At 68.2% G+C, this 55837-nt stretch carries 65 protein-coding genes and 1 pseudogene (2 of these 66 only partly in view); 43 read left to right on the forward strand and 23 right to left on the reverse strand.

Going from position 1 to position 55837, the window contains the following annotated elements:
- The 35 genes from BGM09_RS00705 to BGM09_RS00875 all read left to right on the forward strand — a co-directional run.
- Positions 1-345 carry the 3' portion of an ATP-binding protein gene (locus BGM09_RS00705; protein WP_188279342.1) on the forward strand. Its footprint begins 309 nt before the window's first position, so the window shows 345 of its 654 coding nt (coding positions 310-654); its start codon lies beyond the left edge, outside the window; it ends in the stop codon at positions 343-345.
- Complete coding sequence (locus BGM09_RS00710; protein WP_188279343.1) at positions 345-797, forward strand: hypothetical protein; 453 nt, start codon at positions 345-347, stop codon at positions 795-797. Before BGM09_RS00705 ends, BGM09_RS00710 begins: the two co-directional genes overlap by 1 nt.
- Positions 794-2032, forward strand: coding sequence for a DnaB-like helicase C-terminal domain-containing protein (locus BGM09_RS00715; protein WP_188279344.1), 1239 nt, complete (start codon positions 794-796; stop codon positions 2030-2032). The genes BGM09_RS00710 and BGM09_RS00715 overlap by 4 nt, the downstream gene beginning before the upstream one ends.
- A complete protein-coding gene (locus BGM09_RS00720; protein WP_188279345.1) occupies positions 2004-2978 on the forward strand; it encodes a toprim domain-containing protein in 975 nt (324 codons plus the stop codon). The genes BGM09_RS00715 and BGM09_RS00720 overlap by 29 nt, the downstream gene beginning before the upstream one ends.
- 3 nt (positions 2979-2981) lie before the next feature.
- Positions 2982-4589, forward strand: coding sequence for a DEAD/DEAH box helicase (locus BGM09_RS38710; RefSeq protein WP_188279346.1), 1608 nt, complete (start codon positions 2982-2984; stop codon positions 4587-4589).
- Positions 4590-4699: 110 nt separating this feature from the next.
- Positions 4700-5149 (forward strand): hypothetical protein, encoded by a 450-nt coding sequence (locus BGM09_RS00730; protein WP_188279347.1) that lies wholly within the window; start codon positions 4700-4702, stop codon positions 5147-5149.
- Entirely contained in the window at positions 5146-5517 is a 372-nt protein-coding gene (locus BGM09_RS00735) for a hypothetical protein (protein WP_188279348.1), read from the forward strand. Before BGM09_RS00730 ends, BGM09_RS00735 begins: the two co-directional genes overlap by 4 nt.
- The gene (locus BGM09_RS00740; RefSeq protein WP_188279349.1) at positions 5510-5971 is read left to right on the forward strand and encodes a hypothetical protein; all 462 of its coding nucleotides are present in this window, start codon (positions 5510-5512) and stop codon (positions 5969-5971) included. The genes BGM09_RS00735 and BGM09_RS00740 overlap by 8 nt, the downstream gene beginning before the upstream one ends.
- A complete protein-coding gene (locus tag BGM09_RS00745; RefSeq protein ID WP_188279350.1) occupies positions 5964-6734 on the forward strand; it encodes a hypothetical protein in 771 nt (256 codons plus the stop codon). Before BGM09_RS00740 ends, BGM09_RS00745 begins: the two co-directional genes overlap by 8 nt.
- Before the next feature lies 1 nt (position 6735).
- Complete coding sequence (locus BGM09_RS00750) at positions 6736-6924, forward strand: helix-turn-helix domain-containing protein (RefSeq protein WP_188279351.1); 189 nt, start codon at positions 6736-6738, stop codon at positions 6922-6924.
- A gap of 73 nt (positions 6925-6997) precedes the next feature.
- The gene (locus tag BGM09_RS00755) at positions 6998-8902 is read left to right on the forward strand and encodes a DNA polymerase (RefSeq protein WP_188279352.1); all 1905 of its coding nucleotides are present in this window, start codon (positions 6998-7000) and stop codon (positions 8900-8902) included.
- Positions 8903-8951: 49 nt separating this feature from the next.
- Positions 8952-9290: a hypothetical protein gene (locus BGM09_RS00760; RefSeq protein WP_188279353.1), complete on the forward strand. Its 339-nt coding sequence runs from the start codon at positions 8952-8954 to the stop codon at positions 9288-9290.
- Positions 9291-9799: 509 nt separating this feature from the next.
- The gene (locus BGM09_RS00765; RefSeq protein ID WP_188279354.1) at positions 9800-10843 is read left to right on the forward strand and encodes a hypothetical protein; all 1044 of its coding nucleotides are present in this window, start codon (positions 9800-9802) and stop codon (positions 10841-10843) included.
- 47 nt (positions 10844-10890) lie between these two features.
- Positions 10891-11160: a hypothetical protein gene (locus tag BGM09_RS00770; protein ID WP_188279355.1), complete on the forward strand. Its 270-nt coding sequence runs from the start codon at positions 10891-10893 to the stop codon at positions 11158-11160.
- An 83-nt stretch (positions 11161-11243) separates the two neighbouring features.
- On the forward strand, positions 11244-11516 hold the full coding sequence (locus BGM09_RS00775) for a WhiB family transcriptional regulator (RefSeq protein ID WP_188279356.1): 273 nt from the start codon (positions 11244-11246) through the stop codon (positions 11514-11516).
- A complete protein-coding gene (locus BGM09_RS00780) occupies positions 11498-12382 on the forward strand; it encodes a hypothetical protein (RefSeq protein WP_188279357.1) in 885 nt (294 codons plus the stop codon). Before BGM09_RS00775 ends, BGM09_RS00780 begins: the two co-directional genes overlap by 19 nt.
- Positions 12379-12858, forward strand: coding sequence for a hypothetical protein (locus BGM09_RS00785; RefSeq protein ID WP_188279358.1), 480 nt, complete (start codon positions 12379-12381; stop codon positions 12856-12858). The genes BGM09_RS00780 and BGM09_RS00785 overlap by 4 nt, the downstream gene beginning before the upstream one ends.
- Entirely contained in the window at positions 12858-13451 is a 594-nt protein-coding gene (locus BGM09_RS00790) for a hypothetical protein (RefSeq protein ID WP_188279359.1), read from the forward strand. Before BGM09_RS00785 ends, BGM09_RS00790 begins: the two co-directional genes overlap by 1 nt.
- A 290-nt stretch (positions 13452-13741) precedes the next feature.
- The gene (locus BGM09_RS00795) at positions 13742-14032 is read left to right on the forward strand and encodes a stage V sporulation protein S (protein ID WP_188279360.1); all 291 of its coding nucleotides are present in this window, start codon (positions 13742-13744) and stop codon (positions 14030-14032) included.
- A 118-nt stretch (positions 14033-14150) separates the two neighbouring features.
- On the forward strand, positions 14151-14495 hold the full coding sequence (locus BGM09_RS00800; protein WP_188279361.1) for a hypothetical protein: 345 nt from the start codon (positions 14151-14153) through the stop codon (positions 14493-14495).
- A gap of 15 nt (positions 14496-14510) precedes the next feature.
- Positions 14511-14741 (forward strand): hypothetical protein, encoded by a 231-nt coding sequence (locus tag BGM09_RS00805; RefSeq protein WP_188279362.1) that lies wholly within the window; start codon positions 14511-14513, stop codon positions 14739-14741.
- Between the two features lie 337 nt (positions 14742-15078).
- Positions 15079-15618, forward strand: a complete 540-nt coding sequence (locus BGM09_RS00810; RefSeq protein ID WP_188279363.1) for a hypothetical protein — start codon at positions 15079-15081, stop codon at positions 15616-15618.
- 3 nt (positions 15619-15621) lie between these two features.
- On the forward strand, positions 15622-15915 hold the full coding sequence (locus BGM09_RS00815; RefSeq protein ID WP_188279364.1) for a hypothetical protein: 294 nt from the start codon (positions 15622-15624) through the stop codon (positions 15913-15915).
- Positions 15916-16171: 256 nt separating this feature from the next.
- Complete coding sequence (locus tag BGM09_RS00820; protein ID WP_188279365.1) at positions 16172-16411, forward strand: hypothetical protein; 240 nt, start codon at positions 16172-16174, stop codon at positions 16409-16411.
- Between the two features lie 9 nt (positions 16412-16420).
- Positions 16421-17410, forward strand: a complete 990-nt coding sequence (locus BGM09_RS00825) for a fibronectin type III domain-containing protein (protein WP_188279366.1) — start codon at positions 16421-16423, stop codon at positions 17408-17410.
- A 133-nt stretch (positions 17411-17543) separates the two neighbouring features.
- Entirely contained in the window at positions 17544-18350 is an 807-nt protein-coding gene (locus tag BGM09_RS00830; protein ID WP_188279367.1) for a LysM peptidoglycan-binding domain-containing protein, read from the forward strand.
- Between the two features lie 115 nt (positions 18351-18465).
- Positions 18466-19104, forward strand: a complete 639-nt coding sequence (locus tag BGM09_RS00835; RefSeq protein ID WP_317452467.1) for a transglycosylase SLT domain-containing protein — start codon at positions 18466-18468, stop codon at positions 19102-19104.
- Between the two features lie 251 nt (positions 19105-19355).
- Positions 19356-19859, forward strand: coding sequence for a hypothetical protein (locus BGM09_RS00840; RefSeq protein WP_188279369.1), 504 nt, complete (start codon positions 19356-19358; stop codon positions 19857-19859).
- Positions 19856-20335 carry an HNH endonuclease signature motif containing protein gene (locus tag BGM09_RS00845; RefSeq protein WP_188279370.1) on the forward strand — a complete coding sequence of 160 codons (480 nt, stop codon included), beginning with the start codon at positions 19856-19858 and terminating at the stop codon, positions 20333-20335. Before BGM09_RS00840 ends, BGM09_RS00845 begins: the two co-directional genes overlap by 4 nt.
- Positions 20332-20577: a hypothetical protein gene (locus BGM09_RS00850; protein ID WP_188279371.1), complete on the forward strand. Its 246-nt coding sequence runs from the start codon at positions 20332-20334 to the stop codon at positions 20575-20577. The genes BGM09_RS00845 and BGM09_RS00850 overlap by 4 nt, the downstream gene beginning before the upstream one ends.
- A 4-nt stretch (positions 20578-20581) precedes the next feature.
- A complete protein-coding gene (locus BGM09_RS00855) occupies positions 20582-20827 on the forward strand; it encodes a hypothetical protein (RefSeq protein WP_188279372.1) in 246 nt (81 codons plus the stop codon).
- Complete coding sequence (locus BGM09_RS00860; RefSeq protein ID WP_188279373.1) at positions 20820-21089, forward strand: hypothetical protein; 270 nt, start codon at positions 20820-20822, stop codon at positions 21087-21089. Before BGM09_RS00855 ends, BGM09_RS00860 begins: the two co-directional genes overlap by 8 nt.
- Before the next feature lie 114 nt (positions 21090-21203).
- Positions 21204-21677, forward strand: a complete 474-nt coding sequence (locus BGM09_RS00865; protein ID WP_188279374.1) for a hypothetical protein — start codon at positions 21204-21206, stop codon at positions 21675-21677.
- Between the two features lie 9 nt (positions 21678-21686).
- Positions 21687-21986, forward strand: coding sequence for a hypothetical protein (locus BGM09_RS00870; protein WP_188279375.1), 300 nt, complete (start codon positions 21687-21689; stop codon positions 21984-21986).
- A 15-nt stretch (positions 21987-22001) separates the two neighbouring features.
- Positions 22002-23510, forward strand: a complete 1509-nt coding sequence (locus BGM09_RS00875) for a hypothetical protein (RefSeq protein WP_188279376.1) — start codon at positions 22002-22004, stop codon at positions 23508-23510.
- Positions 23511-23852: 342 nt separating this feature from the next.
- Here the strand turns inward: BGM09_RS00875 and BGM09_RS00880 are convergent, their stop codons facing one another.
- From BGM09_RS00880 to BGM09_RS00915, 8 genes and pseudogenes are all read right to left on the reverse strand, one after another.
- Entirely contained in the window at positions 23853-24074 is a 222-nt protein-coding gene (locus BGM09_RS00880) for a hypothetical protein (protein ID WP_188279377.1), read from the reverse strand.
- A gap of 87 nt (positions 24075-24161) precedes the next feature.
- The gene (locus BGM09_RS00885; protein ID WP_188279378.1) at positions 24162-24455 is read right to left on the reverse strand and encodes a hypothetical protein; all 294 of its coding nucleotides are present in this window, start codon (positions 24453-24455) and stop codon (positions 24162-24164) included.
- On the reverse strand, positions 24449-24895 hold the full coding sequence (locus tag BGM09_RS00890) for a hypothetical protein (RefSeq protein ID WP_188279379.1): 447 nt from the start codon (positions 24893-24895) through the stop codon (positions 24449-24451). The genes BGM09_RS00885 and BGM09_RS00890 overlap by 7 nt, the downstream gene beginning before the upstream one ends.
- Positions 24896-25035: 140 nt before the next feature.
- Positions 25036-25635 carry a hypothetical protein gene (locus BGM09_RS00895; protein ID WP_188279380.1) on the reverse strand — a complete coding sequence of 200 codons (600 nt, stop codon included), beginning with the start codon at positions 25633-25635 and terminating at the stop codon, positions 25036-25038.
- Positions 25636-25912: 277 nt separating this feature from the next.
- Positions 25913-26290, reverse strand: coding sequence for a hypothetical protein (locus BGM09_RS00900; protein WP_188279381.1), 378 nt, complete (start codon positions 26288-26290; stop codon positions 25913-25915).
- Entirely contained in the window at positions 26278-26565 is a 288-nt protein-coding gene (locus BGM09_RS00905) for a hypothetical protein (protein WP_188279382.1), read from the reverse strand. The genes BGM09_RS00900 and BGM09_RS00905 overlap by 13 nt, the downstream gene beginning before the upstream one ends.
- 457 nt (positions 26566-27022) lie before the next feature.
- On the reverse strand, positions 27023-28681 hold the full coding sequence (locus BGM09_RS38715) for a recombinase family protein (RefSeq protein ID WP_317452468.1): 1659 nt from the start codon (positions 28679-28681) through the stop codon (positions 27023-27025).
- A gap of 105 nt (positions 28682-28786) precedes the next feature.
- A pseudogene (locus BGM09_RS00915) lies at positions 28787-29701 on the reverse strand (adenosine deaminase); the annotation flags it as partial.
- A gap of 100 nt (positions 29702-29801) precedes the next feature.
- Between BGM09_RS00915 and BGM09_RS00920 the strand changes: the two are divergent.
- On the forward strand, positions 29802-30587 hold the full coding sequence (locus tag BGM09_RS00920; protein WP_188279384.1) for a dienelactone hydrolase family protein: 786 nt from the start codon (positions 29802-29804) through the stop codon (positions 30585-30587).
- A gap of 94 nt (positions 30588-30681) precedes the next feature.
- Here BGM09_RS00920 and BGM09_RS00925 read toward each other — a convergent pair whose 3' ends face one another.
- The 8 genes from BGM09_RS00925 to BGM09_RS00960 form a co-directional block, all read right to left on the reverse strand.
- Positions 30682-31512, reverse strand: coding sequence for a hypothetical protein (locus tag BGM09_RS00925; protein WP_223186113.1), 831 nt, complete (start codon positions 31510-31512; stop codon positions 30682-30684).
- Positions 31513-31635: 123 nt separating this feature from the next.
- Positions 31636-32913 carry a thymidine phosphorylase gene (locus tag BGM09_RS00930; protein WP_188279386.1) on the reverse strand — a complete coding sequence of 426 codons (1278 nt, stop codon included), beginning with the start codon at positions 32911-32913 and terminating at the stop codon, positions 31636-31638.
- Positions 32914-32946: 33 nt separating this feature from the next.
- Positions 32947-33372: a cytidine deaminase gene (locus tag BGM09_RS00935; RefSeq protein WP_188279387.1), complete on the reverse strand. Its 426-nt coding sequence runs from the start codon at positions 33370-33372 to the stop codon at positions 32947-32949.
- On the reverse strand, positions 33369-34658 hold the full coding sequence (locus BGM09_RS00940) for an ABC transporter permease (RefSeq protein WP_188279388.1): 1290 nt from the start codon (positions 34656-34658) through the stop codon (positions 33369-33371). The genes BGM09_RS00935 and BGM09_RS00940 overlap by 4 nt, the downstream gene beginning before the upstream one ends.
- Positions 34655-35767, reverse strand: a complete 1113-nt coding sequence (locus tag BGM09_RS00945) for an ABC transporter permease (protein ID WP_188279389.1) — start codon at positions 35765-35767, stop codon at positions 34655-34657. The genes BGM09_RS00940 and BGM09_RS00945 overlap by 4 nt, the downstream gene beginning before the upstream one ends.
- Positions 35764-37578, reverse strand: coding sequence for an ABC transporter ATP-binding protein (locus BGM09_RS00950; protein ID WP_188279390.1), 1815 nt, complete (start codon positions 37576-37578; stop codon positions 35764-35766). The genes BGM09_RS00945 and BGM09_RS00950 overlap by 4 nt, the downstream gene beginning before the upstream one ends.
- Before the next feature lie 172 nt (positions 37579-37750).
- The gene (locus BGM09_RS00955) at positions 37751-38779 is read right to left on the reverse strand and encodes a BMP family protein (protein WP_188279391.1); all 1029 of its coding nucleotides are present in this window, start codon (positions 38777-38779) and stop codon (positions 37751-37753) included.
- Positions 38780-39068: 289 nt separating this feature from the next.
- A complete protein-coding gene (locus BGM09_RS00960) occupies positions 39069-40361 on the reverse strand; it encodes an amidohydrolase (protein WP_188279392.1) in 1293 nt (430 codons plus the stop codon).
- 433 nt (positions 40362-40794) lie between these two features.
- Between BGM09_RS00960 and BGM09_RS39095 the strand changes: the two genes are divergently transcribed.
- Positions 40795-40908 (forward strand): hypothetical protein, encoded by a 114-nt coding sequence (locus BGM09_RS39095; RefSeq protein WP_411158235.1) that lies wholly within the window; start codon positions 40795-40797, stop codon positions 40906-40908.
- A 105-nt stretch (positions 40909-41013) separates the two neighbouring features.
- Here BGM09_RS39095 and BGM09_RS00970 read toward each other — a convergent pair whose 3' ends face one another.
- The 5 genes from BGM09_RS00970 to BGM09_RS00990 form a co-directional block, all read right to left on the reverse strand.
- Complete coding sequence (locus BGM09_RS00970; RefSeq protein WP_223186114.1) at positions 41014-42465, reverse strand: glycosyltransferase; 1452 nt, start codon at positions 42463-42465, stop codon at positions 41014-41016.
- A 388-nt stretch (positions 42466-42853) separates the two neighbouring features.
- A complete protein-coding gene (locus BGM09_RS00975; protein WP_188279394.1) occupies positions 42854-43996 on the reverse strand; it encodes a hypothetical protein in 1143 nt (380 codons plus the stop codon).
- Between the two features lie 102 nt (positions 43997-44098).
- The gene (locus BGM09_RS00980; protein WP_317452470.1) at positions 44099-45040 is read right to left on the reverse strand and encodes an N-acetylneuraminate synthase family protein; all 942 of its coding nucleotides are present in this window, start codon (positions 45038-45040) and stop codon (positions 44099-44101) included.
- An 88-nt stretch (positions 45041-45128) separates the two neighbouring features.
- Positions 45129-46355 carry an acylneuraminate cytidylyltransferase gene (locus BGM09_RS00985; protein WP_188279395.1) on the reverse strand — a complete coding sequence of 409 codons (1227 nt, stop codon included), beginning with the start codon at positions 46353-46355 and terminating at the stop codon, positions 45129-45131.
- Between the two features lie 100 nt (positions 46356-46455).
- A complete protein-coding gene (locus BGM09_RS00990; protein ID WP_317452471.1) occupies positions 46456-47754 on the reverse strand; it encodes a DUF6716 putative glycosyltransferase in 1299 nt (432 codons plus the stop codon).
- A 223-nt stretch (positions 47755-47977) separates the two neighbouring features.
- Here BGM09_RS00990 and BGM09_RS00995 point away from each other — a divergent pair, with 223 nt between their 5' ends.
- The 3 genes from BGM09_RS00995 to BGM09_RS01005 all read left to right on the forward strand — a co-directional run bounded on the left by BGM09_RS00995 (position 47978) and on the right by BGM09_RS01005 (position 50714).
- A complete protein-coding gene (locus tag BGM09_RS00995) occupies positions 47978-49066 on the forward strand; it encodes a glycosyltransferase family 2 protein (RefSeq protein ID WP_188279396.1) in 1089 nt (362 codons plus the stop codon).
- Entirely contained in the window at positions 49066-50433 is a 1368-nt protein-coding gene (locus BGM09_RS01000) for a polysialyltransferase family glycosyltransferase (RefSeq protein WP_188279397.1), read from the forward strand. Before BGM09_RS00995 ends, BGM09_RS01000 begins: the two co-directional genes overlap by 1 nt.
- A gap of 116 nt (positions 50434-50549) precedes the next feature.
- Positions 50550-50714: an SCO1431 family membrane protein gene (locus BGM09_RS01005; protein WP_188279398.1), complete on the forward strand. Its 165-nt coding sequence runs from the start codon at positions 50550-50552 to the stop codon at positions 50712-50714.
- Positions 50715-50740: 26 nt separating this feature from the next.
- Here the strand turns inward: BGM09_RS01005 and BGM09_RS01010 are convergent, their stop codons facing one another.
- A complete protein-coding gene (locus BGM09_RS01010; RefSeq protein ID WP_188279399.1) occupies positions 50741-52321 on the reverse strand; it encodes a methylmalonyl-CoA mutase in 1581 nt (526 codons plus the stop codon).
- A 223-nt stretch (positions 52322-52544) separates the two neighbouring features.
- Between BGM09_RS01010 and BGM09_RS01015 the strand changes: the two genes are divergently transcribed.
- Positions 52545-53486, forward strand: a complete 942-nt coding sequence (locus BGM09_RS01015; RefSeq protein WP_188279427.1) for a L,D-transpeptidase family protein — start codon at positions 52545-52547, stop codon at positions 53484-53486.
- A gap of 286 nt (positions 53487-53772) precedes the next feature.
- Here BGM09_RS01015 and BGM09_RS01020 read toward each other — a convergent pair whose 3' ends face one another.
- Positions 53773-54393 (reverse strand): RNA polymerase sigma factor, encoded by a 621-nt coding sequence (locus BGM09_RS01020; RefSeq protein ID WP_317452472.1) that lies wholly within the window; start codon positions 54391-54393, stop codon positions 53773-53775.
- Positions 54394-54578: 185 nt separating this feature from the next.
- Here BGM09_RS01020 and BGM09_RS01025 point away from each other — a divergent pair, with 185 nt between their 5' ends.
- Both BGM09_RS01025 and BGM09_RS01030 read left to right on the forward strand, forming a co-directional pair.
- On the forward strand, positions 54579-55379 hold the full coding sequence (locus BGM09_RS01025) for a DUF4253 domain-containing protein (RefSeq protein ID WP_188279401.1): 801 nt from the start codon (positions 54579-54581) through the stop codon (positions 55377-55379).
- Between the two features lie 248 nt (positions 55380-55627).
- Positions 55628-55837, forward strand: the 5' end (the start) of a protein-coding gene (locus tag BGM09_RS01030) for a 2-oxo-4-hydroxy-4-carboxy-5-ureidoimidazoline decarboxylase (RefSeq protein ID WP_317452477.1). 357 nt of this gene lie beyond the right edge of the window; 210 of the gene's 567 nt are visible here — the first part of the coding sequence; it begins with the start codon at positions 55628-55630; its stop codon lies beyond the right edge, outside the window.

Consider the following 55837-nt stretch of genomic DNA (forward strand, 5'->3'; position numbering starts at 1 on the left):
TGGGCCGACCACGTAGACCGCGCCAGAGACCTGCACAGCCGACTCCTGCGGGACGCCAATCCTGAGGAGGTGTCCGCCGCGATGCGTGCCGTCCAACGCGTTCAGGAGGCGTTTCTCGCCGTCCTGGACGATGTAGGCCAGGAGCGTGTGACCGACACCGGTTTCGGCGTCGAGCTGCTGGAATCCACGCTGCGCGGACGGTACGACGCCGGAAAACCCACCATCGTCACCTCCAACCTCTCCTCCGCCCGATGGACGTCGCGTTACTCCAGCCCGTTGCGGTCCTTCATCACCCAGGCGTGCCGGATCGTGGTCTTCGACGGACCGGTTCTGAGGGCCGTGTGATGGAAAAAGGCGATCTCGCCGCGAGCGAGCCCGAGCCGCAGGCATTCGTGGTGTACGAGGGCCTCGTGGCAGTAGCGGGACCGAAATTCACGCAGAATCGTTTCGCCCGGCGAATCCGCATGCACCGCTACCGCGCGGCCCTGGATCTGCTGGCCTACAACGAGGCCGCGCTGATGGCGCTGTGGAATCTGTGGATGGCTTCGCGGCCCGTCTGCCTGATCACCTATCTGCCGCCCGAAATGATGCCCGCCATACAGCAGCATCTTGACGAACACGGCGTGCCGCATCTGCGGACCCTCCACGTCACCGAAACCGGAATGGCCCGCACCATTGCGATGCGCCGCGACGCGGCGATGGTTTTCGACGCCGACCCCGACCGGGCGCTGATGTACGGGCCCAAGGGCCGCATAATCCCGCCCGAGCACGCGGCAGCCATGGAGAAATTCCTGTGAGCACCATCGAGGAGGAGCTGATCTCCTACGTCACACTGACGGGCGACCTGGTGGAGGTTACGTCCGCAGGAATCACCACCGAACATTTCCAGGACCCCGACAACCGCTCCGTTTACGAAACGGTCCTGCGACACAGGGACGCCTACGGCGAGGTGCCCACTCCGGACGTCGTGCTCCGCAGCCATCCCGGCTACCCGCTCACTGACGAATTCTCCGGGTCGGCGGAATACCTCATCGCCGAGCTGCACCGCGCCGCCCGTCGAACCCTGCTCGACATGGGTGTGGACGCGGTCGCCACGGCACTGGAAAAAGACGACGTCGACGGCGCCATGTCGCTGCTGCAAATCACGCTCCAACGGGTCGCGGTCACCCAGACCAGCAGCCGCGATGTTGACCACGCCGCGACAGCCCCAGACCGGCTGGAGCGCTACCGCAATGCGCGGGACAACGAGAGCCAACTTTTGGGCATCCCCACCGGTTTCGAATGCCTGGACGAGGCAACTCTTGGAATCCAGCCGCAGCAGATGATCGTGCTGACGGGCCTCGCGAAATCGTGCAAAACGACAATTATGCTCCGCATGGTCCGCGCGGTGCACGACCACGGCCGCGCACCTCTGGTCGTGAGTTTCGAAATGCCCGAACCAGAAATCAGCAGGCGCCTGGACGGATTCGTCGCCGGAATCAATCCCAAATCCCTCCAGACCGGGCAGATTTCGGAGGCCGAGTGGCGGAAACTCGAACAGGCCCTCCTGCGGCCCGAACCCACGCACCCCCTGGTCATCACCGAGGACCGTGGCGCCGTCATGACGCTGTCGGGACTCCAGGCAAAAATCGACGTGCTCCAGCCCGGCGCACTTTTCGTGGACGGCGCCTATTTCCTCCAGGACGAACTTTCCCGAGAGACCGGCACCCCACTGGCATTGACCAACGTCAGCCGTGGCCTGAAACAACTCGCCCTCCGCAACGAACTACCGGTCATCGTCACCACCCAGTCCCTGCCCCACAAGGTCGGCGCACGGGGCCTGACCGCCAACTCGCTTGGCTACACCAGCGCCTGGGTGCAGGACGCGGACGTCGTGATCGGCACCGAGGCGACCGAGGAGGAATTCCACTACATTCTCAAAATCCTCGCCAGCCGCAATTGTCCGCCGCAGGAAACCGTGATCTCCATTCACTGGGAGCCGCCGGGATTCGAGGAGGAGCGGTATGGCCCGGACGCGGACCTCCCGTATTAGCGGATGGGACCTGGTGGAGGCCCACTCCAACCCGGTCCCCAGCAACCTCCCCGGCGCCCTGGCCGACCTTGGCGTCACCGTCATCCGCACGACCACCGGCGTGGAAGCTGACGAGCACCTGGTGCGCTGTCCCCAGCACGAGCAGCGCACCGGCAAACGGGACCGGCGGCCGAGCTGTTGGGTAAATGACGAGACCGGCGCTTTCATCTGTTTCTCCTGCGGCTACAGCGGCCCTTTCGTAGAGCTGGTGGCCGACGCCCTGGGCGTGGACCGTGTCCAGGCCGCCCGCTGGGTGTTGCGCACCGGGACGCGCCGTGTGCGCGAGGACCGGCCTACAAGGGCGGTCGAGCCCCAGCCAGCCCTTACCGAGGCGGTGTTGGCGCTGTACGTGCCTCCCCCGGCCGAGGCGCTGGCCGACCGGCGGCTGACCGCCGCCGCCTGCGCGGACTACGGCGTTCTGTGGGACGCGGCACATCGCCGGTGGATCATCCCCATCCGCTGTGTCTCAGGGCGGCTCATGGGGTGGCAGGAGAAGGGGAGGCATGTTTTCCGCAACCGCCCCACCGGCGTGAAGAAATCTCAGACGCTCTTTGGCGCCCACCTCCTGGACGGCGGTCCCGCCGCACTCGTGGAATCGCCCCTGGACGCCGTACTCATCCGCAGCCTCGGGATACCCGTAACCGCTGTTTCCTCCTACGGGGCTTTCGTCTCCGACGCGCAGATGCGCATTATCAAAAGGAACTCAAGCGGGCTCATTGTTGCGCTGGACAACGACATTGCTGGCATCAAGGGCCGTGACGACGTCTACACCCGCTGGCGGCCACGCGGTATTCCCATGCTGTTTTTCAACTACGGCTCCGCCGCCGGAAAAGACCCCGGCGATATGCGCGATACGGACGTCAGGCGCGCGATGGAGACGGCCCATCTGCCGTCAAGGAAAAGGTGACCCGTGTTCACTGGCCAACTCCACCCGTATCAGGTCGAGGCCGTCGAGACGGTCATCGCCGACCGCGCTCTGCTGGTCGCCTACTCCATGGGCACCGGAAAAACCGTTCTCACGATTGCCGCGCTGGAAGAACTTTTCGGCAAGGGCGACATCTCCTGCGGCGTCATCCTCGTCCCGGCGACCGTCAAATGGCAATGGGCCAAGGCCATCGCGGCATTCACCGACACCCCGACGCGCACCCTGAAAATCCGGGGTACCGAGATCACCGTCCCGGATGAATCCGTGTGCGTCGTGATCAATGGGAAAAAGGAAAAGCGTCGGGAGCAGTGGCGTCTGGCCCAGACCGGGCAGGCGGACTACGTCATCGCCTCGTACTCCGCGATCCTCCACGACTGGCGTGACCTGTGCCAGGTACCGGCGGACGCCCTGGTTCTTGACGAGGCCGCAGCGATCAAGAATTTCTCCTCGCAGACCTCCCAGCGGGTCAAGAAACTCACTCCCCCGGTACGCGTCGCACTTACCGGAACCCCCGTAGAGAACAGGCCGGAGGACGTTTTCTCCATCATGGAGTGGGTCGACCATACCGTCCTCGGCCGGTGGGACACCTTCGAGAAGTCCTTCATCGTTCGAAATGACTGGGGCGTCGTGGTGCGCTACAAGAATTTGCACCTTCTGCACGACCGACTCCGCGCACGCATGATCCGCAAATCGCGTACCGACCCCGACGTCGCCCCCTATCTCCCCACCGTCGCCGAGACCACCCGCACGGTCCGGCTCGACGCCGCCACCCGCACGGTCTACCGGAGAATCCAGAAGGATCTGCTCGACGCGTTGGCGGACCTGTCCGAGGCCGGGAGCAATTTCGACCTGGCCGCGTACTACCACGGTGACGACACCGGCGGCGAGTACACGGCGCAGGGCCGCGTCATGGCCAGGCTCCTCGCGGCCAGAATGCTCCTGGACCACCCCGGCCTGCTCATGGACAGCGCGGTCGAATTTCACCAGGGCAACGGCCGGGGATCTCAGTACATCGCGGATTTCCTCGGCACGTACCAGGACGCGGCTGATCTCCAGGCCACACCGAAACTGCACGAACTGGGCCGCAACGTCGATGCCATTCTCGAAGACGATCCGAGTGCGAAAATCGCCGTTTTCACCGATTTCCGCCGCATGCTGCCCTACCTCACCGAGCGCCTCGACCGGCACGGCGCCATCGCCCAGTACCACGGCGGCCTCAACGCGGACCAGAAGGCGGCCGTAAAGGAGAGATTCTCCAGCGACCCGGAATGCCACGTGTTCCTGTCGACCAACGCGGGCGGCGTCGGCCTGGATCTGCCCGAGGCCCAGTACCTCATCAATTACGACCTGCCGTATTCCGGTGGCATCTTGGCACAGCGGAACTCCCGGCATGTGCGCGCGTCGTCAACACATAGTTGCGTCTTCATCGTGAACCTGATCGCGGAGGACACCGTAGAGGAGCGCAACCTGGCGACTCTCCAGCTCCGCTCCCGCGTGGCGGACGCGATCCTCGACGGTACGGGGAACACGGTCGTTCCGAACACCGTGGACAGCCTCACCGCGCATCTGGAAAAGAACTTTTCCCCGCAATAAACCGCGCCCGCACCCACCGGTCGGCCTACAGACAGGCATTTTTCGCCCGCTTAGCGTTGGCGTCACCCATCCATCGCAGCAACTCCGTAAATGCCGGAGGAGGGTGTGCAATGTCTGAACCCGATCAGTCGGCCCCGAGCCATGTGCCGGTGGACCCGGTGGTGCCGAGATTCCGAGAATGGGCTATTCTCCGCGCCCAGTACGCGGATGTGTCCAAACGCATGAATCTGCTGCGCGACAGCATCAACCGTGATGTCGAGGCGCGCGGTGTCCGCGATCACAAGGGGAATCAGTTCATCGATCTCCCGTTTCCCCTCACCGTCGGCGATACGACGTACAGCCGCATCAAACGGGAGCGTCGCGTCACCGTGATCGCGGACGACGATGCGGCCGAACGTATCACCCGCGCTCACGGCTGCTACGACCGCGCTTTCCCGCCGGTGCGTGTCCTCGATCCCGAGGAGTTGTACGTCCTGCACCAGGAAGGGCGTCTCGGCCAGGAAGAACTGGACGAGATCTTCCAGCCTCGGGAGACATTCGCCTTCAAGGGCGTTTCGTGACGCGTCTCCTCGTGGACGGGGTCGACATTACCGCCATCGTCCCGCGCTATTCGAACCGCCTCATCCACGAGGACTCCTTCGCCCGGCTGCTGTCCCGTAAGCGCCTGTCGGTCGCCGAACTGTGCCAGGAATCCGGCGTCACTCAGAAATCATTGTGGCGATTCCGCAGGCACCAGCGGGTGCTTCCCGTTGCCGCCGGGTGGCGCATGACATCCGCTCTGCACTGCCGTATCGGCGACTTCACCGTCCAGGTCGCCAACGCGCATTCCGTGGCGCGAATCCAGACCATCATCTGGGAGGCACGCGAGCTGAGCGCCCAGGAGCGAACCGAACTGGTCGTGTCCCTGTCCGGGGGGAGCAATGGATGAGCGCCTCCCGCCCCTGCGCGCGGACGTCTACCCCGGCACCACCCGGCCGGTCGGTCCTCCGGCGGCGCGGACGCCTGAGCCCGGCGACGTCAACGGCTGGGACGCCCACCCCACGTACCAGTATCTCCAGGGCGCCCGCCGCGAGTTCTACGGGATCGGACATCTCGCTCTCGCCATCTGCCGCTCCACGAAAACGATCTACAAATGGGAGGCTCGCGGACATTTCCCGCGCGCCACCTTCATCCTGAACGGTAGTTCCAAGAACGGTCGCCGCCGACTCTACACACGGCAGCAGATCACCGGAGTCATCGAAATCGCGGTAGACGAAGGCATTCTGACCGGTCACCAGCGATTCATCGGAAACACACAATTCCCGGCCCGCTGCGCAGAACTTTTCCAGCGCACCCGGTCGGTACTCCCTCCGCCCATCGCTGATTGGACCCACGATGCCTGAGCACCAGTTCGGCCGCCGCCGCTCCCTGCCCACCTCGACCGCCAAGCCCGCCGCACCGGCACCCACGGAACGCACCCGTGCCCTCGGACGCCTCGCCGCCGACGCCCGCGCCCCCGAGGGCGAGCGGGCCGCCGCCGTGGACCGGGTACGGGCCGCCACCGTCGCCACCAGCGCCACCGCCGGGTGGGACGGATTCGACAAGGTCGCCGAGGAGATGAGCGACTTTGCGAATTTCCTCAAGGTCACCGAGGAGCCCCAGGTCGTCAAAATCCTCGATTCCGAGCCCGTGGATGTCTACGTGTGCCACTGGATTGATGAAATTGAGGAAGGCACGAAGTCCTTCCGGTGCCCTGGTCAGGCCAACTGCCCTTTGTGTGCCATCGGGGACAAGGCCCGGAAATTCTCCGCCTGCTTCAACGTCATCACGCTCGAAGACCCCCAGGACCCGGTGCTGCGCATCTGGGAATGCGGAGTGAAGATTGCCCGCCAACTCAAGGACATCGCGACCGACGACAAGCGAGGACCGCTTGACCGGCCCGACCTGTACTTCTCCATCGTGAAGAAGGCGAAGACAGCCAAGAACGTCGAATACACCCTGGAACGCATCCGCGCACGCGATCTCCAGGAAGAATTCGGCATCACCCCGCTCACGGACACCGAGATCGCCCGTTTCCTGGCCGACCGGTACACCGACGAGATCAAGTCCGCACTGCCGGAGGAGGAGCTGGAAAAGATCGCGTCCTTCATCGTGGACGGCGCCTGACATGCCCGCACCGCCCGCGTTCTACACGCCCGTCGAGGTCGCTCAGATGCTCCGGGTGTCCCGCATGACGGTGTACCGGCTGATCGACACCGGCGAACTCGAAGCGGTCCGCGTCGGACGCCTCCTGCGCGTCCCCGCCAGCGCGTTGGAGACGTTCTATTCCCGGCCGACTGCCGTATCCCTCACCTGACGGCATAAGAGTGCGCCTCCCGAGCCGGAGATTCCGGAAGGCGCACTCCCACATTTGATCACGGGGTGCTGCCATGCCCATTCCCAAAGTGGTGACGACGCGCCGTCAGCTCAAAGAGGCCATCGCTTTCATCGGAGACCGCGAGGAATTCGCTTTCGACGTCGAAACGTCGGGTGAGCACCGGGGTGTTCCCGCACTCAACCGCGTCACCTGGATCTCTCTGGCGTCACGGGGCGGCACCACTGTTATTCCCATGGGCCACCCCAACGGGTACCAGACGATCAGCAAAGCGACCCGACGCAAAGACCGCGCTACGGGAAAGTTCATTCCTGTCCCCGCTGTGTTCTCCCCGCCCCCGGATCAGCTCACCCCGGCCGAGGTTTTCCAGGAACTCCAGCCCCTTTTTTTCTCGGGACGCACGAAGATCGCGCACAACGCCGTTTTCGACTTGGTATCCGTCGCCAAGTATTTCGGCCAGATCCCCCCGCCGCCGTACGGGGACAGCATCGTCGCGGCGTGGCTGATTGACGAAAACCGCCCGGCCCTCGGCCTCAAACCGCTGGTGGAGGCCCGGTACGGCCTGCGCTACGACCAGGAGGGCGTCGGCAAACGCGTCGAGGCACACCCTTTCGGGACGGTGGCCGACTACGCGTGGATGGACGCCTGGACGACATGGCTGCTGTACACCCATCTGCGACCGCAGATCACCGCCGCAGGGCTGGACGGGGTCTGGAGCCTGGAGATGGACGTCCTGGAGGCCCTGTTGCCCATGCGGGCCGCAGGCGCCCCGGTCGACGTCGCCGCCCTGGAGCGCCTCCGCGACGACCTGCGCACACGCATCGTCGGCGCTGAGGCCGAGGTCTACCGCGCCGCCGGACGCGTTTTCAATCTGGCCAGCAACCCGCAGCGGCAGCAGGTGCTCTACGGGCCGCGCCCTGCCGGACAGGGCCTCAAACCGAAAAAGACGACCAAGACCGGTGCAGCCAGCACGGACGCGCAGGCACTGTCGACGTACCAGGGCAAGAACGCCGTCGTTGACCGTCTGCTGGAATACCAGGAGCTGTCCAAGATCCTCTCCACCTACGTGGAGGGATACCTCGGAAACGAGGAGAGCGGAAAAGCCTCCCGGATTTACAACGGCAGGATCTATCCCACGTTCGCCCAGTACGGAACTGTCACCGGCCGTTTCAGCAGCTACGACCCCAATATCCAGAACTGGCCGAGGTCCGACAGTGACATCGGCAAAGCCATCCGCGACATCATCGAACCTCCTCCCGGTTTCGCTCTGCTCGTCGCGGACTACGCGCAGATCGAGCTGCGCATCCTCGCGCATTTCGCGAAGGAGGGCGCTCTCTGGCAGGGCTTCTGGGACGGCCTCGACGCCCACGTGGCGACGGCCTCGACCATTTTCGGGATTGCCCCGGAGGACGTCGACCGGGCCGCACGGCAGATCGCGAAGGGAATGGCCTACGCCATTCTCTACGGTGCAGGTGCCCAGAAACTGGCCGACATGGCGCACATCTCGCTCCCGAAGGCGTCCCATTTCATGCGCGTCCACGAGCGGGCCTTCCCCGAAATCTACGCCTACAAGGACGATCTGCTGCGCACCGCCCGCCGCCGCAGGCCGGTGCCCTATATCAAGACGCTCCTCGGCCGCCACCGGCGGCTGCCGGATCTGCGCAGTCACGCCGAGGGCCTGCGCAAGCGCGCGGAGAGGCAGCTCGTCAATTCCCACATTCAGGGAACCAACGCCGACATCACCAAGCTGGCGATGACCCGTTTCGACAGAACACGTCTGGACGGCATGCAGATGCTGCTGACCGTCCACGATGAAATCGCCGTCCTATGCCCGCAGGAGATCGCACAGGAGGGGGCGGCCGTCCTGTACGACGCCATGGCTGGCCCCGAAATGCAGCTCTTGAGTGTGCCGCTGACGACTGACGTGAAAATCGTCAATCGGTGGTCGGAGGCGAAGTGAATTTTCGTCCCGTTACATTGGAACCGACCGGAGAGAAGGAGTTCCGCCCATGCAGCTCGACGCCACCGCCCAGCAGATGCTCCGCGATATTGTGCCGTGCCCGGAGTACCGCAGCATTATCAGCGCGCTCGGATGTGTGCCTCCAGGTCCGGAGGTGGACGAGAAGGAGCACTACGCGAGCCATATGCGATTGAAGGCGGCGCTGCCGCTGCATGCGGCGGTGCGCGCGAAAGCGAATTCCGTCGCCGACGTCTTCATCGCCATGTGGTCCAGCGAGAGCGACGGGAGCACCCACGCGGATGCCTCGGAAATGCGGGCGCTGTGCCGCGCCACCGGGCATCTCGTCGTCACACACCTGATCGCCGCCGGTCTTATCAATGTCGCCTGAGAGGGGAAACGAGAGATGAGTTTCTGGGCCGACAAGCTCAACAGCGGGGCGGCGTCCGCTCCCGCGCCTCCCCCGCGTGCGGCGGCGTCCGGCGCCTGGTGGGCCCCTCAGCACGCATCGGTACCCGCCGGGCCTCCTGTGCCGCAGTACCAGCCGGAGCCGCCGTACGTTCCCACCACCACGCCCCTGCACCAACGCAAGGAGAGCAGGTGCCTGGAATGCAGCGGCGATAACACTTTCGAAATCGACGCCCGTCAGGGGCCGCGATGCTATGACTGTGGCGCCACCACCGGTAGCCGCACACGCAATTCCACGCAGGGCGCCCCCACTATTGGCACCAAGGGCCCGTCACGTGCGGCCCGGCAGATTACGGGAGCCGGATATCGTCCCGACATTATCGTGGGCTCCCTCTAGCGTCTTTTCGCACCACTCTTTCAGCGGATAGCAGGTCATTTTTTTGCTTCTTAGTGTGGTGGGACTCGTAACGCTCGTGGACGGCGGTAGTAGCGATGCTCGACGCCGATGCGGCGGCCCTCATGGCCACCATCAACAAGAAATACGGTCCCGGCACCGTTGTTATCGCGTCCGCCATGCCGCCGATTCCCCGATTCACCTCCGGCTCCCTCGGCCTCGACCTCATTCTCGGAGGCGGCTGGCCCGGCAACCAGTGGAGCGAGATCATCGGTTCCGAGTCTTCCGGTAAAACCACGCTGGTCCACAAGACCATCGCGGCAAACCAGCGCGAGAACCCGGAATTCTCCACCCTGTGGATCGCGGCCGAGGGCTACGACCACGACTGGGCGAAAACGCTGGGGGTCGACACCGACCGTGTAGCGGTCGTGGACACCAACGCAATGGAAGCCGCTTACAGCGTCATGCTCCAGGCCGCAGAGTCGCGCGCATTCGACGCGGTCATCCTCGACTCCTATCCGGCGCTCGTGCCGGATGCCGAGGACGAGAAAGAGATGGACGAGTACACCATCAGCGCCGGTGCCCGCGTCACCGGGAAATTCTTCCGGAAAGTCGGAAAGCCCACCAAGCGCAGCCTGATAGGTGACGACAAGCCTCTCCTCCCGATCGTCATCAACCAGTGGCGGGACAAGGTCGGCGCCTTCTCCCCGCATGGCACCCCCAAAACCACCCCCGGTGGCAACGCCAAGAATTACGCTTACTACACCAGGCTCGAAGTGAGCCGTGGTGAGTGGATCGATGAGAAGCGCCCTCCCAAAGGCACCGCCCGCGTCGGGCAGAAGATCAAGTTCCGAACGCTGAAGAACAAGACGACGAGCCCCGAGCAGCTCGCCAGCGTGAACTTCTACTTCGCCGACACGCTGCGCGACGGCCACCGTGCCGGAGATTTCGACACGGGCGCTGAATTCGCCACCCTCGCCGTATTCCACGACATCGTCTCGGCCGCCAGCAATGGCTACATCAAATACGGCGACCGCTCCTGGCGCTCCCTCGACAAATTCACAGCATCCCTGCGCGAAGACGTCGAACTGAGCGCCGACATCGCGGCGGCCGTCATGAGCACGGCCTTCGGAAAGTCGTAGCCGCTTTGGACAGGCGCATCAGAAACTCCCGCTCCCAGGAACGACGCGTGGCCGCCGATCTCGGGGGCCGCGTAACTCCTGGGAGCGGGAACCAATGGCACACGAAAAACGATGTCATCGCGCCCGGCTGGTCCGTCGAATGCAAAACCACCGGGGCCAAGTCATTCAGCCTCAAGGCGGACGATTTGCGTACCGCCGAGCGCAACGCGTTGATCGATGGACGGGAAGTGCTGTTCGTGGTCGACATGCAGGGCCGGTCATGGGCGGTTCTGCCCTATCACACGTTTCTCGCGCTGCTGCCGGACCCGGAGGCGTGATGACGCTACGGCCGCACGCTGCCCCCGACTGGTCGGAGCACCACTACCGGGGCCCCGCGAAATGCAGGGAAATCCCGCAGCCCGTGCGTGATCACGACCCGTTCTTCGACTCCCCGCTGCGGGCGATGGACGTCTGCAACGGCACGCGGGACGGCGTTGTCTGTCCGCGCCGCATCGAATGCCTGCGGGCCGCGATGCACAATTCTGAGCCGTACGGCGTCTGGGGCGGCATGACGGCCTATGACCGCCTACAGCTCCGTCTGCGGTATCCGGGAATGCCCGAGCGCTGGACATGGCATCCCCACCGGCAGCCCACACAGCAGGAAGAGGAAACGCCGTGTCAAAAAGCGTCGTGAAACGCACGCCGGGACTCGCCGCCTACCTAGACTCCGTCAAGGAGAGCAACGCGCTCTTCGGTGACATCAGCCGTCACGTCCTCAGCAAAGCGGCCCGGCCCAACAGCCACCGCAGCGACGTCATCTACCCCAGTGAGGTCGTCAAGGCCCAGTGGTGCCAGCGCGCCACCTATCTGCGGATCGTCAACGGGCGCGTACCTGAGCGCACGTCATTCCGTATGCAGAACATTTTCGAGGAAGGCAACCGGACACACGAAAAGTGGCAGGACTGGCTGGCCGAGATGCGGCGCCTGGAAGGGGACTGGGGCTGTCAGGGATGCGGCAATCAGTTCTACGCCAGGGGCCCGGAGAAGTGCCCGCGCTGCCACGGGTCGCGTTTTAAGTATCGCGAACTCCGGCTGATCGCATCCGATCTGATGCTTTCCGGACGGTGCGACGGCTACCTGCCCGCAGACGGCTGCCTGATCGAAATCAAGACCCTGGGGCTCGGCAGTCTGCGCTACGAAAGCCCCGGATTCGTCGCCCGCTACGAAGTCGAGACACCGCGCGGCACCGTGATCGATCTTGAACGCATGTGGAAAGACTTGCGTCGCCCGCTCGGCTCGGCCGTCAAGCAGGGAATTCTCTACCTGCACCTGGCACGCGAGTACGTCGGCTTGGACGTCGACCGCTGCGAATTCCTCTACGATTTCAAAGCCACCCAGGAAACCAAGGCGTTCACCGTCATGTACGACGAAGCGAAAGCGGACGCGCTCATCGGCAGTATCCGGCAGATGGCGAACTGCGTGATCGCCCGCGAGATCCCGGACTGCCCGGTGTCGTCCGACGGCTGCCGCGACTGCAAGCCGTACCAGGCCGCGTCATGAGCGGCATCGCCGCCCTGACTTGGGACGCCCTGGCCCCCCTGGGGTTCGAGCCAGAAGAGCGCCCGGCCTCCGGACGCATGCCCACGCTGCCCGCCGACGTCACGGAGCTGCCGGAGGCGGATCTCATGATCCTCTTCACCGAGCTGACCGAGTGGGCCTGCTACGCCGCCACCCAACTCGCCGACGCCGCCAGCCGCGAGCGCAGCGCCGAGCAGGATCTCGCCGCCGCCCAGGCCGCCGCGTCCGTCCGCGCCAGCACCGAGCGCACCGTAGCCGCCCAGAAGGCCCGCGCCGCCGCCGACCCGGCCGTCCAGGACGAAGGGGACGCCCTGCTCACCATCAGCGCGTACCGGCGGGCACTGGACGCCGTCACTGGCAATGCCGAGCGCCGCGCCCAGCTCGTGTCGCGGGAACTGTCGCGGCGGATCGCCCGCAGCGACCGCTCCGCCCGCGCCAGCCGCTGGGGCGGTGCCTGATGGCCGGGTACGGCGAGCTACCGCTGTGGATGGGCATCGACCCGTCCTACGCAGGATTCGCGTGGGTCGGCATCGTGGAGAGCGATTCCATCCCCGGCGGGCTCGGCACCCTGGACGCCCGCGAGGACTACTCCGCCGCGACCGCTGGAAAGGGCGCGGCCCGTCTGGAGCTGATCTACAGGAACCTCAGCAGATTCCTTGTCTCACTGACCCAGCACTACCGCGTAAAAGGGATCGCGATCGAGGGGTACGCACCCGGCGCGAAATTCAACCGCGAGGCGCTTGGCGAACTCGGCGGCGTCACACGGCTCGCGGTTCATCAGGCTCTGTCGGACGTGTGCCCGCCCGCGCTCATCGTGCCGCCGATGAGCGTCAAGAAATTCGCCACCGGCAAAGGCACCGCCCCTAAGGACAATGTGCTGCTCGCCGTGTACAAAAAATGGGGCATCGAATTCCAGTCCAACGATCTGGCCGACGCCTACACCATCGCGCGTATCGCCCGCGCCGTGGACCGGGGCGCGGACCTGGAGTACGAGCAAGAGGTGCTGCGGCGCCTCTCTCCGGCCCGGGAGAGGGGAGGAGGGGCGCCGTGATGCCGGGCTGGCACGAGCTGTACGAAGTGGGGTGGCTCTGCGGAACCGGACGCCCGGCGGCCGACGAGGAACAGCGGGCGCTCGACACCGTGCAGCGTATCGGCGACCCGTACGGCTGGGTCGAGGGCCCGTTCATCCGGCACAGCGGATACAGGTCGGTCACAGACCCCGACGACTGCGCGTGGGGAATCTGGGGCATCTTGCACAGAAAGCCTAGCTGGCCCTCTCTTACCGGGTAATTTTTCGCTGCGCGTACGCTCCGAGTCATATCGGATAACGAGGAGCGTTTCGTGGACACCCAGGTCACACAACCGGCTGAGGAGCGCGTTTTCCGCGTCCGCTCCTCTACTCCGTCCAATGACCTGGGGTCCGCCATCGCGCACGCCGTCATGGACGGCCGGACCGTCGTACTGCGCGCTGTGGGCGCCGGTGCCATCAATCAAGCCGTCAAAGCGCTCCCGATCGCCAAAGGATTTGTCGTCGGGTACGGCGTCCGGCTCTATTTCGACGCGAATTTCTTTCACGGTCAGGCCGTGGAGGGCGAGATCCTCGGTATCGCGATCAGCGTGTTCCGCGACTGAAAATTAGCGGGCCGCTGCACGGTCGGCCTAGACTCCTTTCAGGACTCCGGATTTTATTCGTGCACTCACTCGGGATTCATACGGCGGGGAGTCCCCTGCGCGCGAGTGGAGGCACACCATGGCTCACTGGACCCCGCCGAACCGGGGCGTCACATCGGCTCTCACGGCCATCCCGACCACCAGCTCCTTCCCCCTCATGGGCACCGAGATGCGCCACGCCACCGCCGCGTCGACCGACGGCGGCACGCCGGTGTCCCGCAGCGGGATGTCCAAGAGCGGCAATCCCACAGCAGGCGGCAAGGGGCTGCGCCGCAACATCCTGGCCGAGCGGGGCGGCCCCTGCGGCGCGGTGCAGGTCATGCGCCGCTACGACCCCTACCCGGCCACCGGTGGCAGCGTTTACACCGTCCCGTCCGTGTCCGGAGCGAGCGGCGAATTCCGTGCCGCAGCCGGACGCGCCTGAGCGAAGGGGACTCCCATGGCCATGTTTCTTCCGGTCGCCGCCGAGGCCGCCGAAGGCGGTACCGCCGCGCTGGCCGGTGCGGGCGGCGCCGGGGCCGGGGCCGAAGGTGCCGCCGGGGGCAGCCGCATGCTGTCCGGTCTGCAATTCGGCAAGGGCCTCGGCTCCCTTTTCGGCGGAGGCGGTAAGGGTGACGCGGATAAGGGCCCGGACATCCTGAGCGCGGGCGCCGACTGGGAGCGCTCATGATTCCCCCCTCGCCGGGCAATTCCGTGAATCTGGACGAATTCAATCAGCCGCCCCCCAACCCACCGCCCCTTAACGGCGCCCAGTTCCCCGCGCCACCCAGCTCGCCCCCGCCGGTTCCTGCCCACCCGCCGGTACCCCCGTCGGCCCCGCTGGCGGGAAGCGCCACCGCACCAGCACCAGCACCCGCGTCTGCGGGCGCCACCACCCTCGGTCCCCAGTTCGGGGTCACCACCGTCCACGCCGCAGCCGTCGCCGCCCACAAGATCGGCACCCGCCAGTCCGCCACCGGGGCGGCCCCGAAGCCGCAGATTCGCCAGACGCAGGGATGGAGCCGTTCGTGAGCACCGCGAATATCAGCTACAACCCGCCCTACCAGATTCCGGTCGGCGGGTCGGTGACCTATACCGGCGGGACCGGCGGAATGCTGATCTCCGGTGCCCGCGACATCCTGGACGCCCGACGGATGATGGATACCGGCCGTGTGCCGACGGCGCAGTACCCGGACGGTTATCTCGGCACGATTGAGTCCCGGCGCGGGGACAGACTGATGAACCGGGTCGGCACCCGGCAGAATCAGCGCAGCTACCAAAGGGGCGTGCATAAGGGGGAGCGGATCGATCCGGCGGACTACTACTGGCCGGACGATTTCAACCCGTCCACCGGCCTGGAATTCGAGGCGCGCGGTGAGCGCTGGACCGCCCAGGGGTCAATGATCGGCTCCCCGCTCGTGAATGACGGGAAATCGGCATCGGCTCTTTCTCAGGACCGGTTCGCGACGGCCGCACGGGTCTACACCCAAGAGATCACACCCCCCTACACGAATGTGGACGAGCAGCGCCGCGCCCAGCTCCAGCGATTCCGCCCGGCGTGGAGGTGACTGGTGTACACCCAGGACTCCGTATACGCCCGCCGCCCGTGGTCGTCGCTTCAGGAGCAGCAGGTCACCAATTACCTGGCGCAGTGGACGGACCTACCGGCGGACGCGGTGCGGAATATCGCGCCGCCGATTCCGAACATCGGCCGGACACCTCCGCGTTTCGGGTACAGCTCCTATGTGCCGGGAATCGCGGACATCGTCCGCCTGGACGAGCTTTACCCCGGTTCACGGATCGACTACTCGCAGTCTCAGTCCGGATTCTCCGGAACCTTTTTTCCCGCGCTTGGAGTGATGTGAATGCCGCGTGCCACGCGCAATACCGATTTGCGTCGCTCCGGTCGGGGAGACAACACGCCCGGCGTCGTCCACGGAAAGTCCAATCTCCAGGACCAGCGTACGAAGGGCCGTTACGCGCCTGCCGCGCCGTCGTCGGGATCGGAGTTCTCCGCCGGTGTGAGCGCCGGTCGGCCGATGTCGGCGGGAGCTGATGTCGGCAAGGGGTCGACGCGTTCCGTGGGCCGGGTCGCCAAGCTCGGCGGAAAGGACTGAACGAATGTATGCAGCACCGCGCCGTATGAGTGCCGAACTCGCCGAGGGAATGACGGACGGCACCTGGAAGAAGGCCGTCCGCGAACGCGGCGGAATCGTGGAGCCGACCACGTACCGGGCGCGTGAGGATCTCGCCCCGGTCTGGTACGGCATTGCCGAGGCTCAGACCAAGACCGACCCGTTCGGCCGGACCGTCCGCACCCCCAACGCCGTGGCCACGCGCCTCGCCTATCTCGTCGTCTAAGGAGCCACCGTGGCCGCCACCGCAAATCGCTGGAATTTGGAGACGAATTCCGACCTCACCTCCGAGCCGGTCCTGCCCGCCGACCCGGTCAACCTGCCGCCGCTCGATGTGCCGACCCGGCTGACCAATCGCGGAACGCTGCCCGGCCCGGCCGCTCCGGCCGCCCCCACCGGCCTGGCGGCCATGCGCGTGGGCGACCGGGAGGTCGAGCTGTACTGGGACGCCGCCTCGGGTGTGTCCCAGTGGGGGCCGCTCTCGTACAGCCTCTACACCGGCAGCGGCGGCTCCCCCACCCTGGTCGCCCAGGTCGGCGGCAGCCGCCACACCTGGACGCTCACCAAGCTCACCCCCGGCACCTCGTACACGATCCGGGTCACCGCAGTCGGACCCGGCGGCGAGAGCGCCCTGTCGACCGCCCTGGTGGTCACCACCCTGGCCGCCCAGACGGTGCCCGCCATCCCCCCGAACTCGGCCACGGGCCTGGTAGAGATCACTGGCGCCGCCGACGGCGTCCTCAGCCTGCGCTGGAACGCGGTCGGCGCGACCCCGCCCGTCACCTCCTACAAGGTGCTGGACGGCATCACCGTGAAGACCACGGTCAACGCGCCGACGACCACGGGCACCGTCAATGTCCCGCCCGGCGCCGCCTTCGCGGTCACCGTCCGCGCTGTCAACTCGGCCGGGGACGGGCCGCCGTCCAACCCGGCGCTGACCGGCGTCATGCCCGGCGCCACCACCGTCCCCGCCAAGATCACCGGACTGGCGCTCAACGGGGCGGCGACCACCACCACCGTCCCGATCCAGTGGACCGCCGACCCCAAGGCCAGCTCCTACAAGGTCTACGACGGCGGCACCTTGAAGGCCACCGTCCCGGCCCCGGCCACCAGCACGACGCTGACCGGCTACACCACCGGCACCGCCTACTCGATCACCGTCAAGGGCTCCAACGCGGTCGGCGACGGCGCCGCGTCCAACGCGCTGACCGGCTCCACCGCATAACTCCCGCCCACGCAGAGCCCATTCGTCACCCCGACACGGCACTCCCGAAAGCGCCGGGGACACCTCGTCCCTGGCGCTTTTGTCGTTCCCGAGGTGTCCCCGTCCTTTCAGTATTTTCCCGAGAGGACATCGCATGGCTATCATGCCGGGCGCCACAGTGCGCCTCGTACCCAACTGCACCAAGGGCGGACAGGAATCCGTCCAGGGCGTCATTCTGCACATCATGCAGGGCACTTTGGACGGTTCCGATTCGTGGTTCCGCAATCCGATCTCCCAGGCGTCCGCGCATTTCGGCGTCGGAAAGACCGGCACGATTTACCAGTGGGTCGATACCCAGGATCGCGCGTGGGCGCAGGCCGCCGGAAACCGCACGTGGCTCTCCGTCGAACACGAAGGATACGCCGGAACCGCCCTGACAGCGGCGCAGCTCGCCGCCACCGCGAAAATCATCGCGTGGGCCCAGGGCCTGTACAAATTCCCGCTCCAGTCCACGGATTCCGTGACCGGAAAGGGCATCGGCTGGCACGGCATGGGCGGAGCGGCGTGGGGAGGACACACCGGCTGCCCCGGCGACCCCATCACGGCGCAGCGGCCCGCGATCATCGCCGCCGCCAAGGACATTCTCACGCCGCCGACCAATTCGAGCTACACCGTGAAAAAGGGCGACACCCTCTCCTCCGTCGCCCAGGACCACGGCGTCACCCTCGCCGCGCTTCTCGCCGCGAATCCCTCCTACAAGTCCCACCCGGACGACATCAAGCCCGGCGACAAACTCGCCATCCCGCCCACGGCCGCCGTGTGGGTCGTGGTGACGAAGGGCGACACGCTCAGCGGGATCGGCGCGACGCATCACCTCACGCTGGCGCAGATCGTGGGCCTGAATCCGCAGATCAAGGACCCGGACACGATCAATCCCGGCGACAGGGTCCGCGTCGCCTGACGCTTCCCCCCAATGGCCGGTACCGGATGCATTTTCGCACCCGCTACCGTGAGGGCCGCCGAATTGCCGTGCACGGATGGTCGGCCCGCCCTGTCCCCCAGGAACGGACCTCCCCGTGTCTCCCGTGCACCGCAAGCGCTGGCTGCCGCTGCTTCTCGCCCTGGCGCTCCTCGCGCTGGCCACCGCCGCCGCCATCACCCGGCACCACCGCACCCGCCCGGCACACCCCGCCAGCGTCACCCTGGCAGCCCCCACCGCGCGCCACACCCCCTCCGCCGCGCCCACACCCCTCCCCCCCGCCCCGGAGCCGCGCGCCACACCGTCCCCACCGCGCCCGACGGTCTCCCGCCCCGCCACGGCGTCCGCCGCCCCCACCGCGCCGCCCACCGCCGAGGCCCGCGTCGAGGCGGAGCGGGACGCATCGCAGGCAGCCAACCGTGACTACACACGCCGCGCCACCACCAGCTCCGGCAGCGCCCAGGACTACGCCCGCTCCCTCATGAGCAGCCCCAATTTCTCGTGCTTCTCCGCCGTGGTGGAGCGCGAGAGCGGCTGGTCGGTCACCGCGCAGAATCCCTCCTCCGGCGCCTACGGCCTCATGCAGGCACTGCCGGGATCAAAAATGGCGTCCGCCGGGCCCGACTGGAAAACCAGCGCCGCCACACAGATCCGGTGGGGTCTGGGCTATATGAACAGCCGCTACGGAAGCCCCTGCGGCGCCTGGTCGTTCTGGCAAGCACACGGCTGGTACTAGCCCATGGCCACCACCGTACACACGCACGAATTCGTGACGTTCGCCAATCCGTATATGCGATGCCTGCGCTGCTACGTGCCCGTACCGAAATGGCACGACAACAGCACCTGCGGCTGTCACGACCGCTGGTGGAACGAGCCCTGCCGCCACACCGCCGGAATCCATTCCGCATGCCCGTCCTGGTCACCGGTCGACGGCTGCCAATGCACGCCGAACCCCCACCACCAAGCCACCTGAAAACAGGGAGCACCATGTCCTTCATTCGGGTCCTCATCTGCCAGGACTGCCAGTCCACCGAGGTGCTCCCCGACTACGCGGGAGACCCGGCCGGGGACGAGGCGCTCATCTACGCCACCGGCAAGCACGTCTACCCCAATGGCGAAAAGCACTTCGGCCGCCTCTACGGAAAAATCGAGGAGGAGAAGTGGAAGAACCGCGAAGTCCGCGACGAAGTCCTGCGCCGGATCTGGCAGCAGGAGGGGCACACCGGTTTCGAACCGTGGGTTTACAACACATTCGAGACACTCAAGGCCGACGCCATGCAGTGCTGGACCAGTCGCCTGCGGCCAGAAACATGCTCGGACTACCGTTCCGAAAGCAAACGGCTCCTGCCCCCCACCGCCGAAGCCCGCAAAGCGGAAGGCATGGGTAAATACAAGGCGTCATCGAGACATACCCAGTACCTGTGCAGCTACTGCCCCATCAACTCCGTGGTAGAGCAGAAAGAACGCGACAGGCGCGGACTGTACAAGTGACACCCCGGCAGCGCCGAACTCGTGCCCCGCGTTCATTCGAAGAGCGCTTCTACGACAAGGTCGACAAAGGCACCGAGTACGACGACTGCCACCTGTGGACCGGCGCCCGAGACGCCGACGGCTACGGGAAAGTCCGCCTCCCCCAGGGCGGCACCCGTGGCGCTCACATCGTCGCCTGGGAAATGGCCACCCTCCAGGAACTCCCAGACGGCTGGCACGTCGACCACCTTTGCCGCATCCACGCCTGCTGCAATGCCGACCACCTCGAAGCTGTACCCCACGCGGAAAACGTTGCGCGCGGAGAATCCTTCTCCGCCCGCAACGCCCGCAAAACCCACTGCCCGCAGGGTCACGAATACACGGATGACAACATCCGCTGGCACAAAAGCACAAACGGAGCCTACCGGCGTGAATGCAGAACCTGCGTCACCGCCAGAGAAAAGGCCCGCCGCCTCAAAAAAGGAGAAACAGCATGAGTTTCAGCATCCACGCCGCCGGAACCGTCGCCCAGGCAATCACGCAAGTGCAGGCCGCCGAAGGCTATGGCGACACGACACAGTTCGACACCGCCAAGGCACTCATCCTCGCCGAACTCAACGCGTGGCCGACCGGCGGATACGCCTGGAAGGGCGTTGTGGTAGAGGCCAGCGGCCACCACGACTCCAGCACGACGCGCAACCTCAGCATCACCATCCGCCCGCTCAACCTGCGGGGCTGACGCCGTGACACTTCAGCGAGACGACCTGTACCGCGAACTGGACAAGATCCAGGACACCCTGAACCTCTGCCTCCTCAACCTGGGGCGGCAGAGCGAATCGTGGGCCGCACTCCACTGCAATCCCACCGTCATGTACAGCCCCCTGCACGGCCGAGTCGGCGCCGCAATGAACGATGTCAACGCACTGCGTTTCCAGATCGACACCGTATTTTCCGAGCTGACAGCCGAAACGGAGGCCACCGATGTCTGAGCCTACCGACCCCGACTGCCTGACCGCATTCCTGGTCGTACAAGCGCATGACGGCGCCTGGTACGCCACCCCCACCATTCACCCCGTCTCCCCCCTGCGCCGCGCCACCGTCCGGGATCTCACCGCCGGGTGCAACGACGTCCTGGACGACATCCACGCCTCGAAGACCGCCCAAGCCGTCATCAACCGCCTCACGGAACTCGCCGTCGAAACGAACGCGTTCACCGAACCGGAAAAGCTGGCGGAAACCCTCCGGAAGTAGGGAAACGACGAAAGGGCCCCACCCCCGAGGAGGGCCCTTTCGCATAACGGAACGCTACCACGACACGAAATTCCCGTCCTACGCTGCCAGAACGGTCAGCAGAGGGAATCAATCGTGCTCACAGTCGTCATGGTGGTCGAAGGCGTACTGCGCCTCCCACAGTCAGAAGCCATGCTGGTCACCGGAAAGGGTCTTTTCGCAGCCCTCGCCCCGACCACACGCCTCTATTTGCTCTCCTACGCCTGGACAGAATCCGAGCTGCAATCGTGGCTCGCGCGTAATCAGCTCACCGGGCACCTCGGAATCATCACCGCGTCCGGCCCCACCCCGCAGCAGCGACTCGACGCACTCCGGCGCATTCGCTCCTGGCGCGTCGAGCTGGTCATCGAACCGGACCCCCAATGCGCCGCGCTGGAAATCGCCGAGGGATGGACAGCACTCCTCCACGCCCCCGCTCTGTACGCGGAACCCGCCTGGCGGCCCGACCACACCGGCCACATCCGCCCCTGGCAAGCGCTGACCGACGAAATGCAGCACCAGGAAAACCTACGCCTCCGCGAAAACCGTGCGCGCACCACACCCGAGTAAGGCAACGCCATGTACTGGAACGCCCCCCACCCCCGCCGATTCCGTCTCGTACGCGACCTGGACATCACCGGAATCTCCGGCGACGGTCACGTGGTCGACGGCATCGAATTCGTGGACGGCTACGTAGCCCTGCGCTGGCGCCGCCCCCCGAACTCCCTCGCCATCTACGGGTCCATGGACGACGTCATCGCCATCCACGGCCACGATGGCGCCACCCGCGTCGAATACCTGGACCCACCCAACCGGCCCGACCCCGACGCCCTGGACGCCAGCCGACACGGACGCCCCCCGCGCAGCGGACCGGCCTAACAACCGGGAGTCCACGTGCTTTTCTACTTCGCCGGAGCCGAGATCCCCGGCCACCGCAAGCTCCTCCTCCAAGAGCAAGTGCCCGACGTAGCCCTGTCTTTCATGGGCCTGCGCCGCCGCGTCAAGGGCACGCAGAACTGGTCGATTGCTGAGCATTTCGAGGAGACCAACGTAATTCTGCTGGACTCCGGCGGCCACACGCTCAATCGCGAAGGTGTCGAGGTCGCACAGGCGGAGATCCGCGATATTGCCCGGTCGTACGACGAATTCCTGGAGTCACAGGGCAACGCCGAGCGCGTAGACCAGTTCATCGAGCTCGACGCCCTGGCTATGGGAAAGGACTGGATCGAGGACCGACGCGACTCGGACCTGTTCCGAGAAAAGGGCATCGCGGTCTGGCACGAGCAATGGGGCGTGGATGCACTCAAACACATGGCCGACCAGCACGAGTACATCGCCGTGGGCCAGGGGACATGCGGAGACAGGGATATCATTCCGATGCTGCGGTCAATGGCTCGCAGCGGCGTGAAATTCCACGGCATGGGGTTCTCCTCCCCGCCGCTCATGCTCGCCCTGCAATGGGCGTCAGTGTCCAGCACCACGTGGATCTCAGCCGCCGCCCACGGCGAGACCATGGTGTGGACCGGGACAGAGCTGAAGCGGTACCCGGCCCGATACAAGGCGCAGGCTCGCAAACGGCACCGCGTTCTCTTCGAGAGCAACGGGCTGGACGCCGCCGCCATCGAGGCCGACGACCCCACGGAGAACCTCAAACTGAGCTTGTGGTCGTGGTCGCAGCAGATCGCGGCCATCAATCAGCGCCGGAGCGAAGCAGTAACTCCCAAGGCAAAATCGGTGGAATCCGTAACCGGGGAAAACAGGTCGGGGGTAGTTGAGACAACCATCTCAGAAGCGCGGAACGATGACGCAACTCTCACGTCACCCGGACGGCGCAAGCGGCTCTTGCCCGGCATCGAAACCGAAGCGTTCACCCACCGGTACACAGACCCAGAAACCGGCGAACGCAAGAGCCGAACAGAACATCTCCTCGTTGCAACCGATCCGAACGTCAGGGTCTGCGACGGGTGCCATCTCAAAGGAATGTGCCCCGAGTACGCACCTGGGGAGTCCTGCGTATACGAAATTCCGGTGCGCGTGCGCACCAAGGAGCAGTACGAAGCACTGGTGGACTCCATCGCCTCCGTGGGAGCCCAGCGGATGCTGAAAGCACACATGATGGAAGAGGTCCAGGGCGGTTACCCCGACCCGGTGCTCAACGGCCTGATCGACCAACTGGCCCGGATCGTCAAACTCAAGGCCGACCTGCAAAATGCGTCTTTCACTTTCTCCATGCAGGTCCAGCAAAACGGCAGCGCAGAGGCCGGAATCCTGAGCCGACTTTTCGGAAAGGACGCCGTGGCACCCCCGGCCATCGAAAACCGCCCCGCTGTCCCGGTCGACCAGGCCCTGGCCGACCTCGGCATCGCCGACGTCATGGACGTCGAAATCGTGGAACCGGACTGACCGTCAGCGCCGAGGGAGCTAGCAACTCCCTCGGCCGCCCACCGGCAAGAACACCGCCCCCCGCCAACACAGCCGAAGAGCCCGGATCGGCGATGAAGGCCGTCGCCGATCCGGGCTCCGTACGGCCCCCTGCGGGCGACCTCCTAATCCGGGGGGGGGCGGAAAATCCCCCGCAGGGGGTGCTTACGAGTCGGGGCGGGGCCCGCCACTGGCAGCGGCGGGCCCCCCCTCCCCACGGACGTACTGCGCGTTTCAATCCCATGAGCAGAGCACCCCGCGCAGTACGCCATGTCTAACGGCATCCCGCGCGACCGGTTACGCCGCCGCACGGGTGACAGTAACTCACTCCTCCGTGGGACACCGCCGCCCATCATCGTACGAATCGACGTCGGCCGTGGGCGCATTGAGCACATCCGGCTGCGCTATGAAATGCACCGTGTCCGGCTGCGGCGTCTGCTCCACCACAGGTGCCCCCTGCTGGTCTTGGTTCGCCTGCCCGGCCTCCTCCCGCCGCTCCTGCCCACTCTGCTGCGGCCCCTCCACCGACTTGCGTGCGCGCACCATAGCGCTACCTCCAATACGAAATGGGGCTGCCCGGAAACCCGGACAGCCCCATTTTCCCGTAAGTTCAAAACACGTCGGTACCAAGAGTCACAACTCGTCCCCGATGATCTCTACCAAAGTCCCGTCGAAGGCTGTGAGAGACAGAATTCCCCCTCCTGAAACCGACGCCTCGGCCGTGATGTCCTTCACCTGGACAAGCATGGTTCCGTCGCTCACTACGTGGCCCTCGCGCAACGTGCTCCAAGCGTCCGCACGGTTGAACAGCCCCTCATCAACCAGCCGGTTACACATCGCGATCTTAAGGAGATCCCAGTCACCTTCCGGCTCGATCAGTAGCCCCGTGGTGGCCTCTTCCAAGACGCGTGAAAATACGATCAGCATTGCTCTCCTTTTTCGACACCATCCCGCTGAATGCCGCATAAACGCAGACGGCGGAGCATGTGCATGACTTCATCTTTCGCGGTGTACAAGCCCGAAGTGAATTCGCCGTACAGGTCCTCGAAATTCCCGAGTTCCGAATCCGGCGCGGGCCTGATATTCACGGCACTGCACGCCCGCTCGTACTGCTCACGGGTGTACACGCCCAACTCGCCTACAACCACCTCCACATGAGCGAGCGCCCTGGCTATACCAGCAGCGCGCAACGCCCGCTGCTCTGCCACCTCGCGACTGCTGTAGGAGAACCCGCTGATGTGCCTGCGGCCTTCCCAGACGAACCAGGACTCGTACACCGTCCCGTCGTCCCGCCCGCGCATCTCGCAGGCCAGCCTGACACCCTTGGGCAGCACCGTGGCCCACGGAAAGGGCGCCAGCACCACCACCCCCGCTCCCCAGACCGCTTTCGAACAGAATAGGGCCACACGTCGACAGCCGCCCGCCTGATCAAACTAATATGAAAAGCCCAGCCGGATACCACCGACCGGGCTCTCACAGGAAGACCCAAAGACGTCCCCCTCGGCGGCTACCGCGCCCGAGCTGCCGCCCGTTCAGCCAGCTTGCGCCGCCGCCACGCCCTTGGAGGTGTCCCCTCCGGGCGCTCACGCTCCCACTGGACCTCCTCGGCCGCATCTGCGGCACACTGGCGCGCGTGCGCGGTGGCAATGGTCACGCAGCGCAGCGCCATCCCCACCGTCGCCAGGACCGCGCTGCGGAAACGGGGGTCCTCAGGGTCCGCCGCCGCCGCGTTGAAAACAGCCGGGAAAAGCAGATCGGGCCGGGGATTGGTCATCACCCACTCCACATGCCCGTCGGGCGGCGGTTCCGTGCCGACCTCCGTTACCAGAAGCGCCACGTGGGCCTGGACCTGACGCTGAAGCGCCGTGCCGTCCGGATCATCGGAGTCGAGATGCTGCTCCGACCCCACCAGCACATGCACGGTGTACTCACCCCACTCGTACCGGGCTACGCCGCTGGGGTCCAACCTGACTTCGGTCAGACTAGTGCTCCCGAGCGTCTGCGAATGCGGATACACCTGCCGCAGACCCGGATACTGCGCCGCGACAATCGCGGCAGCCTGTGCGGCAAAATCGCCACCGGCATCCGAAATTTCACTATCACTCATAACTGCCCCTCCTTGAGTCCGCGCACGTCACTCCGCGACCGCGCGCTTTGAGATCCGGCACGCCGTACCCCGGCACCTCAACCCCCTATGCCCGGCCGGTGTACCGCACCGAAGGTTTACGGACCCACTCCGTAGGGCAGCGACGTAGTCAAATGCCAGTCGCCGTCTTCCTCCGGGCGCAGGATGAAAAGAGCCTCGAATTCAGGCTTGTTCCCGATCCCTCCGTTGAGCTGAGAAGAGTGCTTGGACTTGCGCCATTCCAATTTTTGCGACGTCATTACGGCAACCCCAGCACTTCGTTCACCGGCTTGAGACCCGCCAGCCGCTGCAACTTCGCGTCCGGCACCCCAACACCCGTCCCGCCCTCCGCGAGCGCGCACAGGCCCTCCACGACCCGGCAGAATGCCTCCCGGTCAACGGCGTAACCGTCCCGCAGACAGGCAGGCTCCACACCACCGTTCGCCGTCTTGATCTGATCCAGGCCCTCCCCCACTTGACGTGCCCATCCCTCGACGGACTTGACTACACGTGCGTCACTCATCCCGTGTTCCTCCACGCCCTGACCTCGTTTTTGATTTTCCTCATAGCTGGCGTACCCCAGCTCCCAGCCAGACGCACGCTGTACGGGTGTGACTGTCGCGATCAGGCTGTCCACTCATCCGGCCAGCCTGATCGCTGGAGGGTGAAAACCCCCGGAGGGATCTGCAAGCCGCCGAACCCGCCCTCTGTCTTCGCAGCGGCGACCAGCGTGCGCACGTACCCCACATCCTCCGTCAGCAGAGTGGCCCGGCCAGTAAAGGTGTCGTCCACCATGAGAACTCCGTAGCCGCCCTCGACGGCGGTCACTCCAGCGGCTGCGCACCAGGCCAGATACAGTTCGTGCCCCCCAAGCTCCGCAGGCGTCGCGAACGCGTATTCGTATTGACTCATCATGCTCCTTTTAGGGTTGTCCAACAGCGTAGAGCTGGGCGCTGACAGACGAGAGCGCCCCTGCCAAAACGACGGGGCGCCGCCCAGGGACTTGTGCTAGCTCGGCGCGCTCGGGGTGGTCGTCGTCCCACGGGTACGTGGGCTGCTGCGGTTCGGGGGACTGCGGTTCGGTCATGACGGACCTTCCTGTTCCTAGTGAGTGCCCCGCAGCGTAGGGCCGGGGACTGACAAAATCGGTATCTGGGGGACCTATTAAAGCAAAAATGGACCACTCGGATGGCGGTCCCCCCAAAAAAATGACCGGGCGACCATCAGATGCGTGAGCACACCCGACGACCGCCCGGCTACGTCTGTGGCACTACGCGCTAAGCACAACCCCACCGAGGAAGAATGCTGGGCAGATTTCTGGCGGGTAATTGGCGAGATCGCTCACCGGATCTGGGTCGAAGACCACGCGTCAAGCAACCGCTGACTTCAACCGCTTGTCGGCAATCCGCATAGACGCGTCCGCCCACAACGGCACCACCTGCGCGTGGCTACCAGCCGTGTCAGAAACAGTAGGCGGCGTTACGCGCACGTGGTCAACCACCTTGCGTAGCGCTCGGCGCTTTTCGTCAGGTGTAGCGCTACCCCAGACTGCCAGGAGTCCTTGGAATACCTCACGCTCCGGCACGCGGTTAGCTGCTGCCTCCCGCCGCAGCCGCTCTAGCCTCGCCTTCGCGTCAGACAACTCGACGCGCACCAACTCCATCCGATTCTTCGCTTCGGACAACTCCGTCAGCCCCGCCTCGTACCCTTCATTGATCCGATTCTTCTTTCGCTCAAGGTCATCGATCAGCTTCTCGATGGTCGGGATCTCCGAGACATGCCTTTCCGCCATGGCCGCACGCTCCATGCTCACCTGCGCCAGGTTCTCGCCACCCTGAGCCATCCGCAGAATCCACTCTTCGACGACAGCTTCCAGTCGATGCATCGCCATACTCAGCATGCTATTGCGCGCGTGCCGCTCGCTTCGATGGCAGGTGAAGTACCGGATACGCTCTGCCCCCTTTCGCGTTTGCCCGCTGACATTCATCACCAGACCGCACGGAGTGCCGTCCTCGCGCAAGTCACCACAGCGAACAAGGGACGATAGAGCAAACTTGGGCGCACTTTCACGAGTGCTCGGACTTCCCTGACGCAGCCGTCGCTCAACGTAGGCGTCCCAGATCTCCTGCGAGATCAGTGCGTCATGTGCGCCGTCCGCCCAGATATCGTATGTGTCCGGCCGGGTGTTCGTGGCTCGTTCCGTTTTGTTGGAGCGCCCGCGTAGCAGGCCCGCAGCAAACCCACTGTCGAGCACAGCTCGCCAGGCCGATTCATCCATCCGATTCCCTCGGAGCGAAATGACGCCCTGATGCCAGGCATCCTGCGAAACCGAGTACATTGTTCTGTCATCTACGATTTTTTCGTACGCCTCTGTCAGTGCTCTGCTGCGAAGGACGCGCTCGGGCTCGTCGGGCAGAAGATACTCCGGGACGAGCAGGCCACCACATTTATTGCGGCATGCGTAGGCCCGCGAATCGGGCTCGGGCCGGTAGCAGTCGGGGCATCGCGCATAACCGAAGCGTGGTTGACCGCCATGTGGAAGACCCACTTCAAGTCGCCCCTTATGCGCTGACTTCCAGCCCTCTGTGATTGTGTCGAGCTGGTACTCAGCAAGACGGAGGAACTGGTCGCGCATGTATCGACCTGCGGCGGTAGTGGCGTCGATGTCCTGCGTGGCGGACAGCAGTTCGCCGCCGACGGCTTCAAGCTGCTTGATGTAGTGGAGCGAGCCTACGAGGGTGCGGCCGAAGCGGCTGTACTCCCAGACAATGATGGCGTCTGCCTCGCCATTTTTTACGCGCTCGATGATGCTCGAAATCTTGCGCTTCGCGAAGCCAGCCCCGGATAGGTCCAGATCCGCGACGGGGTCGCCTACGATACGAATATTACGGGAGAGGCAGAATGCTTGGCAGATGGCCAGTTGCTGTTCGGGGCTCTTCATGTTCTCTCGGGCGGTGCTCACCCGGATGTAGATGATGGCACTCCGGATGACCCTCCCTGACGCGAGTGTTAGTGCAACACCACTCACAACGCTCCTTATGCGGCCAGCTCGACGGACTGGCGGCTGATCCCCATGTTCACGCGCTCACGGCGGCCCTCGCAAGGGCCGAACGAGTGCACTCTCTGACGTGTAGTCCGTGTTGACGGTGACCCGGAAGTGCAGCCGCCGCAGCAGACCGATCGGGTGCTCGGCGTACGAGCTGGCCGCGCCGGTCTGGAGGTTGGAGGTAGGGCACATCTCCAGCGGCACGCGCTTGTCGCGCACGTACGACGCCAGGCGGCCGAGCTTGACCTGGCCGCCGCGCCCGTCGGAGGAGATGTCGTCGATGATCCGCACGCCGTGCCCGAGCCGGTCGGCGCCGCACCACTGGAGCGCCTGCCAGATGGACGGCAGGCCGAACGCCTCGCCCGCGTGGATCGTGAAGTGGTTGTTCTCGCGCTTCAGGTACTCGAAGGCGTCCAGGTGCCGGGTGGGCGGGTAACCGGCCTCCGCGCCCGCGATGTCGAAGCCGACGACGCCCAGGTCCCGGTAGCGGTTGGCCAGTTCGGCGATCTCCTGGGAGCGGGCGGCGTGCCGCATCGCGGTCAGCAGCGCGCCGACGCGAATCCGGTGGCCGTCCTCGCGCGCCCGGCGCTCGCCTTCCCTGAAGCCCTCGTTGACCGCCTCGACGACCTCTTCGAGGGTCAGGCCGCGCTCCAGGTGCTGCTCGGGCGCGTACCGGATCTCGGCGTAGACCACTCCGTCGGCCGCCAGGTCCTGCGCGCACTCGGCGGCGACCCGTACCAGCGCGTCCCGCGTCTGCATCACGGCGCAGGTGTGCGCGAACGTCTCCAGATACCGCTCCAGCGAACCGGAGTCGGCGGCCTCGCGGAACCACGCGCCGAGCTTGTCCGGATCGGTCTCGGGCAGCGCGTCGTAACCGGTCGCGCGCGCGATGTCCACGATCGTGCCGGGGCGCAGGCCGCCGTCGAGGTGGTCGTGGAGCAGCGCCTTGGGGGCGCGGCGGATCTGTTCCGGGGTGGGAGTGCTCGGTTTGACGTTCGGCATGCTCAAACGATAGCCCCTACGCGCGTAGATATCGCGTTGCGGATAACAATTTTCCGTCCGGCCATACAGTGCACACCCCTGCGTCTGCCATCGTTGCGCCATGGCTTCCCAAGCATTACCGGCGCGCGGCGCACGACTGGGCCGCCCGGTGCCGTCCGGGCTGGTGCCCGCGCCGAGGCAGCGCGAACACGATACCGGCGCCACGGTGCGCGCCGTCGTGCTCGCCCTGCCCGGCGGTGACGCGCTGAGCACCCGGCGCCGCTCCCCGGTGGCGGCGGCCGTCATGTGGCCGCTGGCCCGCCATCTCGTCCGCGAGGGGGCCGCCGACGGGGTGGCCGCGCACGTCGTGCACTACCGCTTCCGCGGCTGGAACGGCGGGCACGCCCACCCGGCGGAGGACGCCGAGTGGGCGGTCGGCGAGGCCGTACGGCGCTACGGTGACGTGCCCGTCTGCCTCGTCGGCATGGACATGGGCGCCCGCGCCGCCCTCCACGCCGCCGGTCACCCCGCCGTGACCTCCGTCGTCGCGCTCTCCCCCTGGCTCCCGCGCGGTCCCGAGCCCGAGCCGGTCAAGCAGCTCATCGGGCGGCGCGTCCTGCTCGTCCACGGCACCGAGGACGAGTCCACCGCGCCCGACATCTCCTACGGCTTCGCCGAACGCCTCAAGAAGGTCAACCGCGACACCTGCCGCTTCGAGGTGCACTCCGACGGTCACGGCCTCCACCAGCACCGCGGCGAGGTCTTCGCCCTCACCTCCGATTTCGTCCTCGGCTCCCTCCTCGACCGGCCCCACGCCCGGCCCATCGCCGACGCCCTGGCGGCTCCGCCGCCCCTGGGACTCCGCATGCCGCTGGCCGCGGGCTTCGGCAAGTCCTTGCGGGTGTAACCCGCACCCGCGCAGCGGCTCCTCCGCGCCTGACGGTCCTACGTGCCCCGTAGGGCGCTGGGGGCACCTCCCGGACGGAGGGGCACGGACGGACTCACTTCTCCTGCCAGGTGAAGGAGAACACCACCGTGGCGCCCTTGCAGAGACCGGGCGACAGCATGCCCGCGCGCAGCGTCTTGCTCTTCGCGTCGTAGTCGATGCCTTCGGCCTCGTAGGCTCCGGAACACTTGCTGACTTTCGGCAGCTCGAACAGGTGCGTGACGGTGGCGTCGATCCGCTTGCCGTCCAGCGCGTGCGGGAGGTCGAGTTGCAGGACGTGGCCCTGGTCGGCGGTGCACACCAGCCGCTGGGCGGAGAAGAAGTCGCACCCCTGGATGTTGTCGACCTCGTGGTCGAGGGTGATCTGCCCGGCCTGCGGGAGATTGGCCTTCTCCGACGTCGACTTGTTCAGGACCGGTGCGGGGAACACCTGCAACCGCTTCTCGGCGCCGAACTCGCCCGCGACGATCCACTGACCGTCAGGGGAGACGGTCACGAACGAGTTGTTGAATTCTTCCCCCTGGTCCAACGCGTGGCGGAACTCCAGGCGTTTGCCGTCGGCCGTGGTGACGAGGAACATCTTGCCGGCGCCTTTTCGCTCATAGGCGTCAAAGGTGACGCCCTTGGCTATGTCGAGATCGCCGACGTGCTCAAAGCCCTCCTTGCGGACCGCCAGCGGTATGCTGCCGAGCCCGCGGTGCACCAGTGATCCGTCCTCCTTGCTGGCGATCCCCTCCGCACCTGTCACCGAGTTCACCGTGACCTTGCCGTCCGGTTTCCACACCCCGTCCGGCGTCGGGTCCTTGGCCGGTGCGCAAGCGGCCACGAGGCCGCACACCAGGGCGGAACACGTAGCGGTGACGATCAGGGACGGGCGAATTCGCATGGCTGTCCTCGTGCCGGAGCCGCGTTTCACGATCATGTGATGATAACGACTAGCACGTACTCGTCCCGGGCGATCCACCGTCATCTGCGGCGCCGCGAAATCCGGGCCGCCCTTCCGCGCTCGTCAGACGATGCGGTCGAGGATGATCGGGCGGGGGGAGAAGGAGACGCCCTCCGGGGCGACGGAGAAGGAGCCGGCGAGGACTTCCTCCGCGTACGGGAACTTCTCCGGCGTGTCCGTGTGGAGGGTCAGGAGGGGCTGGCCCGCCACGACGGAGTCGCCCGGTGTGGCGTGGAGTTCGATACCCGCACCAGCCTGGACGGAGTCCTCCTTGCGGGCGCGGCCTGCGCCGAGCCGCCAGGCGGCGACGCCGACGGCGTAGGCGTCGAGGGCGGTGAGGACGCCGGAGGCGGGCGCGGGGATGACGTGGGTCTCACGCGCGACCGGGAGCGGAGCGGAGGGGTCACCGCCCTGGGCGCGGATCATGCGGCGCCAGACGTCCATGGCGGAGCCGTCGGCGAGCGCCTTGGCGGGGTCGGCGTCGGGAAGCCCGGCGGCGGCCAGCATCTCGCGGGCGAGGGCGAGGGTGAGTTCGACCACGTCGGAGGGCCCGCCGCCCGCCAACACCTCGACGGACTCGCGGACTTCGAGCGCGTTGCCCGCGGTGAGCCCGAGGGGTACGGACATGTCGGTGAGCAGCGCGACGGTGCGGACGCCGTGGTCGGTGCCGAGCCCGACCATGGTGGACGCCAACTCCCGTGCGTCCTCGAGGGACTTCATGAAGGCCCCGGAGCCGACCTTGACGTCGAGCACGAGCGACCCGGTGCCCTCGGCGATCTTCTTGGACATGATCGAGGAGGCGATCAGCGGGATGGCCTCGACGGTGCCGGTGACGTCGCGCAGCGCGTACAGCTTCTTGTCGGCGGGCGCGAGCCCGTCCCCGGCGGCGCAGATGACGGCGCCGACGTCGTCCAGGACAGCCAGCATCTCCTCGTTGGAGATCGAGGCGCGCCAGCCGGGGATGGATTCGAGCTTGTCGAGGGTGCCCCCGGTGTGGCCGAGACCGCGACCGGAGAGCTGCGGGACGGCGGCGCCGCACGCGGCGACCAGCGGGGCCAGCGGCAGCGTGATCTTGTCGCCGACGCCGCCGGTGGAGTGCTTGTCGGCGGTGGGGCGGGTGAGCGACGAGAAGTCCATCCGCTCACCGGAGTTGATCATCGCGGCGGTCCAGCGGGCGATCTCGGCGCGGTCCATGCCGTTGAGCAGGATGGCCATGGCGAGCGCCGACATCTGCTCGTCGGCGACGGCACCGCGCGTATAGGCGTCGATGACCCAGTCGATCTGGTCGTCGCTCAGCCTCTGGCGGTCCCGCTTGGTACGGATGACGGAAATGACGTCCACGAATAGTCCTAGCGGTCTAGCGGTTCAACCGCCTCAGCGGTTCAGGTCTTCCGGGCCGAACGCGTCCGGCAGGATCTCGCTCATCGGCCGGACGCCGCCCGCGGTGTCGACCAGCAAGCCGGGCCCGCCGTTCTCCCACAGCAGTTGGCGGCAACGGCCGCACGGCATCAGGAGATTGCCGCGCAGGTCGGAGCAGGTGAAGGCGGTCAACCGGCCGCCGCCTGAGGCGTGCAGCGCCGAGACCAGCCCGCACTCGGCGCACAGCGCGACCCCGTACGCGGCGTTCTCGACGTTGCAGCCGACGACCGTACGGACCGTGCCGTCGTCGGCGACGGCCAGCGCCGCGGCGCCGACCGGGAAACCGGAGTAGGGCGCGTACGCCTTCTCCATGATCTCCCGGGCGGCGGACCGCAGTTGGTGCCAGTCAACGGCAGTCGGGTCCGTATCAGGTGGCGTCATCCGCCCTCCCCCTTCCGGTACGGGACTCCGTCCGCCTTCGGCATGCGCAGCCGCTGCGCCGACAGGCCCATGACGAGCAGCGTGGCGACGTACGGGGTGGCCTGGACGACCTCGTCGGGGACGGAGTCGGTCAGCGCGTACCAGACGGCGAGCAGGACGGCGAAGCCCAGCGCGACGGCGGCGGGCACGTAGGACTTGCGGAAGAACTTCCAGGCGGCCATGGCCAGCAGCAGCAGCGCGAGCAGGAGCAGCAGGGCGTGCACGGAGGAGCTGCCGTTGCGGAGCTGGAGGCTGTCGGCGTATCCGAACAGGCCCGCGCCCATGGCGAGTCCGCCGGGGCGCCAGTTGCCGAAGATCATGGCGGCGAGACCGATGTAGCCGCGTCCGCCGGTCTGGCCCGCGAGGTAGAAGTGCGTGCCGATGGCGAGGAAGACACCGCCGAGTCCGGCGAGGCCGCCGGAGATGATGACGGCCATGTACTTGTAGAAGTACACGTTGACGCCGAGGGATTCGGCGGCGACCGGGTTCTCGCCGCAGGACCGCAGCCGCAGGCCGAAGGCGGTGCGCCACAGCACGAAGAAGGTGGCGACGAAGAGCACCAGCGTGAGAATGGTCAGCGACGAGATGTGCGTGACCAGGCCGCCGAGGATGCCCGCTATGTCGGAGATCAGGAACCAGTGGTGGTTCTCGACGGTGGCCAGCCAGTGCGAGAGTCCGGGCACGGTGAAGGACTTGATGGAGTCCATCGGCGGGGACTGCTTGGGGCTGCCGCCCTTGGAGGCCGCCTCGCCCACGGTGAACCAGCGCTTGGCGAGGTACGCGGTGACGCCGGTGGCGAGGATGTTCATGGCGACACCGGCGATGATGTGGTCGACGCCGAAGGTGACGGTGACGATCGCGTGCACGAGGCCGCCCGCCGCGCCGCCGAGCACACCGGCCAGGACGGCGAGCCACGGGTCGGTCTGCCAGCCCACCGCCGCGCCGAAGAAGGCGCCGAGGATCATCATGCCCTCAAGGCCGATGTTGACCACACCGGCCCGCTCCGACCACAGACCGGCGAGTCCTGCCAGGCCGATCGGTACGGCGCCGGCGAGCGCTCCGGCGATCTGGCCGTCGGAGGTGATGTCGTTCGCGCCGGTGATGATCCGGACCAGGGAGACGACGATCAGCGCGGCGGCGATAATCAGCAGGATCACCGGGAAGGTGATCCTGAGCCGGGGCGCCTTGCCGCCGTTGGTCACGCGCGGCGCGGCCGGCGGCGGGGTCTGGGTAGCGGTGGCAGTCACGCCGTCACCTCCTGCTTGTCGTCGGAACCTGATGCGGCGGCGAGTTCCGCGCCCACCTGGCGCTGCTGGCGGGTGATGCCGTAGCGGCGGACCAGTTCGTAGGCGATGACGACGGCGAGGACGATGACGCCCTGGATGACGCCGACGATCTCCTTGTCGTACCCCTCGAACTCCAGGCCGTTGGAGGCCCGCTCCAGGAAGGCCCAGAGCAGGGCGCCGATGCCGATGCCGACCGGGTTGTTGCGGCCGAGCAGGGCGACCGCGATACCGGTGAAGCCGATGCCGGTCGGGAAGTCCGTGCCGTACTCGTACGACTGGTTGAGCAGGGTCGGCATGCCGACGAGTCCGGCCATCGCGCCGGAGATGAGCATGCTGGTGACGACCATCTTCTTGACGCTGACGCCGCTGGCCTCGGCGGCGGACTCCGAGCGGCCGACCGCCCGCAGGTCGAAGCCGAAGCGGGTGCGGGAGAGCACGAACCAGTAGATGACACCGGCCAGCACCGCGAAGACGATGAAGCCGAAGACCGGGTCGGTGGCGGTCTGGAAGTTGAACAGGTGGCTGGAGGACGGCAGCGGCTTGGTGGAGATCATGTTCGCCGCCTTGTCGGTGACGCCGAGCCGTCCGTCGCGCAGGAAGTATCCGATCACGATGCCCGCGAGGGAGTTCAGCATGATCGTGGAGATGACCTCGCTGACCCCTCGGGTCACCTTGAGGACACCGGCGATGGCCGCCCACAGCGCGCCGACCACCATGGCGGTGAGGATGATGACCGGGATCTGGATGATGCCGGGGAGCGCCATCGCGCCGCCCGCGGCGGCGGCGAAGAAGGCCGCGAGCCGGTACTGGCCGTCCACACCGATGTTGAACAGATTCATCCGGAAGCCGACCGCCACCGCGAGACCCGCGAGGTAGTACGTGGTCGCCTTGTTGAGGATGTAGACCTGGCTGTCGGTCTTGCTGCCGTAGTTCACCATCACGTCGAACGCGTGGAACGGCTCCTTGCCGGTGGCCAGCAGCACGAGGGCGGTGACCACCAGCGCGCCGACGACGGCGAGCACGGGGGCGGCGACGCCCAGGAGCAGCCGGTCCTTGTCGAACTTCTTCATCGGTCCTCTCCCCCGAGCTTCTTGGGCCGGTCCTCTGAACCGGCCGAGGTGTCGGTTCCGGCCGACGGGCCGGTCCCGGCCGAGGTGTCGGTTCCGGCCGACGGGTCGGTCCCGGCCTCGTGTTCGAGATGGCCGCTGGCGGCACCGGTCATCGCGGATCCCAGCTCTTCCGGGGTGATGGTGGCGGGGTCGGCGTCGGCGACGAGCCGTCCCCGGTACATGACGCGCAGGGTGTCGGACAGGCCGATCAGCTCGTCGAGGTCGGCGGAGATCAGCAGCACCGCCAGACCCTCGCGGCGGGCCTCGCGGATCTGGTCCCAGATCTGCGCCTGCGCGCCGACGTCCACGCCCCGGGTGGGGTGCGCGGCGATCAGCAGCTTGGGCAGGTGGCTCATCTCGCGGCCGACGATCAGCTTCTGCTGGTTGCCGCCGGACAGCGAGGCCGCGGTGACCTCGATGCCGGGGGTGCGGACGTCGTACTCCTGGACGATCCGCTCGGTGTCACGGCGGGCGGCGCCGGAGTCGATCAGGAAGCCGCGGCTGTTGGGGCGCTCGGTGACATGGCCGAGGATGCGGTTCTCCCACAGCGGCGCTTCCAGCAGCAGGCCGTGCCGGTGCCGGTCCTCGGGGATGTAGCCGATGCCGTCCTCGCGCCGCTTGCGGGTCGGCACGTCCGCGATGTCGCGGCCGTCGAGCACGAGGCCGCCGGAGTCCAGCTCCCGCATGCCCATGATGGCCTCGACCAGTTCGGCCTGGCCGTTGCCCTCGACGCCCGCGATGCCGAGGATCTCGCCCTTGTGGATGGTGAAGGAGATGTCGTCGAGCACCTTGCGCTCGATGCCGTCGAGGTCGACGGTGCCCAGCCGCAGCCCGTCCACGGAGAGCATCGGCTCGGTGGTGACGGTCGACTCGCGGGTCTCGGGCGACGGCAGTTCGCTGCCGACCATCAGCTCGGCGAGCTGCTTGGCCGTGGTGTTCCCCGGGTCCGCCTCGCCGACGGTGGTGCCGCGCCGGATGACGGTGATGACGTCGGCGACCGACAGCACCTCGCCGAGCTTGTGCGAGATGAAGATGACGGTCAGGCCCTCGGCCTTCAGCCCGCGCAGGTTCTCGAAGAGCGCGTCGACCTCCTGCGGCACCAGGACGGCGGTCGGCTCGTCCAGGATCAGCGTGCGGGCGCCGCGGTAGAGGACCTTGAGGATCTCCACCCGCTGCCGGTCGGCGACGCCCAGGTCCTCGACCAGGACGTCGGGGCGTACGCCGAGGCCGTAGGCGTCGGACAGCTCCTTGATCCGGGCGCGGGCCTTGCCGCCGATGCCGTACAGGCCCTCGCTGCCGAGGACGGTGTTCTCCAGCACGGTGAGGTTGTCGGCGAGCATGAAGTGCTGGTGCACCATGCCGATCCCGCGGGCGATGGCGTCGCCGGGGTCGCCGAGCGTCACCACCTCGCCGTCGATGGCGATGGTGCCCTCGTCGGGCTTCTGCATGCCGTAGAGGATCTTCATCAGGGTGGACTTGCCGGCGCCGTTCTCGCCCACGAGGGCGTGCACGGTGCCGCTGCGCACGGTGATGTCGACGTCGTGGTTGGCGACGACGCCGGGGAACCGCTTGGTGATGCCGCGCAGTTCGACGGCGGGCGGCGCGGCGGACCGGCCGGGGGCCGGGGCGGCGGGTGGACTCGTGGACGCGTTGATGACGCACTCTCCTGGGGGGAAAGGCTCGGAGCGGCAGGGCGGGTGGGGTGAGCTGGCGTGAAGGTATCGCGTGAACGTATCGCGGAAATGGCACTCTACGCGCGTAGTTGTGCGCATTCCACAGGCCGGGAGCAGAGGAGCGCTCGCCGGATGCCGGGCGTTCCCGAACGGTTCCGCACAGTGATCGAGGCCCGGCGGTGGGGTGCCGCAGCATCCCCCGCCGAGCCTCGCGAACCGGTTGTCGTACCGCCGGTCCAGCGGGGACCCGTGGCCGGGTCCCCGGCTTACGTCACGGCTTCGAGCTCACCTTGATCGCGCCCGAGACGATCTTCTGCTTGGCCGCGTCGAGCTGCGACTGGATGTCGGCGATGAAACCGCCGGACGTCGCCAGCGACACACCGTCGTTGGCCAGGTCGTACGTGTTGGTGCCGGTCTTGGCCTTGCCGTCGTGCACCGACTTGATCAGGTCGTACGTGGCCACGTCGACGTTCTTGATCGCCGAGGTCAGGATGTGGTCCTTGTACTTGGCCAGGGCCGGGTCCTCGTACTGGTCGGAGTCCACGCCGATCGCCCAGGCGCCGGCCTTGCCCGCCACCGCCTGGATCGCGCCGTCACCGGACAGACCGGCGGCGGTGTAGATCACGTCCACGCCGCTGTCGAGCATGCCCTGCGCCTTGCCCTGCGCCGACGTCGGGTCGTTGAAGCCCTTGGTGTCGGTCTCGTACAGGTACTGGCGGGTGAGCTGGACCGACGGCTTGGTGTCCTTGACGCCCTGGGCGAAGCCCGCGTCGAAGGTGCCGATCAGGGTGTTGTGCACACCGCCGATGAAGCCGACCTTGTTGGTCTTGGTCTTCAGGGCCGCGGCCACACCGGCGAGGTACGAGCTCTGCTCGGTGGCGAAGACCATCGAGTCGACGTTGGGCAGGTCCACGACCGAGTCGACGATGCCGAAGGTCACCTTGGGGTACTTCTTGGCGATCTTCGTGACCGATTCGCCGTAGGTGAAGCCGACCGCCACGACGGGGTTGTAGCCGCCGCCCGCGAGGAGGTCGAGCCGCTGGTCGCGGTCGGACTCCGTCTCGCCGTTGCTGGCGGTCTGGTCCTTCGACCCGATCTTGAACTCCTTGACGGCCTTGTCCATGCCGCGGGCCGCGGAGTCGTTGAAGGAGTGGTCGCCACGGCCGCCGACGTCGAAGGCGAGACCGACGCCCTTGTCCTTGCCACTGTCGGAGGAGCTGCTGCTGCCGCACGCGGTGGCAGTGAGCCCCAGAGTCGCGGACACCATACCCGCGACGATGATCTTGGATACCCGGCGCAAGAGGGTCCCCTTCAGTCTGAAGCGCCCCGTCCGGCGCTGGCTAAGCGGGAGCTTAACGCGCGTAGATGTCAGGTAAAGACCGAATGACGGCCCGTTATCGGATCGACGCATTTCAGCCAGGTGACGGACCGGTAGCGGGGGGTTCACCGGGTGTCAGGACAGCAGGTGAACCTCCGGTTCACGGGTGTCGGGACGGGAGCTGAACCTCCGGTTCGCGGGTGTCGGGACGGGAGCTGAACCTCCGGTTCGCGGGTCTCAGGGCGGGAGCTGAACCTCCGGTTCGCCGGGCTCAGGACAGCAGGACAGCCGCCGTGAAAAGCTCCACGCCGACCGCGATCGCCCCCTCGTCCACGTCGAAATCGCCCTGGTGCAGATCGCGCTTGGCGGCGTCGCCGACCGGCCGCACGCCGAGCCGGGCCAGCGCGCCCGGCACCCGCTCCAGATACCAGGAGAAGTCCTCGCCGCCCAGGCTCTGCTCGGTGTCCTCGATCGCGTGCAGGCCGTAGCGCGCGGTCATCGCGTCCCGCAGCAGCTCCACCGAGGCCGCCTCGTTGACCACCGGCGGCACCCCGCGCTGGTACGTGATCTCGCACTTCGCCCGGTACATCGCCGTGATCTGGTCGATCACCTCGTGCACCAGGTCGGGTGCGTCGTGCCAGGCCGTCAGGTCCAGGCAGCGGACGGTGCCCTCCAACTCCGCGTACTGCGGGATGACGTTGGCCGCGTGCCCGGCCTGGATACGGCCCCACACGATGCTCAGCCCGGACCTGGGGTCCACGCGCCTGGCCAGTACGGCGGGCAGCTCGGCGGCGAGCTTCGCGGTGGCCATCACCAGGTCGGTGGTCAGATGCGGGCGGGCGCTGTGGCCGCCGGGGCCCTCCAGCGTCAGCGTCAGCCGGTCGGCGGCCGAGGTGATCGGGCCCTGGCGCAGCCCGATCCTGCCGACCTCCACCTTCGGGTCGCAGTGCACCGCGAGGATACGGTCGACGCCGTCGAGCACCTTCGCCTTGATCGCGTCCAGCGCGCCGCCGGGCATGATCTCCTCGGCCGCCTGGAACACCAGCCGCACCGGGCGCGGCAGCCTGCCCCGCTTGTCCAGCTCCGCCAGGACCAGGCCGGCGCCGAGCACGATCGTGGTGTGCACGTCGTGGCCGCACGCGTGCGCCCGGCCCTCGACCGTCGAGCGGTACTCCACGGTCTTGGTGTCGGGCACCGGCAGCGCGTCCAGGTCGGCGCGCAGCGCGAGGCGCGGGCGCTTGGAGCTTGCCGCGCCGGTGTCGTCAGTGCTGCCTGTGCCGCCTCCGCTGCCGGTGTCGCCGATGTCGCACACGAGTCCGGTCCCGCCGGGCAGCACCCGCGGGCTCAGCCCCGCCCGCTCAAGCCGCGCCCTGATCTGCTCGGTCGTCCGGAATTCCTGCCGCCCCAATTCGGGGTTCCTGTGCAGGTCACGGCGGAAGGCGATCAGCTCGGCGCGCAGTCCGTCCGCCACGACGGTCTCGGCGAGACCGGACAGCACAGCCTCGGTCAGCCCGTCGGACGGCGGTGTAGGTGAATCGTTCACCTCAGTCAGCGTAGGGCCCATCACCGGCTCCTCTTACGTGATCGGGAAAGTTTTTGTCCTGCGGGAGGAGAAGAAGTCGCCCGATCGGCGCATACCCAGTCACCCTCGGGGGTAAGAAAACTTTTTGGTCTCTTACACCCATACTGGCTCAACGAGCCGCCCCCCGCGAGGCAACGCGACCGTCCCCGACGCCCCCGCCTCACGGGTGAGGACCCTTACCTTACGACCCTCGTGTTACGGCAACGTGTGCCGCCCGCGTGTTCCGCCGCCCACCACGTCCGCCTGCGCGCCCAACGCGGCGGTTAGTCTCACGACATGGGCGACTTCCTTCAGGTGAGCACTGCTACGGAAACTCGTGACCAGGCAGTGGAGTTGGCCGCGTCCGCGGTGCGTGAGCGGCTGGCCGCGGGGGCGCAGGTCGTCGGAGCGGTACCAGGCCCTTGAGGACCATCTGTTGAAGCACCATCCGTGGGACAACCCCGAGGTGTCGGCGGTGCCGATCGTCGCCGGTTCGGCGGCGTCCTTCCGGTGGATCGAGACGAACACCACGCCCGAAGCGGCCTCGTAACCCTCAGACCGCCGCCTTGTCGCGAGCGTGGCTGTCGTCGTACCTGGCGAGGTCGGCGTCATCGCCCTCGACCGCCGCGCTGGCGGTGCTGCTGGCGGATCGGGGTCAGGGGCGGGGGCCCAGGAGGCGGGTGTAGAGGTCGAGGAGGGGGGCGGACTCGGTCTGCCAGGACCATTGGCGGAGGATGTCGCTGCGGTCGTACGCCTTGCGGTAGCGGCGGGGGTTGGTGAGGACGGCGCCGACCGCGCGGACGAAGTCGGCGGTGTCGCGGGCGCGGAAGACCTCGCCGTTGCCGAGTTCGAGGGTGGCGGCGGCCATGGCGCGGACGTCGCTGACGACCACGGGCAGCCGGGCGTGGGCGTATTCGAAGTAGCGGGTGGCCAGCACCGTTTGGTGGTGCGGGAGTTGATGGACGGGCAGGACGCCGATGTCGGCGGAGGCGAGGAAGCGCGGGATCTCGGCGACGGGGACGTAGGGGAGGACGTGCAGCCGTCCGTGGACGCCGAGTTGAGCCGCGCGTTCGCGCAGTTCGCGCAGGTGCGGGTGGCCGGGGTCGGGTACGACGAAGGCGGCGTGCAGGTCGTACAGCCTGGGCAGCGCCTCCACGACGGTGGCCGGGCCGCGGTCCGGGGTGACCGGTCCGGTGTGCACCAACAGCGGGATGTCGGGCGCCAGATGGCAGCGCGCCCTGATGCCCGCGGGGTGCGCGGCGACGGAGGCGGCGGCCAGCGGCGGCGCGTTGCGGACCACGGCGGGCGTGGTCGACAGCCGGTGCCGTGCGCGCAACTCCCTTGCCAGGCCCTCGCCGACGGTGACGACGCCGTCGGCCTCGGGCGCGAAGGTCCGTTCGTACGCCTCGCCCGCCACGGCCGCGCGGCGGGAGGCGGCCGGGGTGCGCGGCGGCGCGTCCCACACGACCTCGATACGGTGTCCCGCCCCTTCGGCCCGCAGCGCCGCGCGGGTGGCGACGCCGAGCGCCCGGTGGCCGAGCGCGTGGATCAGATGCGGGCGGACGGCGTCCAGCACCGGGCCGTACGCGACCTCCTCGTCCAGCAGCCCGGGGTCGAGGCGGCGCCACGCGCGGCGGCCGAGCAGCAGCCGCAGCGTCTCGGTCACGAAGTTGTCCAGCCGGGCCGTCGGGCTTTCGCGGCGGCGGACCGCCGCCAGGTACTGCGCCGCGCGCAGCCGTGTCCATCCGGCCCGCAGTCCGTGCCGCAGCCACGCCAGCGCGTGGCCCGTGCGGGCCGCCGCGAGCAGCGGCAACGCCCGGTGCACGACGTCCAGTTCGGCGGTGCGGGTGACGAGCACCGCGCGCTCGGCCGTCACCAGCGTCGTCCGGTGGTCGTACGCCGCCGCGCTCCGGTACGCCAGCGGCCAGCGCAGTCCCGGTCTCGGCCGCCGCACCCTGTGCGCGCCGAGTACGCCGCGCACGGCGACCTTCCGTACGTCCACGCCCTTCGGCGTCACCGTCGCCGGTGCCCTGCCGATCAGCGTCACCCGATAGCCCGCCGCCCGAGCCGCGTCCGCCACTCTCAGCGCGCGCGAGTCGCCGTCCAATCCACCGGGGTCGCCTCCGGCGAGGATCGCTACGTGGGCCGGGGCCCTTAAACCCTCCGTCATTCCCGAAGCCAACCTCACGGGGGTGATCATTTGGTTACGTCAGCCTTGACGTGAGGCGAACGAGGCTCCGCCTTCCGCGGGGAGGGCGAGCGTCTTCGGGGCGCGGCCCCGTGCGTTCACCTGGCGGTGGGCCGCGCCCCGCAGGGGCGGGGGGCGCCTCCCGGACCCGCGCGGCCCGCCGCCGTCGGGCCGGTGGTCAGAAGACAACCGAATTGCCCCGCCGGGACGGGTGGTGACCCACAGGAGCGCTCCAGCCGGGCGCGCGGTTCCTCGCGCCCTGACGGGGCGCAAGCCCACCGTCAGGTGGACGGAGGGCGGCGAGCCGTCAGAGATCCCCCGCGGGAGCGAGGCCGTGGAGGTCGCGGGCCGAGTGGTTGATGCCGGTCAGGAAGGTGTGGGCACGCGGCGAGGCGGCGGCCGTCAGCCACTCCTGGTCGATGTCGATGACGACGATACGGACTCCCGTACCGCCGAGCGCGAGCGGCAGCGTGTGCACGACCGTGGAGGGGAAGGACAGGACGGTCCGGCCGATCGGGCCGCGGCGGGCGACGAGTTCGAGCGGGAAGTCGGGCCGGACGATCTCCAGGCCGGTCTCGGCGGCGAGCCGGTGGAGCTTGTCGACGGCCTCGCGGCGGTGGGCGAAGTACCGCTTGGCGCCGTGCCGTTCGGCGAGCGAGCGGACGACGGCGAGGTACCGCTCGGGGTCGACGACGCCGGTCTCGACGAGTGAGGTGCCGATCAGGTCGGTGCCCGCCAGGGTGCGCGGCGGCCCGAAGCGGCTGCGGGTCCAGGCGAAGCGGTTGGTGCGCAGCGCCATCCCCGGGGGCGGCGTCGCGGGCATCGCGCTGAAGAGTTCGACGTGACGGCGCTTGCCGGGTGTGAGGCGGCGGCGGGCCGCGGAGGAGAAGATCCCGAAGGCCGCGTCGACGGGCGAACGGCGCCGCCCCGAGCGGTGCCAGCGCACCAACCGGCCGCCTCTGGCGAGGATTTCGGTGAACTCCATGGTCGCGGTGCCGTCGTCCACGACGGTCAGTTCGCGGGCACGGCACAGCGGGAGCAGCACCTGGACGAGCCGGGAGAACGGGTCGCCGATGACGAGGTGTTCGACCCGGAAGAGCAGCGGCGCGAGCGAGACCGCCGTACGCAGCAGGCCGCCGCGGCTGCCGCGGGCCTCGAACCAGCGGACCACCGCGCCCTCGTCGCGGGCGAGTTCGGCCATGCGGCGCAGTTGGCCGCGGCTGGTGGGGTCCACCGGGGACAGGACGACGACGGTGAGCGGTCGCGCGACCGGTTCCGGCTCGGCGGGTACGGCCGGTTCACCGGTGGTGCGGGCGGCGGGGACGGTGGGCGGATGGATGTGCGCCCACTCCAGGACGTTGAGGAGCTGGACGGGTGACTCGACGAGCGCGACGGCGCCGATACCCGGTGCGGGCACCTGCCCGGCCGCGACTGCGGGCTTACCGGTCATGGCCGTTCCCCTTTGCCTCTGCGGTTGTGCGCGGGACCGGGAGACCCGAAGGTCCCGCGGTCCCGCCGGTCCTGGTCAGTGATCCCCGCCGCCCTTGCGGGGTCAGACGGCGGCGGGTGCCTCGACGCCCGCGGCCTCGGACTCGGCGACGACGCCCGCGACACGGCGCAGCTTCTTCATCGGGCCGAGCTCGCCCTCGTAGACCTTCTTGACGCCGTCACCGAGGGAGGTCTCGATGATCCGGATGTCGCGCACCAGGCGCTCAAGGCCGGTCGACTCGACCGAGGCGGCCTGGTCGGAGCCCCACATGGCGCGGTCGAGGGTGATGTGCCGCTCGACGAAGACGGCGCCGAGCGCGACCGCGGCGAGCGTGGTCTGGAGGCCGACCTCGTGGCCGGAGTAGCCGACGGGCACGTTCGGGTACTCGGACTGGAGGGTGTTGATCATGCGCAGGTTCAGCTCTTCGTGCTTGGCCGGGTACGTCGAAGTGGCGTGGCACAGCACGATGTTGTCGCTGCCGAGCACCTCGACCGCGTGCCGGATCTGCTTCGGCGTGGACATGCCGGTGGACAGGATCACGGTGCGGCCGGTGCCGCGCAGGGCGCGCAGCAGGTCGTCGTCGGTCAGGCAGGCGGAGGCCACCTTGTGGGCGGGCACGTCGAACTTCTCCAGGAAGGCGACGGACTCGACGTCCCACGGGGAGGCGAACCAGTCGATACCGCGCTTGCGGCAGTACTCGTCGATCGACCGGTAGCCGGCCTCGTCGAACTCGACGCGGTGCCGGTAGTCGATGTACGTCATACGGCCCCAGGGGGTGTCGCGCTCGATCTCCCACTGGTCGCGCGGGGTGCAGATCTCCGGGGTGCGCTTTTGGAACTTGACCGCGTCGCAGCCCGCGGCGACGGCCGCGTCGATCAGTGCGAACGCGTTCTCCAGGTCGCCGTTGTGGTTGATGCCGATCTCGCCGGTGACGTAGACGGGCTGTCCGTTGCCGATGTGGCGGGAGCCGACGCGGCGGAGGTTTGCGGGGATGGCTGTGGTCACGAGGGTGTTCCTTACGGGTTGGGACTGTCGGGGGGATGGATGTGTGCTGCCGGCGGGGCCGCGGTCGGCGGTCGCCGGCGGCTGCTTGTCAGCGGGCGAGAGTGGGGCCAAGCAGCCAGGCGGCGATCTCTCTGATCGCGCCGTGACCGCCCTGGGCGGTGGTGATGGCGCGGGCCGAGGCGCGCACCACGTCGTGGGCACCGGCGACGGCGACGGGCCAGCCGACCAGGCCGAAGCACGGCAGGTCGTTGACGTCGTTGCCCGCGTAGAGCACCCGCTCGGGCGCGATGCCGTTCTCCTCGCACCACTGCTTGAGGGCGAGGTCCTTGCGGTCGATGCCGTGCAGTACGGGGACCTGGAGCTTGCGGGCCCGTGCGGCGACGACCGCGTTGGTCTCGGTGGACAGGATGAGGACGGGCATTCCGGCGCGGCGCAGGGCCGCGACGCCGAGGCCGTCACCGCGGTGCACGGTGACCGACTCGTGCCCGTCGGCGTCGATCAGCACCCGGTCGTCGGTCTGGGTGCCGTCGAAGTCGAGGACGACCGCGTCGACGTCGGCCCAGCCGGGGGTCGTCGTGCGCGGGTCGAGCAGCGGGGCGAGGGCGCGGGCCCGTTCGAGGTCGGCGGGTTCGTCGATCTCCAGTACGCGGGCCGGGTCGGTGCGCACCAGCGCGGTCCTGCCGAAGAAGCGGTGGTTCGCGGCGCGGAAGCCGTCGGCGCGCATCGCGTACGCGGTGCCGGTCTCCAGCAGGTCCTGCGGCCGGTCCTGGCGGCGCGGCCGGGTGGACTTGTCGTGGTTGACGCCGAAGCTCTCGCCTCCGGCGGGGAGCGGGGAACCGGCCACGTCCTGGGCCTCGCGCCATATGAAGCCGTGGAAGGGGGCGACGGTGTGGGCGGTGTCCGCGCCGCCGTCCAGCACCGCGGCGGCGACGCCGTCGACCTCCTCGGCGGTGATGAACGGGCTGGTGCACTGGACGAGCAGGACGACGCCGGTGGGCGCGCCGCTCATCGCCTCGTGGGCGTCCATCGCGTGCAGCACCGCGGCCTCGCTGGTCGCGGTGTCGCCCGCGATCGCCGCCGGGCGCAGGACGACTTCCGCGCCCGCGGCGCGCGCGACCTCGGCGATGGAGGGGTCGTCCGTGGAGACGACGACCGCCGTCACCCGCCCGGCCTCGACGCAGGCCGCCACCGCCCGCGCCACCAGCGGCACTCCGCCCACCGGCGCCAGGTTCTTCCCGGGCACCCCCTTGGACCCCCCGCGTGCGGGGATGACGGCCAGGACGCTTCCGGCCGGGGTACGTGAGAGGTCGGTCATGAGGTGGCTCCTGTCAACTTTCGGGCCGCCGGGCCCTTGCGGCCGCACCCTGCGGAGAGGAGGGGCCCGATAGGGGCGCGTCCTCCGTGTATGCGGGGCGTCACAACTGCCCCCAGCGGCGGATGTGGGGCGCGACCCGCTGGACGCCCTGCCGGTACGCCGTACGGGCGGAGTTGCGGACGAGGTCGCGGACGGCCCGGCGGACAGGGCCCGGGTCACGGGGGCCGAGCCCAGCGGCAGCGTCGCCCTTGGGGTCGAGGCCGTGGCGGGCGAGGACGCCGGGGAGGTAACCGGGGGCGGTGCGCAGCGTGTAGTAGGGCGCGATCCGCGGCAGTTCGGGTTCGGCGAGCAGCGCCTGGACGCGGGCGCGCAGGGCGGCGAAGGGCGCGAGGGCGGCGACGCCGTGGGCCGCGGTCCAGTCGGGGTGGGCGTGCGGCACGTGGCCGTCGTCCAGTTCGTCCCAGGAGGCGAAGCAGCCGGAGCCGAGGAAGTGGTGGTTGCCGAGCGATTCGCGGATGCCGAGGTCGGTGAGGACGGCGGTCGGGATGCCGCGGTGCAGCGATTCGAGCGCGGCGGTCGAACTGACCGTGACCAGCAGGTCGGTGCGGTCCAGGACCTCGGCCATGTTGCCGTAGACCAACTGGAGGTTGTCCGGCGGATCGAGGGCGGCGACCAGCTTCTGGTACGGGTGTTCCTCGATGTGCGTGGTGTGCTCGCCGGGCTTGCTGCGCAGCTTGACCAGCACCTCGCGCTCGGTGTGCCGCCGCGCGTGGTCGACGGTCCGGCGCAGCAGGTACGTCCGGTCTGCCCGGCCCTCGGGCGCGGACGGCTGCACGGCGAAGGTGACGGTGAACGGCCGCTGGGCGTCGGGCCGGTACGGCTCCCCGCCGAGGAACGGCAGCGCGGTCTCGACGATGCTCGTCGTGCGGTAGCCGACCCCTTCGTACACGTCCCTGAACCGCCGTGCGTCGTCGGCGCTGTTGGCGAGTACGACGTCGGCCCCGGCGCGCAGCAGCAGACCGTCGGCGAGCTTCTCGTATACGACTCCGACGTATCCGGTGACGACCAGCGGCCGCTGCGGGCGGCCTTCCCAGGCGCGCGCGAAGCCGTGCAGGAGCGCCTGGACCGTGCCGCCGACACAGGAGATGACGACCACGTCGCAGCTCTCCTCGTCGATGTCGGCCAGCATCTCGGCGGCGGTCGCCTCCTCCATGGAGTCGGCCGGAATACCGAGTTCCGCCAGCTGGCGGGGGGTGGGGGTGGCCCGGCCGCGCAGCAGACGCGCGTCGAGTCGGGCATCGGGGTCGATCCGGCGCGCGGTCAGCGCACCCCACTTCCACCGGGTGTCCGAGTCGGCGATCACAGTGACCCGCAATGGGCCGGGCTTACGTTTTGGCACGGCAAGACCTTAGGAAGCCGTTGAGTTCATCGCGCTAATTGGCGACCAACAGCAGGTAAACATAGAGCCGCCACTTAGCCATCTGCCGTGGATAGGCCAGAAGCTCCCTGACCGGCCGCAGAGCCCGCACGGGACCTGCTTCACCGCTCCGACATCTGCCGTTTACCCAGATGTACGCTCGACGCAAAGCAAAAGGCCGGGCAAACGCCCTAAGGTACGGCGAGTGGTCAAGCTCTCCGTCATCGTGCCCTTTTTCAATGTGCAGCAATATGCCCTGGATACCTTGCGCAGCCTGCGGGCGAATGCCGATCCCGATTACGAGTTCGTGTTGGTGGACGACACGTCCACCGATCGCACTCCGGAGATCCTGGAGCGGGCCCTGGGCTCGGTACCCGGCGCCAGACTCGTACGACACGAGAAGAACGGGGGTCTGGCCACCGCCCGCAACACCGGGATCGACGCGGCGCGCGGCGAGTACCTCACCTTCCTCGACGGCGACGACTGGTACGGGCCCGGCTACCTGCCCCGACTGCTGGCTTCCATAGAGGAGTTGGGCACCGATTTCGTCCGCGTCGACCACGTGCAGTGCACCGGCTCCGCCCGCAACCTGATCCGGGTGCCGCACGGCCGGCGCGGCACGGTGCTCACCGCCCGCGACGCGATCCTGCCCGCCGACCGCTCCACCTCGGTGGACTACCCGTACGCCTGGGCCGGGATCTACCACCGCAGACTGGTCGACCGCGGACTGCTGCACTTCCCCGACGGGCTGCGCACCGCCGAGGACCGGCCGTGGATCTGGAAGCTGCACCGCGAGGCCGACACCTTCGGTGTCGCCGCCGGGCTGATGGGCATCTTCTACCGGCGCGGTGTGTCGACCTCGCTCACCCAGATCGGTGACGTCAGGCAACTCGACTTCATCCGCAGCTTCGACCAGGTCATCGCCGAGACGGCCAAGGACCGCGACGCGGAGCTCTTCCTGCCCAAGGCGGTCCGCACCTACTGCGCGATCATCGCCCACCACCTGAACAACCTGGAACGGTTCGAGCCCGCCGTGGCCCGCAGGCTGAAGGCGATGAGCGCCACCGCGCTGCGCAAACTGCCGCAGGACGTGCTCACCGAGGCGCTCGACTCGATGGACCTGGAGCGCAGCGTGAAGCTGCGCAGGCTGCGCCGCAGGCCGGGCCGCGCCGAGGAATCCGGCGCTGTGCCGCCACCGGGGCGCGGGGCGGGGCACAGTGGCGTCACGCCCGCCGCCATCGACCCGGACGACGACGATCTCGACGCCCGCGACAACGAGGGAGAGGTCGCGTGATGGCGCGCCGTACCCAGCTCTTCCTGGCCTCCACCCTCTACGGCGCCGCCACCCTGGCCGCCGCACTGGACGCCGGTTCCTTCGCCGCCGCCGACCGCCGCCTGCTGGTGGTCTGCAACAACGCGGCCATCCCGGAGATCAGCCGGCCGTTCGACCAGGCGCCGGGCTTCACCGCGCTGCGCTCCCGGTTCGACCGCCTGATCTCCTGGAACGAGACGATCCACCCGATGCACCCCAGCGGCTGGGCGCCGCGCGCCGACGACGTGCCGATCTGGGAGCGGTACGTCCGGATGCTGTGGGACCTCGGCGACGACAGCGTGGAGCTGATCGTGGAGTCGATCCAGGTCGAACCGGCGCTCGCGGTGGCGGCGATCTTCCAGGACGCCCCCCTCACCGTCTACGCGGACGGCCTGATGTCGTACGGCCCGACCCGTAACAAGCTGGGCGCGCTGGTGGACACCAGGATCGACCTGCTGCTCCACCTCGACCTGGTGCCGGGGCTGCGGCCGCTGCTGCTGAGCGAGTACGGCGTGGAGTCCGAGGTGGTGCCGTCCGAGGCGTTCACCAAGGTGCTCGCCGAGGTCGCCGACGCCTCGATGGACGCGGGCGGCGACGACCTGACCGCCGTCCCCGAGGGCGCGGCGCTGCTGCTCGGGCAGTATCTGTCGGCGCTGGGCCTGATCACCCCCGCCGAGGAGGAGGAGCTGCACCTGTCGATGGTGCGGGGCGCCGCCGCCCTGGGGCACCGGGAGATCGTCTTCAAGCCGCACCCGACGGCCCCGGCCGACTGGACGGACCCGCTGAAGGCCGAGGCCGAGCGGCTCGGTGCCCGGTTCACGGTGCTGAACACCCCGGCGCTGGCCGAGGTGCTCTACCAGAAGTCCCGCCCCGCGCTGGTCGTCGGCTGCTTCTCCACCGCGCTGCTGACCGCCTCCGCGCTGTACGACATCCCGGTGGCCCGTACCGGTACGAAGCTGCTGCTCGACCGGCTGACCCCGTACCAGAACAGCAACCGGGTGCCGGTGACGATCGTGCACGCGCTGCTGCCGGACCTGGCGGACGCCCCGGCCGTACGGTCCTGGTCGTCGCCGTCGCCCGAGCGGGTGGCGGCGGAGCTGACGCCGCTGCTGCACGCGGTGGGCTTCTGCATGCAGCCGAAGGCGTACCCGAGGCTGCGGGCCGAGGCCGAGGCGTATCTGACGGGTCATCTGAGCGCGGCGACCTGGCCGTACTTCAAGCGGCGGCGGCTGACCTCGCTCGGGCTGCCGGGCGCGGTACCGGCCCGGCTGGCGTTCGTGCCGCGCAACCGGACGGTCCGCAGGGTGGCCCGCAGGGCCCGCGCCATGAAGAAGGCGACCATGGGGTGACATCCCTCACGATCGCCGATCGTGGGGCATTCACCCCTTTACCGGCGGCGACGGACGGCGCATCGTGGAGGACTTCCGGGGGGCCGCACCGGCCCGAGGGGCCGTACACCCACACGATGAGGACCGACGCCGTGAGCGACTTCGCCGCACCCCGCCCGCACACCGAGCCCGGCACCGGCACGGGCGGGCCCAAGGACCGCAAGCACCTCATGGAGCAGGTGCTGGGCTGGACGCTCACCGTCGTAGTCGCGATGCTGATCGTCCAGCTCCACCTGATGTGATCCTCATCTGATGTGACGTGCCGCCCTCAGAAGGCGTCCGTGGGGACGTAGGTGCCCCAGATCTCGCGCAGCGCGTTGCAGACCTCCCCGACAGTGGCGCGGGCCCGCAGCGCCTCCTTCATCGGGTAGAGGACGTTGTCGGTGCCCTGAGCGGCCTTCTGGAGAGTCGCCAGCGCCGCGTCCACGGCCTCCTGGTCGCGGCCCGCGCGCAGGGCGGCCAGCCGGGCGGCCTGCTGGGCCTCGATGGCCGGGTCGACGCGCAGCGGCTCGTACGGCTCCTCCTCGTCGAGCTGGTAGCGGTTCACCCCGACCACCACGCGCTCGCCGGAGTCGGTCTGGAGCGCGATCCGGTACGCGCTGCGCTCGATCTCCGACTTCTGGAAGCCGTTCTCGATCGCCGCGACCGCGCCGCCGAGGTCCTCGACCTTCGCCATCAGCGCCAGCGCGGCGGCCTCGACGTCGTCGGTCAGCTTCTCCACCACGTACGACCCGGCGAAGGGGTCGACGGTCGCGGTCACGTCCGTCTCGTACGCCAGCACCTGCTGGGTGCGCAGCGCCAAGCGGGCGGACTTGTCGGTGGGCAGCGCGATGGCCTCGTCGAAGGAGTTGGTGTGCAGCGACTGCGTGCCGCCCAGCACCGCCGCCAGACCCTGGACGGCCACCCGTACGAGATTGATCTCGGGCTGCTGCGCGGTGAGCTGCACACCGGCGGTCTGGGTGTGGAAGCGCAGCATCAGCGACTTGGGGTTCTTCGCCCCGAACTCCTCGCGCATCACCCGCGCCCAGATCCGCCGCGCGGCCCGGAATTTCGCGACCTCCTCCAGGATCGTGGTGCGCGCGACGAAGAAGAACGACAGGCGCGGCGCGAAATCGTCCACGTCCATCCCGGCGGCGACGGCGGTGCGCACGTACTCGATGCCGTCGGCGAGAGTGAACGCGATCTCCTGCGCGGGCGAGGCGCCGGCCTCCGCCATGTGGTAGCCGGAGATCGAGATGGTGTTCCACTTCGGGATCTCGGTCCGGCAGTACCCGAAGATGTCCGCGATCAGCCGCAGGGACGGCTTCGGCGGGAAGATGTACGTGCCCCGCGCGATGTACTCCTTCAGCACGTCGTTCTGCACCGTGCCGGTCAGCGCGGACGCCTCGATGCCCTGTTCCTCGGCGACGAGCTGGTACATCAGCAGCAGGAGCGCGGCGGGCGCGTTGATCGTCATCGACGTCGACACGCGGTCCAGCGGGATGCCGTCGAAGAGGACCTTCATGTCCTCGACCGAGTCGATCGCCACGCCGACCTTGCCGACCTCACCGTGCGCGATCACCGCGTCGGAGTCGTGGCCCATCTGGGTGGGCAGGTCGAAGGCGACCGACAGGCCCATCGTGCCGTTGGCGATCAGGCCCTTGTAACGGGTGTTGGACTCCGCCGCCGTGCCGAAGCCCGCGTACTGCCGCATCGTCCAGGGACGGCCGGTGTACATCGACGGGTACACGCCGCGGGTGAACGGGAACCTGCCCGGCTCCCCCAGCTCGGCCGCCGGATCCCAGCCCTCCAGCACGCCCGGCCCGTAAACGGGCTCGATCGGCAGTCCCGACTCCGACTCGCGTGTCATCTTCACGCCTCCGTGTGCTGCTGAATGGCTGGGTGGCTGGCGTAACGGACTGTAGCGGCGGCCCTGCGTGCGGTGCACCGCGGCGGCCTGGGACCTTCCTCACAGTCTTCCCCGCGGTTCGCACACCACAGTCTTCCCCGCGGTTCGCGCAACCGCACGGCCGGGAATCGATGTCTAGGGAAGGACAGGAAGCACGAGCGGGGGGACGCAGGGGATGAGGACGATGACGGGGACGGGGACAGGAACGGGGACGGGCAGCAGACCGCCGCTGGCGGTGGCCGTGGCGGTCGTGACGGCGGCGCTCTCGACGGCCGTACTGGTGGGCTGCGGACCGCAGGACACCGGGGCCTCGGGCAAGGACAAGCCGCCGGCCACCTCGGCCGCGCCGTCGCCGACCGCGACGACCGCGCAGCCGTCGTCGCAGCCGCCGGCCACCACCGCGCCCCCGACGACGTCGGCCGCGCCGACCACGCCGACCACGACCGCACCGCCCTCGCCGACGGCTCCGGCCACGACCGCGCCGCCCGTCGTCCCCGCCGTGATCGCCACCGGCTCGACCAGCGCCAAGGTCCGCGAACTCCAGGCCAGGCTCGCCCAGCTCCACCTCTTCAGCCAGTCACCCACCGGCTACTACGGCGCCGTCACCCAGCACTCGGTGAGCGACTTCCAGGAGCGGCACGGCCTGGCCATCACCGGCCGCGTCACCCAGGACACCTGGACGAAGCTGCGCTCGCTGACCCACACCCCGACCCACAAGGAGCTGTATCCGGTCGCGGCGCCCAAGCCCGCGGGCAAGCTCGACCCGCGCTGCATGACCGGCCGCGCCATGTGTGTGAGCAAGACCGCTCGCACGCTGTCGTGGGTGGTCGACGGCAAGGTCAAGGCCACCATGGACGTCCGCTTCGGGTCGCAGTACACCCCGACCCGCGAGGGGCTCTTCCACGTCACCTTCAAGAGCCGCGACCACGTCTCGACGCTCTACAACACGGCGATGCCGTACGCGATGTTCTTCAGCGGCGGCCAGGCCGTGCACTACTCCTCGGACTTCGCGGCCCGCGGCTACGCGGGTGCCTCGCACGGCTGTGTGAACGTACGGGACAAGGCGGCGGTCGCCGCGCTGTTCGACCAGGTCAAGGTGGGTGACAAGGTCGTCGTCTACTGGTGAGGCGGCTTACCGGGCGCGCGGGGGGGCGTCCTTACGGTGACGAGCGCGGCCGGGCAGGGGGAATGCGCCCGGCCGCGCCCTTCTCACGGACCCCGATACGGGGAGAACCGGGGTCCGCAGGACCGATGACCAGTCGGTCCACTTCCTAAAGCGCGCGGGCCCGCGGAAGTGTCACCTGGCCGCACCCGCCCCGGCCGTCCCATGATTCGTCGGAGGTGTCGGCGGCCGGCGGCCACGGGCCCCGGACACGCCTCGCAAGGGCTTCGCAAGGGCTTCGCGGGTCGCGTCACAGGGCCTTGGAGGTCGAGAAGGTCACGCCGACGTGGTCGGCGTCGGCGCGCGGGTCGTCGTCGTGTTCGAGGAGTTCGGCCAGGCGGCGCAGGCCGCGGTGGGTGGCCATCCGGACGGACCCGGCGCGTTTGCCGAGGACGCGGGCGGCGCTGGTGGAGTCCAGGCCCATGACGACGCGGAGCAGGACGGCCTCGGCCTGCTCGCGCGGCAGGGCCGCTATCGCGGCCAGGGCGCGGTCGGTGGCGACGGCGTCCAGGGCCTCGCCCGCGGTGTCGGCCCGGTCGGGGAGCTGGACCAGTTCGTCGACACCCGCGCCGGAGACGGGCCGCCGGGCGCGGGCACGGATGTGGTCGAGCGCGCGGTTGCGGGCTATGCGCGCGGCCCAGCCGCGTACCGAGTCGCCCGCGCCGCGGAAGTTGGGGAGGTCGCGGGCGATCTGCAACCAGGTCTCGGAGGCGACGTCCTCGGCGTCCACCGGTCCGACCAGGCTGCGGACGTATTGCAGCAACTGCGGTTGCACAGCGCGGTACACGACGCGGAACGCGGCTTCGTCGCCGCGCTGCGCCCCGGCTACCGCGGTCTCCAGGTCCACCTCTGGCCCCACCCCCTCGAACACTCGCCCCATCCTGCCTCATGTGGGAGCGCTGACACTTTTGAACCATGGGAGCGGTGACACTTTTGAACGGGGATACGCCGTACAAGACGGCGGCCGGGGACGCTCCTGTGGGGGGAGGCGGCCCCCGGCCGTCGTCAACTTCCCCCACGCAGTCCCCTCATGAGCGGTCGTCGAGGAGTCCTCCGATGTCATTGGGCCGCCTCCTCGACGGGCTCCCGGGCGGACTGCCGCCGGGACGGCTGGTCCCCGGCTCCGCGCCGGGACTGTGGCTGAGCGACGAACCCGTGGTCGCCCCTGGCCGGCTGTGGGCCCGCTACCAGGCGCAGCAGGAGGAGACCGGCTGGCTGCCGGTGCTGATGGCGTGGCCGTGCGCGAACGGCTTCGGGCACCGAGCGGCCGAGATCGACGCGGTGGACGCGGAGGCGTCGCTGCGCGAGTCGTGGGGGACGTACCAGGAGGCGCGGTCGCTGCTCCCGCCGCACCCGGCGGTCGACGAGGTGTGGCCGGACGACACGGCGGCGCTGCTCGCGGCCGATCCGGGGCCGCCCTTCACCGCCTTTCCCGGGCTCGCCGCCGCCTCGCGGCCGCATCCAGGACCGTCGCCCGACGCGGTGGCGCGCGCGGCCGTCGGGCAGATGCTGCACTACTTCACGACCCGTTTCATCGCGCACGTCGCGCTGGTCCGCGCCGAGCGCACCGCCGACATCCCGGCGCTGGCGGGCTGGGAGACCGAGGCGCCCGCGCTGGAGCTTTCGGCGCTGCTGCGGACGTGGGAGGACCGGTTCGGGGCGCGGGTGATCGGCTTCGAGGGCTCGTCGGTCTTCGTGTCGGTGGCCTCGCCGCCGCTGGCCTCCGCGCACGCCGGGCACGTCGCGCTCGAACACGTGCTGACCGGGGCGTCGAATCTGAACGACGGGACGTTTCCGTTCCCCGACTACGCCGAGGCGCTGCGCGGGGAGCGGCTGTGGTCGTTCTGGTGGGACTGACGGGACCGGCCGCGCGCCCTTTCCGCACGGCCCGCGTCAACGGTTGCCGGGCCGCCTCACGTACGAGTGAAGTTCAAGGTCCCGTCGGACATGTTCGAACCGGCTGCCCCTAAAGTGGGAGCACTCCCCCTGCCGTACCCCCTCCCCCACACCGTTACCGATCCAGGAGCCCAGCGCTGTCCAGCGACACCCCGCCCGAGGGGCTGTATCTGCTCAACCGGGCCGCCTCCCTGGTCGCGGAGGCGGCGCTGCGCACCTGCTGCGGCAGCCACCGCTGGGCCCGCCGGGTGGCCGCGCACCGGCCGTATCCGACGGTCGAGGCGCTACTCGCCGCGGCCGACGAGGCGGCGTACGACCTGACGTCCGGCGATCTCGCCGAGGCGCTGGCGGGCGAGGCCACCACCGCGCTGCCCGACCGCGGCGGCCTCACCGTGCACACCGCGCTGCGGGCCGCGAAC

The organism is Streptomyces sp. CBMA29 (genome assembly GCF_014596445.1).
Classification (GTDB): domain Bacteria; phylum Actinomycetota; class Actinomycetes; order Streptomycetales; family Streptomycetaceae; genus Actinacidiphila.

What these genes read in the sequence shown, in the direction of transcription:
- BGM09_RS00935 (WP_188279387.1), bottom strand. Translation starts at nt 33,372, where the DNA reads ATGACGCCACCTGATACGGACCCGACTGCCGTTGACTGGCACCAACTG.
- BGM09_RS01015 (WP_188279427.1), top strand. Translation starts at nt 52,545, where the DNA reads ATGACGGGGACGGGGACAGGAACGGGGACGGGCAGCAGACCGCCGCTG.
- BGM09_RS00920 (WP_188279384.1), top strand. Translation starts at nt 29,802, where the DNA reads ATGGCTTCCCAAGCATTACCGGCGCGCGGCGCACGACTGGGCCGCCCG.
- BGM09_RS00895 (WP_188279380.1), bottom strand. Translation starts at nt 25,635, where the DNA reads ATGAGTGATAGTGAAATTTCGGATGCCGGTGGCGATTTTGCCGCACAG.
- BGM09_RS00790 (WP_188279359.1), top strand. Translation starts at nt 12,858, where the DNA reads ATGGCCGGGTACGGCGAGCTACCGCTGTGGATGGGCATCGACCCGTCC.
- BGM09_RS00800 (WP_188279361.1), top strand. Translation starts at nt 14,151, where the DNA reads ATGGCTCACTGGACCCCGCCGAACCGGGGCGTCACATCGGCTCTCACG.
- BGM09_RS00975 (WP_188279394.1), bottom strand. Translation starts at nt 43,996, where the DNA reads ATGACCGGTAAGCCCGCAGTCGCGGCCGGGCAGGTGCCCGCACCGGGT.
- BGM09_RS00945 (WP_188279389.1), bottom strand. Translation starts at nt 35,767, where the DNA reads ATGAAGAAGTTCGACAAGGACCGGCTGCTCCTGGGCGTCGCCGCCCCC.
- BGM09_RS00880 (WP_188279377.1), bottom strand. Translation starts at nt 24,074, where the DNA reads ATGGTGCGCGCACGCAAGTCGGTGGAGGGGCCGCAGCAGAGTGGGCAG.
- BGM09_RS01010 (WP_188279399.1), bottom strand. Translation starts at nt 52,321, where the DNA reads ATGACACGCGAGTCGGAGTCGGGACTGCCGATCGAGCCCGTTTACGGG.
- BGM09_RS00750 (WP_188279351.1), top strand. Translation starts at nt 6,736, where the DNA reads ATGCCCGCACCGCCCGCGTTCTACACGCCCGTCGAGGTCGCTCAGATG.
- BGM09_RS00765 (WP_188279354.1), top strand. Translation starts at nt 9,800, where the DNA reads ATGCTCGACGCCGATGCGGCGGCCCTCATGGCCACCATCAACAAGAAA.
- BGM09_RS00760 (WP_188279353.1), top strand. Translation starts at nt 8,952, where the DNA reads ATGCAGCTCGACGCCACCGCCCAGCAGATGCTCCGCGATATTGTGCCG.
- BGM09_RS00950 (WP_188279390.1), bottom strand. Translation starts at nt 37,578, where the DNA reads ATGCGCACAACTACGCGCGTAGAGTGCCATTTCCGCGATACGTTCACG.
- BGM09_RS01000 (WP_188279397.1), top strand. Translation starts at nt 49,066, where the DNA reads ATGGCGCGCCGTACCCAGCTCTTCCTGGCCTCCACCCTCTACGGCGCC.
- BGM09_RS00740 (WP_188279349.1), top strand. Translation starts at nt 5,510, where the DNA reads ATGGATGAGCGCCTCCCGCCCCTGCGCGCGGACGTCTACCCCGGCACC.
- BGM09_RS00850 (WP_188279371.1), top strand. Translation starts at nt 20,332, where the DNA reads ATGAGTTTCAGCATCCACGCCGCCGGAACCGTCGCCCAGGCAATCACG.
- BGM09_RS00860 (WP_188279373.1), top strand. Translation starts at nt 20,820, where the DNA reads ATGTCTGAGCCTACCGACCCCGACTGCCTGACCGCATTCCTGGTCGTA.
- BGM09_RS00830 (WP_188279367.1), top strand. Translation starts at nt 17,544, where the DNA reads ATGGCTATCATGCCGGGCGCCACAGTGCGCCTCGTACCCAACTGCACC.
- BGM09_RS00720 (WP_188279345.1), top strand. Translation starts at nt 2,004, where the DNA reads ATGGCCCGGACGCGGACCTCCCGTATTAGCGGATGGGACCTGGTGGAG.
- BGM09_RS00730 (WP_188279347.1), top strand. Translation starts at nt 4,700, where the DNA reads ATGTCTGAACCCGATCAGTCGGCCCCGAGCCATGTGCCGGTGGACCCG.
- BGM09_RS00710 (WP_188279343.1), top strand. Translation starts at nt 345, where the DNA reads ATGGAAAAAGGCGATCTCGCCGCGAGCGAGCCCGAGCCGCAGGCATTC.
- BGM09_RS01005 (WP_188279398.1), top strand. Translation starts at nt 50,550, where the DNA reads ATGAGGACCGACGCCGTGAGCGACTTCGCCGCACCCCGCCCGCACACC.
- BGM09_RS00870 (WP_188279375.1), top strand. Translation starts at nt 21,687, where the DNA reads ATGTACTGGAACGCCCCCCACCCCCGCCGATTCCGTCTCGTACGCGAC.
- BGM09_RS00960 (WP_188279392.1), bottom strand. Translation starts at nt 40,361, where the DNA reads ATGGGCCCTACGCTGACTGAGGTGAACGATTCACCTACACCGCCGTCC.
- BGM09_RS00840 (WP_188279369.1), top strand. Translation starts at nt 19,356, where the DNA reads ATGTCCTTCATTCGGGTCCTCATCTGCCAGGACTGCCAGTCCACCGAG.
- BGM09_RS00820 (WP_188279365.1), top strand. Translation starts at nt 16,172, where the DNA reads ATGTATGCAGCACCGCGCCGTATGAGTGCCGAACTCGCCGAGGGAATG.
- BGM09_RS00745 (WP_188279350.1), top strand. Translation starts at nt 5,964, where the DNA reads ATGCCTGAGCACCAGTTCGGCCGCCGCCGCTCCCTGCCCACCTCGACC.
- BGM09_RS00785 (WP_188279358.1), top strand. Translation starts at nt 12,379, where the DNA reads ATGAGCGGCATCGCCGCCCTGACTTGGGACGCCCTGGCCCCCCTGGGG.
- BGM09_RS00985 (WP_188279395.1), bottom strand. Translation starts at nt 46,355, where the DNA reads ATGACCGACCTCTCACGTACCCCGGCCGGAAGCGTCCTGGCCGTCATC.
- BGM09_RS00905 (WP_188279382.1), bottom strand. Translation starts at nt 26,565, where the DNA reads ATGAGTCAATACGAATACGCGTTCGCGACGCCTGCGGAGCTTGGGGGG.
- BGM09_RS00885 (WP_188279378.1), bottom strand. Translation starts at nt 24,455, where the DNA reads ATGCTGATCGTATTTTCACGCGTCTTGGAAGAGGCCACCACGGGGCTA.
- BGM09_RS01025 (WP_188279401.1), top strand. Translation starts at nt 54,579, where the DNA reads ATGTCATTGGGCCGCCTCCTCGACGGGCTCCCGGGCGGACTGCCGCCG.
- BGM09_RS00755 (WP_188279352.1), top strand. Translation starts at nt 6,998, where the DNA reads ATGCCCATTCCCAAAGTGGTGACGACGCGCCGTCAGCTCAAAGAGGCC.
- BGM09_RS00925 (WP_223186113.1), bottom strand. Translation starts at nt 31,512, where the DNA reads ATGCGAATTCGCCCGTCCCTGATCGTCACCGCTACGTGTTCCGCCCTG.
- BGM09_RS00805 (WP_188279362.1), top strand. Translation starts at nt 14,511, where the DNA reads ATGGCCATGTTTCTTCCGGTCGCCGCCGAGGCCGCCGAAGGCGGTACC.